Raw genomic sequence first — 49351 nt, 5'->3', positions numbered from 1 at the left:
TCCGATCGACCCAAATGCCGGACGGCACACGTACACGCAATTCGCGGGAAACATAGACACGGAAATTAACTTGCGATTCTCCCGCGCTGTTCTCCCCTTGCGCCAAAACATATGTAACTTTTGCCATACATCCTCATTTTATGCTCTACAAAGATATGATTTAGATTCGAATACAGCAATACTTTCATGTCCGCACCGTGTCCGCATTTTTGCAAAACAGCTAAAAACAGACAAAACACATTTCATAGCATGCAATTTTAATATTCTGTATTTCAATATATTATAAATACGTTCAAATTTCATCTATTTGTATCTGTTCTCACAAATCAATCCTTGTCCTGGGCACACGAAAACAAAACCGCAGCTGATTGTCAATCGGCTGCGGTTTTTCATTTTCGTTTTGTTCGCCCCCCCACTTGCACCGCTCGTCACATTGACAGCAAGGCCCCATCCCCGGCCGGCGCCCGGGCAACAAGGGCCAGCGCATAGCGATTCACGCCGCAAGGGCGCATGAGATCGAATCGCACGCACATCGTTTCAGTCTGAAGGTTCTTACGCGTGCGACTTCTTCGAGACGAACAGCGCGAGGATGAACGACAGGGCCGAGGCTGCGATCCAGAAGACGATCGCCGTGTCGAGGGGGTCGAGGATGATGACGTCCTTCCGGGCCTGCGCCTGCAAACACCCCGTATGGAGCGTCACCACGGCGAAATTCTCCCGGGCGTAGGATTGCAGGTTGAACGACGTTCCCAGCACCGTATAGTTGTTGTTGGCGCTGTGGATGATGAACGGACAGTTTTTGTCGGGCGAAATGGTGAAAAACGCCTCGCCGTCGAACTCGATCTCGCGCGTCGCCTTCCCGAATCCCGGGTCCACGGTGAGCGTCGCCTCGGAATTCATGCAGACCTTCGACCCGTCGGGCAGCACGATGTCGAGCCTCTCGCCGCACGCCGTGCGGTATTCCAAGGGCTGTGCGGCGCTGATCTCCGCCCCGGCCCCGGCTTCGGACGCGACATCGGGGGTGCGCTGCCAGAACCACACGGCGCAAACGCCCGCCGCAACCACGGCGGCCGCCGCCACATAGCGCAGGAACCGACTCCGGCGCCGTCCGGCGACCTCGGGGACAGCGAACAGGATCTTGTTGCGGGCTGCGAAACGCGCCCATTCCCGCTCCGCCTTGGCCGACGCGGGCAGCTCCCGTCTGGCGAGACACTCCCTGAAATAAGCCCGGTTTTCATCCGACTCCTCCAGCCATCCCGCCAGCATACCGGCCTCCTCCTTATTTAAAGCGTTGCTCCGGTACGAATTGATCAGTCTGTCTATCTCTTTCTGCATATCATTTACACAAAACAGATTTTTTCTCTTTGTCTTCACCCGGTAGACACGCCTTTTCCGGATACCGACCCCCGCCGTGCGATTTTTTTTTCGGAGCGTCCCTTTCCGCCCCCCCGGAAACCGGAAATCCCCGGGCCGAAGCTCCGGGGATTTTTCCGCTCCCGGCAAACGGGCAGGGCGCCGCAGAAGCGGCTGCGGCTCGTTCGGGCAGTCGTGAAAATTGGGTTTTATGCGAAATTTGCCGTATCTTGCCGAAAATTGGAAACCATGACACAGCAACTGCGATTCATACCGTTCAAATCACGCTCGGACAAGGGCTGGGCCGAAGCATGGGCGCTTTACGAAGCCTCCTTCCCCGACTGCGAACGCTGGGACGGCACGGGTTACGACCGCGCTTTCGGCGACCCGCATTTCGAGGCCGACGGCATCTGGCGCGGCGACGAGTTCATCGGCATCCTCTTCCACTGGAACGCCGGGGATTACCGCTACGTCGAGCACCTGGCCGTCTCGCCCCGCCTGCGGGGACAGAACATGGGTTCAAAAGCCCTCGCGGCCTTTTGCCAAGGGCGGCGCGTCATTCTGGAGATCGACCCGCCGGAGGATGAAATCTCGGTCCGCCGCCAGCATTTCTACCAGCGGCTGGGTTTCGTCGCCAATCCCTACGCGTATATCCACCCCTCGTTCCGGCGGCCGTTCCATCCCCACCGGCTGGTGCTGATGAGCTATCCCGAGGCCCTTACATACGAAGAGGCCCGCGGTTTCGCGGACTTCATTCGGGAACGGGTGCTCCGCTACTCCGAGCACGAGAATCCGGAGCTGCCGAGACTGTAAAGCGGCCGCTACAACATGCCGACCACGTATTTCGTGACGAAGTAACCGCCCGCCACCAGCCAGACGTAGAGCAGGCCGGCCAGCACGAAAGGCCTGGCCCCCGCCTGCCTGAATTTGTCGAGGCTCGTTTCGGTCCCCAGCGCCGTCATGGCCATCGTCAGCATGAAGGTATCGACGTACTCGATGGTCCCGTTGAGCGGAATTTCCCGGACCGTCTCCACCCCGCAAAGGCTTTGCAGCAGCGAATTGAGACCGATGATCCCGATGAACCCGAAGGCGAACCACGGCACGGCGATCCTGCGTTTTCCCGTTTCGCCCCCGGATTCCTTCCGGCGGCCCGCCAGCACGAAGCCCATGATCACGAGCACGGGCGCGAGCAGCATGACGCGGATCATCTTGGTGATGGTGGCCGTTCCGGCGATCCCCAGCGCATCGGTGGGGTCCATCGCGTTGCCCGCCCCGGCCACGTGGGCCACCTCGTGCAGCGTGCTGCCCGTGTAGACGGCCACTTCCGTGTCGGTCATCCCGTTGAGCATGCCCGTGCGGTACATGACCGGATAGAGAAACATCGAGAGAGTTCCGAAAATGACGACCGTGGAGACGGCGATGGCGGTTTTGTACCCCTCGCACTTCACCACCGGCTCGGCCCCCAGCACGGCCGCCGCGCCGCAGATGGCGCTGCCCGTCGAAGTCATCAGCGCCGTGTCGCGGTCGATCTTCAGCAGGCGGCCCAGCAGAACGCCCCCCAGAATGGTGACCGTCACGACGATCAGGTCCACGACGACGGCCGGCACGCCCACGGCCGCCACCTGGGCCAGCGTCAGGCGGAACCCGTAGAGGACGATGCCCCAGCGCAGCACCTGCTTCGTGCAGAACCGGATGCCCGGGACCCAGGTTTCGGGCAGCCGGTTGCGCAGGCTGTTGGCGTAGAGCATGCCCAGCACGATGCCGACGATCAGGGGGCTGAACGAGAGCCGTCTGACAACGGGGATTTCGGCGATGTAAAATGCCGCGAACGAAAACAGCGCGATCAGGAGAATTCCGTGCAGGGTGTTCGCCCTGTTACCTTTTTCCAACATATCCTTGCAATTTTAATGACGACCGATAACTTTTGCTTCATTGCGACGGCAAAGGTCGCATCTTTTATCGGGATACGAAACAAGATTTGGTTATCCGGGATAACCTGAAGTTATGACGCAGGGATAAGGAAACCGGGGGCCGGCAATCAGAAATCCGCCCGGGCGAAGTCGATGAACCGCCGCGCCAGACGCGCAGGTTCGGCTTCGGCATGCACGAAAACGAAATCGCGGGAGAGCGTCAGCCCCTCGATGTCGACGATCCGCAGCGCGCCGCTGCGCAGTTCATCCACCACCGAAATCACCGATACGATGGCCATGGCGTCGCTGTTGCGGACGAAGGCCTTGATCCCCTCGGTCGACCCGAGGCGCATCGTCACATCGAACTGCGAGAGACGGATGCCTCTGGCCGCAAGGGCCGCGGCGATCACTTCGAGCGTCCCCGAGCCGCTTTCGCGCAACACCAGCGGGATGCGCGGCAGCTCCTCGGGCGTCACCGTCTCCCGGCGGGCGTATTTCCCGCCCGGACGGGCCACCAGCACCAGTTCGTCGGGCCTGAAAAGCGTGTAGTGCAGCCCCTGCCGGCGGCTGAGGCTCTCGACCAGCCCCAGATCCACGGCATGTTCGCCCAACGCCTGCTCGACCTCGGCGCTGTTGCCCGACGACATCGAGACCCGCACCCCGGGAAAGCGCGCCGTGAAGTGCGCCAGAATCGGCGGAAGGAGGTACTGCGCGATGGTCGTGCTGGCCCCGAGGCGGAGTTCGCCCCCGGTCTGGTCGGCGCAGAGGCTCATCTCGTATTCGAGGCGGCGGTAGTCGTCGAGAAGCCGCCCGGCCGCCTCCAGCATCGTACGCCCCGCATCGGTCAGCTCCAGATGGCTGCCGCGGCGGGTGAAAAGCTGCACCTTATAACGGGATTCCAGCTCGCCGACATGCTTGCTGACGGCGGGCTGCGAAATGTAGAGTTGTTCGGCGGCCCGGGTGAAACTCAACGTCCGGGCCGCGGCGATAAAGACCTTGAGGCGGAAATCGTCCATAAGGCGTCAGCCCAGATGCCCTTCGTCGGCGAACTCCCTGACCGAACGGACGTAGTGGTCGATGGTCTCCTGCATCGAGACGAACGACTTGCCCCCCGCGGCGTTCTTGTGGCCGCCGCCGCTGAAATACTTCCGGGCGAAGAGGTTGACGTCGACGTCGCCCCGCGAGCGCAGCGACACGCGGATGAATTTGCGGTGGGCGAGAAACATGGCCGACATCTTGACCTTTTTGATCGTGAGGGCGTAGTTGACGAATCCCTCGCTGTCGCCCTGCTGAAACTGAAAGCGGCGCATCTCGTTCTCCAGCAAGGACATGTAGGCCACCGTCCCGTCCTGGATCACCTCCATCTTGCGGTTGATGGCATAGCCGAACAGCCGCGCGCGGCCCTCGGTATAGGCGTTGTAGACGCTGTTGTGAATGTCGGGGATCGAGATGCCCTTCTCGACCAGCACGGCCACGGCGCGGAACAGCTCCGGGGTGAGGAACGAGAAGGCGAAATTGCCCGTGTCGGTCATCATGCCCACGTAGAGCGACTCGGCCATGCGGCGTGTGATAGCCCCGGCGCCGCACATCGCCTCGACGATGCTGTACACCAGAAAACACGTGCTCGACGAATCGGGGTGCGAGAACATCAGGTCGAAGCCCTCGTCGGGCGAGAGGTGATGGTCGATCAGCACGCGGCGGGCCGTGGTGTTGGCCTCGATGGTGTCGCTGAGGATTTCGAGCCGCGAAACGGCGTTGAAATCGAGGCAGAAAATCATGTCGGCCTCCGCGATGGCGCGCCGTGCGCGCCCTTCGGTGTCGGTCTTGAAGATCACCACCTCGTCGATCCCGGGCATCCAGTCGAGGAAATAGGGATATTTATTGGGCACGACGCAGGTCACCGCATGTCCCATCGTACGCAGGACCTCGGCCCATGCGAGCGACGATCCGACGGCGTCGCCGTCGGGGTTGGTGTGGGAGACGACGACGATGCGCTGCCCGGGTCGGGCGAGCATCTCCCGCAGACGTTCGATATGTTCTTTCGATAACTTCATTCGGGTTGGTCCGCATTGGTGGACCCGACAAAGATAGAAAAAAACAGGCGATAAACCAACCGGCCTACCGGATATTCAGCAGCACGAGGTTGTCGAGCACGGTTCGCTGGGCCGTACGCTGGAGATATTCGGCCTGCTCGGCCGGAAGCTCCGCGGTAAAGGCCGTCTGGTAGGGACGCTGGAGGATCGTCGTGAAAATGACGTTGGCAGCCAGATAGCTGCCCGGAACCGCGGGATGGTAGCAGTCGGGCCGGTAGAGGATGCAGTCGGGACGCTCGCTGCGCACCGCGCGCCACGCCATGCCCACCGGAGCGCACCATGCGCCGTTGTCGTAGGCCATTTCGAGGTAGCTGGTCTTCAGCCGCTCCTGCATCCCCTCGTATCCGTTCGAAAGCGGGTATTCGGCCACGGGCTTGCGGTTGCCGTACTTGTGCCCCCAGGTCATGTAGAAGATCACCCGGGCGTCGGGCGACGCGGCATGCACCAGACTGTCGAGCGTCCGGGCCGCGGGATAGACCTCGCGGGCCACCTGTCCGGTCGGCATCGCGGGAACCGTGCTCTGCTCCTGCAGGACGACGTAATCCCAGCCGCCGTCGGCAATGGCCTGCAACAGCTTCTTGTTTTTCAGGTGTCCCGAGAAGCGTTCGCCGCCCTTGAGAAAGCGCGTGCAGGAGAGTTTTACCTTTTGGGTCGAGGCGATCTTCTGCACCATGCCGGGCAAATCGTTGCAATAGGAGAAACTGTTGCCGACCCACAGCACCCGCAGGGAATCCTGCGGCGTTTGGGCCATGCCGCCCAGAGGCAGCAGAATCAGCAAAAGGCGGAAAGCGAGTTTCATCATATCTTCAAGGTTTTAGGTTGGCGGTGATCGGAGGCGTATTTGCGGCACCAGGTCGCAATGCCGCATTCGTCGCATTTGGGGGCACGGGCCACGCAGACGTAACGCCCGTGGAGGATCAGCCAGTGGTGGGCCAGAGGCAGCAGATGGCCGGGAATGTTCTTTTCGAGGGTCAGCTCCGTCTGCAACGGGGTTTTCGAACGGGTTGTCAGCCCGATGCGCTCCGAGACGCGGAAAACGTGCGTGTCGACCGGCATCACCTCCTTCTGCCACAGCACAGCCCCCAGCACGTTGGCCGTCTTGCGGCCCACGCCGGGCAGACGCTGCATCTGCTCCAGGTCGCTCGGGACTTCGCCGCCGAACTCCTCGCAGAGCATCCGGGCCATTCCCGCGAGGTTTCTGGCCTTGTTGTTCGGGTAGGAGATGCTCCGGATGTAGGGATAAATCTCCTCGGCCGTGGCGCGGGCCATGTGGTACGGCGTGGGAAAGGCTTCGAACAGCGCCGGGGTGGTCATGTTGACCCGTTTGTCGGTGCACTGCGCCGAGAGGATCACCGCCACCAGCAGCTGATAAGGGTCCGAGTAGTGCAGTTCGCTTTCGGCCACGGGCATATGCTCCGAAAACCAGGCGATTACGCCGTCATAACGTTGTTTGGTCGTCATAAATGCTGTTTTTTACGTCGGAAAAGAATCTTTTTCACCAGCAGTCCCGGCCCTTCGGGACAGAGCGCGAGGCGCGGGCAGGCCGCAACGTCGCGCCGCCAGCGCGTCACGTATTCCCCGACCGGACCTTCCCACGAAAGGACCCACAAAGCCACCGAACTGCGCCGCCGGAGAATGCGGAAGCGGTTGCGGCCCGCACCGTAGCGGGCGTCGAACCAGAGGCTTATGTCCATCAGCGAATCGCAGAAGGCGATCCGTTTCCGGTAGGCCGTGCTGTGGCTCACGCTGTCGGGCAGGCGCCGGTGGACGGCCGTGATGTCGGGCAGATAGCTGATGCGGCTGCGCACCGAGAACCAGAGCCACATCGGGGCGTCGTCGGTCTTCCACTCGGGATGCTCCGCGGGACGAACCTCGTCGTAATACCGTGCGATCAACTCCCGGCGGGCCAGCGTCGCGCAGTTGGCGATGGTCAGGCTGCACAGCAGACGCCCGAAATCGGTGTAATGGTCCGGGTGGTCGGGTTCCGTGCGGTCCGAGGCCTGCCAGTAGTTCGAGGCGCGCGTATAGCACATGCCGCACCCGGGGTCCGACTCCATCAGGTCGGCCTGCATCTGCAATTTCCGGAGATCGCACCACCAGTCGTCGCCGTCGAGGTAGGCCACGTATTTCCCGCGGCACGCCTCGAACGTCCGCCGGTAGTTGGCCCGCCAGCCGACATTCTCCGGCGAGGTCACCAGCCGGATGCGGTCCGGGTATTTCGCCGCATATTCGCGGCAGATCGCCGCCGTGCGGTCCGTGCTGCAATCCTCCCCCACGACCAGTTCGACTCCGAACGAGGTCTGCTGCGCCAGCACGCTTTCGATGGCCTCGGCGATATAGGGTTCGTGGTTGTAGGTGGTCATGCAGACCGATACGAGCGGCGTCTCCATCGCGATCAGAGTTTGGTCAGTTTCGCAAATTTGGCCAGCAGGGTCTTTTCGCCCGCATTGTCGAAAGCCACCACGAGTTTGTGGTCCGTGGACAGCGTCTCGATGCGCTGCACGATGCCCACGCCGAATTTCGGGTGCTCGACGCGCTGTCCCACGACGTATTCGCCGCTCACCGCCGCCGCACTTCCGGAGGAAAGGCCGCCGTCCATCGCCTGCCGCACGCCGACACGGCGCATGCCGTCGGTCGAAGGCCGGGGCGTCTGCACCAGCGCCGGATCGGGAGCCGCCGCCGGACGCCGGGACTCCGCAGCCCGCGCGAAACGACGCGCGGGACCCGACTCGCCGTCGGCCGCACGGCCGAAACCTCCGCCGGAACCGCTGCGGCTTCCGTAACCGCCCGAACCGCCGTTTCCGCCGCCTCCGAAACGTCCGCCCCCCTGCTGTTTCTGCTGGAAGCGGTAGTCGAAGCGGCGGCGCAGTTCGTCGATGGCCGCGGGTCCGTCGTCGCCGGGCCGACGCTGCGGACGCGTCTCCGCGAAATCGGCGTCCGACTCGATGTACCGGGGGTCGATCTCGCGCAGGAAACAGCTCGGACGCGTAAACTTCGACTCTCCCCACTGGAAACGCATTTCGGCGTAGGAGATCGTCGCCGAAACCTTGGCGCGGGTCAGGGCCACGTAGAACAGGCGCCGCTCCTCCTCGATGCCGTCGGGCGACTCGACGGCCCGCTGCGAAGGGAAGAGGTTTTCTTCCAGACCCACGATATACACATACTTATATTCAAGCCCCTTGGCCGAATGGACCGTCATCAGCGTCACCTTGTTCTTGCTGTCGGGGTCGTCCTGATCCATGTCGGTCATCAGCATCATGTTCTGCAACCACTCCTCGATGGTGGCCTCCTCCTCTTCGGGACGCTCGCCGCCCCGGATTTCGGCGTCGACCCGCTCCTTGAACTCCTGCATCGAGTTCAGCAGCTCCTCGATGTTGTCCAGCGCCGAAGCGGCCTCGGGGGTGTTCTCCGTGCGGTAGGCCGCGATGATGCCCGACCGCGAGGCGATCTCCAGTCCGAAATCGTACAGCCCCTTGTCGTTGCGCGCCAGCGACAGCGCGCGGATCATCGCCACGAAATCCGCCACCTTGCGGGCGATGGTGCGCTGCACGGGGTCCGTGACGGGTTCGGCGACCAGCGCGTCGACCGCCTCCCACATCGAGACGCCCCGCTCGGCGGCCAATGCCGCGATACGCTGCACGGTCGTGTCGCCGATGCCGCGGGCCGGATAGTTGACGATGCGCTTGAACGCCTCGTCGTCGCGGGGATTGATCACCAGCCGGATATAGGCCATCATGTCGCGGATCTCCTTGTGGTCGTAGAACGACGAACCCTTGTAGATGCGGTAGGGAATGCCCCGGCGGCGGAGGTTGTCCTCCAGCACGGCCGACTGGTTGTTGGTGCGGTAGAGAATCACAGCCTCCGACCACTCGTCGCCCGCCGCGCGGACCTTGTCGCGCAGGTCCGTAACGACCATTTCGGCCTCCTCGCGGTCGGTGTATGCCTTCAGGATGCGGATTTTGTCGCCCACGTCGCCCTCCGAGAAACAATGCTTCTCCATGCGCTTCGAGTTGCGGACGATCACCGAGTTGGCCGCATCGACGATCGTCTGCGTCGAACGGTAGTTCTGCTCCAGCTTGAAGACCATCGCCGAGGGATAATCCTTCTTGAACGAGAGGATGTTCTCGATCTTGGCCCCGCGGAACGAATAGATCGACTGCGCGTCGTCGCCCACGACGCAGACCTTCGAATGGGTCTGCGACAGCCGGCGGATGATCGTATACTGCGCATAGTTGGTGTCCTGATACTCGTCGACCAGAATGTATTGGAACTGCTCCTGATAGCGGGCCAGCACGTCGGGACAATCCCTCAACAGGATGTTGGTCTGCAAAAGCAGATCATCGAAGTCCATCGCGCCGTTGCGCTTGCAACGCTGGCAGTAGATGTTGTAGATGTTGCCGAATTCGGGGATCTGGGCCTGCCGGTCCTCGGCCGCGCAGGTCGAATTGGCCAGATAGGCGCCCGGCGTGACGAGGCAGTTCTTGGCATAGGAGATACGCGAAGAGAGCACGTTGGGCTTGTACTTCTCGTCGGGAAGGTTCAGTTCCCGCACGATGGTCTTCAGCAGGTTCTTGCAGTCGCTGGGTTCGTAGATGGTGAACGAATCGGTGAACCCGATCTTTTCGGCGTTCTCGCGCAGGATGCGCGAAAAGACCGAGTGGAACGTACCCATGCGGATATAGCGGCTGCGGTTGTCGGGCAGCATCTGCGCGATGCGTTCGCGCATCGACTCGGCGGCCTTGTTCGTAAAGGTCAGGGCCAGAATGTTCCAGGGCTTAATGCCCTGCTCGATCATGTATGCGATGCGCGAGGTCAGCACGCGGGTCTTGCCCGACCCCGCGCCCGCGATGATGAGCGACGGCGAGTCGTAATTGACCACGGCATCCCGCTGGGCGGGGTTCAGACCTTGTAATATCGGCGATTCTTTGGATTCCATGACCGCAAAGTTAATACTTTTTTGCACGCCCTTCGGACAAAGTTCCGCCGATTTCGGAAAATTTTACCGCCGCGCCGCAAAATAGCGGACATGAAAACCCACACTGAAATCAGTCCCCGACAGCAACGACACGCTTATTGAAAGTCCACGTCGCAACTCGCCTCGAACACCTTTCCGTCATCGGCTGTCAGGCGCACGAAAAGCGTATGCTTTCCGGGCTGCGCCGGCCGGGTGACAAACCGAAAATAAAAACCCCCTCTGGGCAAAAGCGTCATATCATCCGGCGTAAGCTCCGAAATCAATTTATCGACGGGATAATATTCACCGTTCAGTTGTTCATGGTATTTTTGCGTATAGCCGCTCTGAATATAGGGCCAGGGCGTGTTGCTGGAAAAGCGCGCCAGATCGTTGAGCGACGTCCCCGCAGGATGTTCGGCATCCCAGTCCGCGGAACTCCACACCTCCAGATTGACGAAATCCCGGAAACACCGCGGGTTGAGTCCCTGATCATAAAAATAAACCCGAACCCGACGATTATAAGATACATCGTTGTGTTTTTCGCACAATTGATTATAGAAATCCTTCTTTTTACCGCTCATAGCTATATCCCATTCGCCCTCGCCAACAAAATCGACAGAATACCCCAATCCGAAATCTGTCATAGCAACGGATATTCCCCTCATATTCCCATATGAAAGTACAAATGAACGGGTGTAATAATCCTCATATGATTTGACGCAACCGACAGCCGACAAAACACACAGTAGAAGAACAAGTTTTTTCATAATCGCTACGGTTTATTATAAGTAACGATCCGGAACCACCAGGTGTAATTCTTCGCGTTCGCACCCCGCGTCTGCGAAACGGCAGCGTTATCGTCTGCCAAATAACACCCTTTCACTGCATCGAAAGCTTTGCCGGCAAAGTATCCGTCGTACTTTCCATCCCAACCCCAGTTGCAATGCAAAAGGAGAGATTTATCGACCCTCCTGCTTATGAGATTACTCATAGAAAATCGGGATTAAGGGTTAACAGATAACAAGATAGAAAAAAACCGATGAAACCGGACTGTTTTACCGGTTTTATTTTATTAAATTTGCAATAATTTCGATGAAAAAACGTTGGAAAAACAAAATTGAAAAAACAAACAGAATAACACGACAAATACAATGAGCGAAGTCATCAACATCAAAGAACTCAACGAGCGCATCGAACGCGAATCCGTTTTCGTCGATACGCTCCGCAACGAAATGGGAAAGGTCATCGTGGGCCAGAGCCACCTGGTGGACACCCTGCTGATCGGCCTGCTGTCCAACGGACACATCCTTCTGGAAGGCGTCCCGGGACTGGCCAAGACGCTGGCCATCACCACGCTCGCCAAGGCTGTCGACGCCTGTTTCTCGCGCATACAGTTCACCCCCGACCTGCTGCCCGCCGACCTGATCGGCACGCTGATCTACTCGCAGAAGAACGAGGATTTCGTCGTACGCAAGGGTCCGATCTTCGCCAACTTCGTACTGGCGGACGAGATCAACCGCTCCCCGGCCAAAGTGCAGTCGGCGCTGCTGGAAGCCATGCAGGAGCGTCAGGTGACCATCGGCGACAACACCTATCCCCTGCCGCAGCCGTTCCTCGTGCTGGCCACGCAGAACCCCCTGGAGCAGGAGGGAACCTACCCGCTGCCCGAGGCGCAGGTCGACCGTTTCATGCTCAAGGCCAAGATCTCCTACCCCAAGAAGCAGGAGGAGCGCGACATCGTGCGCATGAACCTCTCGGGCGCCGGCATGCCCGAGGTGGGCAAGGTCATCACTCCCGAGGACATCGTCAAGGCCCGCAAGGTGGTCGAGGACGTCTACATGGACGAAAAGATCGAGAAATACATCATCGACATCATTTTCGCCACGCGCGAGCCGGCGGAGTACAACCTCCAGAAGTTGCAGAACCTGATCGCCTACGGCGGTTCGCCCCGTGCGTCGATCTCGCTGGCCAAGGCCGCCCGGGCTTACGCCTTCATCCGCCGCCGCGGCTATGTCATCCCCGAGGACGTGCGCGCCGTCTGCCACGACGTGCTGCGCCACCGCATCGGCCTGACCTACGAGGCCGAGGCCGAGAACATCACCACCGAGGAGATCATCACCGACATTCTCAACAACGTAATCGTACCCTAACGATGCAGGAAACCGAGAACGATATTCTCAAACGCGTCCGCAAGATCGAGATCAAGACCCGCGGTCTTTCCAACGAGATCTTCGCCGGAAAGTACCATACGGCTTTCCGCGGGCGGGGCATGTCGTTTTCCGAAGTGCGGGAGTACCGTGCGGGCGACGACGTGCGGGACATCGACTGGAACGTCACGGCTCGCTCGCGCAAACCCCACATCAAGGTCTACGAGGAGGAACGCGAACTGACGATGATGCTGCTGGTCGACGTGTCGGCCTCGCGCATGTTCGGTTCGACCGACCGGCTGAAAAAGAACATCATCACCGAAATCGCCGCCGTGCTGGCCTTCTCCGCCGCGCAGAACAACGACAAGGTGGGCTGCATCTTCTTTTCGGACCGGGTCGAAAAGTTCATCCCCCCGAAGAAGGGCCGCAGCCATATTCTGATGATCATCCGCGAACTGATCGGCTTCCGCCCCGAATCCGCGGGCACGAAACTCTCGGAGCCGGTGCGTTTCCTGACGAATGTCAACAAGAAGCGCTGCACGACCTTCATCCTCTCGGACTTCATGGACTCGACCGGCGACAAGTCGGCGCTGGACGACGCGCTGAAGATCGCCGGGAGCAAGCACGACCTGGTGGGCATCCGCGTCTACGATCCCCGCGAGACGGAGCTTCCCGACGTGGGCATCGTCGAGCTGAAGGACGCCGAGAGCGGCCGCAAGGTCTGGGTCGACACCTCGTCGCGGGCCGTGCGCGACCACTATGCCGCCTCGTGGCAGCGGCGCAGCGGCGAAATAGAGGCGACGCTCAAGCACAACCGCATCGACACGGCGATGATCTCGACCGACGGCGACTATGTGGCCGAATTGATAAAACTGTTCAAACAGCGATGAAACGACTCTTTGCAATAGCGCTTCTTTTCGCGGGACTCGCGGCCCGGGCGCAGGAGACGCCCACGGTCACGGCGCGCGTAGAACCCGACAGCATTATGATCGGCGACCGCTTCGATTACGTCATCGACGTGGAGAAGGATCTGGTGCAGGTCGTGGAATTCCCCGTATTCGACCCCCGCGACGGCAAGATCGAGCTGGTCGAGAACTGCCCGGTCGACACGCTCGAACGCGACGGCCGGCGGCTCAAACTGCGCAAGCGCTACCGGCTGGCCGCATTCGACGAGGGCAAATACAACCTCGGCGCGGCGCAGGTGCTCTACGCCGACAAGAACATCCTCGACACGCTCCGGAGCACCGATTCGGTCTATCTGGAGGTTGCGACGTTCCAGATCGACTCCACGTCGCAGTCGATCTACGACCTGAAAGCCCAGAAAAACCTGCCGTTCCGCTTCCGCGAGGTGAGCGGCTACGTCAAGTGGGGCGTTTTCTTCCTCCTGATGCTGCTCGCGGCGGGCTATGCGCTCAAGCGTTACCTCGCCAGCCGCGGCAAGGGTTTCGGCGACCTGTTCAAACCCGCTCCGCCGCTCCCGCCGCACGTGGCGGCCATCCAGGCCCTCGAAGCGCTCCACAACCAGAAACTGTGGCAGAACAACAGGCATAAGCAGTACTATTCGGGCCTTACGGACATCCTGCGCACCTATATCGCCGCCCGCTGGGGCTTCGGCGCCATGGAGATGACCTCCGACGAGATCATCGAGACGATGCGCCCGGAGGAGCTGCCCGACAAGGCGCGGATGGACCTGACGGCGATCCTGCGCGACGCCGACCTGGTGAAGTTCGCCAAGGCGACGCCCGAGGCCGAGCAGAACGAGGCCGACTACCTCAAGGCGTACTACTTCGTCGAGGAGACGAAACCCGTCGAGGAGGAGGCTCCCGCCGAGGAAGAGTCCCCGAAGCAAAACTAAACGCGACAACGATGTACAAGTCACTCTATATCATTCTGTTTCTCTTTGCCGCCTCCGGGGTGCAGGCCCAACAGCTGCCCGAACGCTCGCTGGTGCGCAAAGGCAACCGGCAGTACAACAAGGGCAACTACGAGCAGTCGGCCGGCCATTACGAGCAGGCCCTGCAAGCGGCTCCGGGACAGTTCGAAGCGATCTACAACCTCGGAAACGCCCTCTACAAGGCCGAACGGTTCGACCGTGCCGAGCAGACCATGCAGCAGGCCGCGGCGGACTCGCTGCGCGCGGACACGGAGCGCGCCGAAGCGTTCTACAACCTCGGCAACGCGCAGTTCAAGCAACAGAAGTATCAGGAGGCGCTCGAAAGCTACAAGCAGTCGCTGCGCCTGAACCCCTCGGACATGGAGGCCAAGTACAACTACGCCTACACCAAGCGGCTGCTCGACGAGAACAAGGACGGCGGCGGTGGCGGCGGAGATCAGAACAAGGACCAGAACCAAGACCAGAACAAGGATCAGAACCAGAACGATCAGAGTCAGCAGAACCCCGATCAGAAAGGCGATCAGAAGGACCAAAAGGGCGACCCCAAGGACCAGCAGGGCGATCAGAAACAGAACCCGCAGGAGGGCAAGGGCGACAAGGAGGACCAGGGCGACCAGCAGGGGCAGCCGACGCCTTCGGGCATCTCGCCGCAGGAACAGCAGCAGATGCTCGACGCCATCCAGGCCCAGGAGGACAAGACCCAGGAGAAACTCAAGGAGAAACAGGGCGTGGTCGTCCGCGGAAAGAAAAACTGGTAGTTTTTTAATTAAAAATGAAAAATTAAGAATTAAAAATTGAAGGCCGATAACACCATAAAGGACAAGAGCCTCGATTTTGCAATCCGGATTGTCCGGCTGTATAAGCATATTTCCGAAACGAATAACGAGTACATACTTTCGAAACAGCTGCTTAAAAGCGGAACGAGTATCGGAGCAAACGTCCGGGAAGCAATCGGAGGACAATCGAAAGAGAATTTCATCGCAAAAATGCACATTGCATTAAAGGAAGCGTATGAAACCGAATATTGGTTGGAATTGTTATACAGCACGGACTACCTGGCGGAGAACGAATTTAAAAGTATTTTTACCGATTGCCGGGAATTGACGAATATTCTTGCAAGTATCCTGAAAACAATGAAAGAGACAAAATAATTTTTAATTTTTCATTCTTAATTTTTAATTGTGTAAGCTATGCATTTTGCTTCACCATATTATCTCTGGCTGCTGACGCTGCTCGTGCCGATGATCGGCTATTACGTCTGGCGGACGTTGCAGGGCGGAGCCTCGATCCAGATTTCGAGCGTCGCCGGCGTCGTGCGCGCACCCCGGACCGTGCGCTACTACCTGCGCCACCTGCCTTTCGCGCTGCGTGCGGCGGCCTTCGCGCTGCTCGTCGTGGCGCTGGCGCGCCCGCAGGACGTCGAACAGAACGTCCGCACCAACACCGAGGGCATCGACATCATGCTGGCCATCGACGTCTCCGGTTCGATGCTGGCACGCGACTTCAAGCCCGACCGCATCACGGCCGCCAAGGAGGTGGCCGGATCGTTCATCGCCGACCGCTACGGCGACCGCATCGGACTGGTGGCCTTCGCCGGCGAAGCCTTCACGCAAAGCCCGCTGACCACCGACCAGAGCACGCTGCAAACCCTTCTGGCCCGCATCCGCAGCGGACTGATCGAGGACGGCACGGCCATCGGCAACGGATTGGCCACGGCGATCAACCGCCTGCGCGAGAGCGATGCCAAGTCGAAAGTCATCATCCTGCTGACCGACGGCGTGAACAACCAGGGCCAGATCGCGCCGATGACCGCCGCCGAGATTGCCAAGGCGCAGGGCATCCGCGTCTACACGATCGGCGTGGGCACGGAGGGCATGGCCCCCTATCCGGCCATCGACATGTTCGGCAACCTGACGTTCGTCAACCAGAAGGTCGAGATCGACGAAAAGGTACTGAAGGCGATCTCCGACATGACCGGCGGCCGCTACTTCCGGGCCACGGACAAGGAGAAGCTGAAGGCCGTCTACGACGAGATCAACCAGCTCGAAAAGAGCAAAATCGAGGTGATGGAGCACATCTCCTACCACGAACTGTTCCTCACATGGGCGCTGGCCGCGCTGGGACTGCTGTTCACCGAGTTCCTGCTTTCGAACCTCGTACTGAAGCGAATACCCTGACGGAACGGCGATTCCGGTCCCCGGGCAAAGTCCTCCCTTTGCCAAGGGGAGGATTCAGGAGGAAATGTCGATATTCAACGGGCACTGCAAGTGCCCTAATGCAGACCCGGCGGGTTGAATATGGGCAAAAAACAGGATACAATCCGCAGGGTCCGCATTAATTATGTTCCGTTTCGCAAATCCGCAATATCTCTGGCTGCTGCTGGCCGTCCCGGCGCTCGTCGCGCTCTACTGGCTGGCGGCCCGCAACCGCCGCAGACGGCTCGCACGCTTCGGCCGCCCCGGCATTCTGGAGGAGCTGATGCCCGAAGTATCGACCGGGCGCACGGCTCTCCGGTTCATCCTTTTCTGCGCCGCCGTCGCGCTGGTCATACTGGCTGCGGCGCGCCCGCAGTTCGGTTCGAAGCTCCGCGAGGAGAAAGCCCAGGGCATCGAAATGATGCTCACGGTCGACGTTTCGAACTCGATGCTGGCCGAAGATTTCGAACCCAACCGTCTCGAACGGACCAAATACGCCATCGGCAAACTCTTCGAGGGGTTGCAGCAGGACCGCGTGGGACTGGTCGTCTTCGCGGGCGAACCCAAGGTCCAGCTGCCGATCACCTCGGACTACCGCATGGCCCGGGCCTTCGCACGGCGGATCGACCCGTCGCTGGTATCGGTGCAGGGCACGGCCATCGGCAAGGCGCTGGAACAGGCCCTGCTGGCCTTCTCGGGCGACACGGAGCAGAGCCACGGCCGCGTCATCATCCTCATCACCGACGGCGAGAACCACGACGACGACGCCATCGCCGTCGCCGAGCGCGCCGCACAGATGGGCGTGAAGATCTTCACCATCGGCATCGGCACGCCCGAAGGCGCCCCGATTCAGATCGGCGGCGAATTCATCAAGGACGAGGCGGGCGAAATGGTCGTCTCAAAGCTCAACGAGGAGATGCTGGCCCGAATCGCCGACATCACGGGCGGCGCCTACGTCCGCTCGTCGAAGCAGTCGATCGGTCTCGACGAGATCGTCAAGGCGATCAACGAGATGGAGCAGACCGAACTTTCGACGGTCCGCTTCGAGGAGTTCAACGAGCAGTACCAATACCTGCTCATCGCGGCGCTGGTCCTGCTGCTGTTGGAATTCGTCGTACTCGACCGCCGCAACCCGCTGCTGGCTCACCTGAACATCTTCCGCGAGAAATAGCCGCGCCGCGGAGTGTGGCAGCGGCTTTGCAAGGTTCCGTCACAACCCCAGAATAACGGCCCATGTCCCTCGAAAACACCCCTGCCGCACGCATTTCGGCCCTCGCGGCGGCCCAGAAAACCTACTTCCGCTCGGGAGCGACGCTCTCCGAGGCGTTCCGCCGCACGATGCTCCGGCGTCTGGACGCGGCGCTCGCGAACTGGGAGAAACGCCTCTGCGACGCCCTGTGGACGGACCTGCACAAATCCCCCAAGGAGGCTTACCTCACCGAAATCAGCATCGTCCGGGGCGAAATCCGCAGCCACCTGCGCCACCTCGGCAAATGGATGCGTCCCGAACGCCGTCCGTCGCCGCTGAAACTCCTGCCGTCGAAAAGCCGCATTCTCTCCCAGCCGCTCGGGCAGGCGCTTATCGTCGCACCGTGGAACTACCCCGTGCAGCTGCTGCTCAACCCGCTGGTCGGAGCCATCTCGGCGGGCTGCACCGCCCTGCTGAAACCCTCTCCCTACACCCCGAACGTCGCCGAGGTCCTCGAGCGGATGATCGCCGAGATCTTCGACGAGGAGTACGTCGCCGTCGCGCAGGGCGGCCGCGAGGTCAACACCCTGCTGTTCGGCATGCGCTGGGACGTGATCTTCTTCACGGGAAGCCCCGCGCTGGGACGGATCGTGATGACCGCCGCGGCCCGCAACCTCACGCCCGTCGTGCTGGAACTGGGCGGCAAAAGCCCCTCGATCGTGGACCGAGGCGCCGACATCGAGGTCGCGGCGCGCCGCATCGCCTGGGGCAAGACCCTCAACGCCGGGCAGACCTGCATCGCACCCGACTACCTGCTGATCCACCGATCGCTGCAAGACGAGTTCTCCCGAGCCTTCGCCCGCGCCCTGCATCGGCTTCACGGCGACGACGCGCAGCAAAGCCCCCACTACGGTCGGCTGGTCAACGACCGGGCTTTCGGGCGCGTAACGAGTTATCTCGCGCAGGGGAAAATCCTTGTCGGGGGCCGCACCGACCCCTCCGACCGCTATATCGAGCCGACGCTGCTCGCGGAGGTCGACCCCGGCGCGCCCGTGATGCAGGAGGAGATCTTCGGTCCGGTCCTGCCGATGCTCCCCTTCGACGACATCGGCGAAGCCGTGGCGCTGATCAACGACCGCGAAAAACCGCTGGCGCTTTACTACTTCGGACCCGAAAAGACGGGCCGCGAAGTCCTGCTGCATACCTCCTCGGGCGGCGCGTGCATCAACGACACGATCATGCAGATCGCCAACGACCGCCTGCCGTTCGGCGGCGTGGGCAACTCGGGCATGGGCCGCTACCACGGCCACGACAGCTTCGACGCCTTCTCCCTCCGCCGCGGCGTGGTCGAGTCTCCGGCGCGGCCCGACCTGCCGCTGCGCTACCCGCCCTACAAGGGGTTCCGGTGGGTGAAGAAGATACTATAAGAAATTAAGAATTAAAAATTAAGAATTAAAAATTAGAGAGAGATCAGCGGTTACTGCATTTTTAATTCTTAATTTTTAATTCTTAATTTTTAATTCTTAATTTTTAATTCCCTACCTTTGTCCCGCAGGTCCGCTCTGTCGCTGCCGGCCGCAAGCCGGGAGAGGAAAGTCCGGGCAACGCAGAGCGCCACGCAGGCTAATGACCTGACAGCCGTGAGGTTGTGGCAGCGTAACAGAAAACGACCGCCCGCAGGGGATTTTCGGAATTCCGGCGGGTAAGGGTGAAAAGGCGGGGTAAGAGCCCACCGCGGGGGCAGCAATGTCGCCCGGCAGTACGTCCCGTGGGTTGCAAGACCGTGTATACCGGCAATCAAGGGTTGCTCGCCCGATGCCGGGGGGTAGGTTGCTTGAGGCGGCAGGAGACTGCCGTCCTAGATAAATGACAGGGGCCCGGGGTTCGCCCCGGGAACAGAACCCGGCTTACAGGACCTGCACGTACGGAGGTGTCGCAGCAATGCGGCGCCTCCTCTGTTTTCAGGCCCATTTCGCCGCAGAAGTCCCGGCCGGCCCCGCGGCCCGCACGGCGCACGAAACGCTCCCGGCGGCCCAAACCTACGCCGAAAGGGTCGCCGACGCGCGTTCGGGCGCGGGATGGCTCACCCCCCCCGCATCGGCCGTGCCGCTCGTGCGGGCGCTCCTGAAACGCAAAAAACGGAAAAAACCGGGTAAGACGCTACTCCAGCCCCATGCGCTTGCGGGCGAAGGGCATGACCCACGCCGGGGACTGCTCGCGCGCCAGCATGTCGCGCATGTACTCCATGTAGGGTTCCGAATGGCGGAACCAATGCTGCAATCCCTCGCAGAGCGAGTTCTTGCGGCAGCCGTCGGAACCGGTCTCGAAGCGGTGCTTCGGACATTCGCCCCGGCAGGCGAAATAGTATTTGCACCGCAGGCATTCGGCGGGCAGCGCATTGCGCTTGGCAAGGCCGAAATCCACCCGTTTGCGCGAACGGTAGATCTCCGACAACGGCGTTTCGCGGATGTTGCCCAACTTGTATTCGGGATAGACGAAGTGGTCGCACGAATAGACGTCGCCGTTGTGCTCGACGACCAGCGCGTCGCCGCACGTCTCGCCCATCGAGCAGACGCCCGGGGGCACGCCGCACCACTGGGCCAGCGTCGCGTCGAACATCTGCACGAACGTACGTCCCACGTCGCTCACCACCCACACGTCGAACACGTCGCACAGGAACTCCCCGTAACCCTTGGCCGTCACCGACCATTCGGCCAGCCGCGCCCCCTCGCGGTCGGGCGAGACGATCAGCGGGCGGTGAAACCCGGGCTTGTCGACGACATGCTCCACGGCAGGCAGGAACTGCATGTACCGGCTGTGCACCGTGTCGCGGAAGAAGCGGTAAATCTCCCCGCCGCGCCCCTCGCACAGACGGTTCACCACGCTCAGCGTATTGTACTCCACGCCGCTGCGCTGGAACATTTCGATCGTCCGCATCACCCGCTCGAAAGTGGGCCGGCCGCCCTTCGTCAGGCGGAACGCGTCGTGAATGTCCTGCGGCCCGTCGAGCGAAATCCCCACCAGAAAATTGTTCCCGGCAAAGAGGTCGCACCACGCCTCGTCAACCAGCGTGCCGTTGGTCTGGAGGATGTTCTCGATCTTCTTGCCATCGGCGTATTTTTGCTGGAAGTCCATCGCCTTCCGGTAGAAATCCACCCCCAGCAGCAGCGGTTCGCCGCCGTGCCAGCAGAACTGCACCGTCGGAACCTCGTTGGCCTCGATGTACTGCCGGACGTAAAGTTCCAGCAGCTCGTCGCTCATCACGGCCTGCCGGCCGCCGTACTGCACGGCCTTGTCCAGGTAGTAGCAATAGTGGCAGTCGAGGTTGCACGCCGAACCGGCCGGCTTGAGCATCGTCGAAAAGGCGACCGGACCAGCCTGTTTCTCCGCGTCGCGGAAGGTGAAAATATCCTTGTTCTTCATGTTAAGGTTCCCAGATTTACGAGTGAAACGGATCGGGGTCCGCAATTATTTCGACAAATATACGAAAACGGCCGGGTAATCGGGACCATTTTATGGTCAAAACTTGTCGAACGGCGTCCCAATATGTCACAAACATCCCCAAAAAAGAGGGACCGAAAGATCAAAATTGCTATCTTTGGCAACTGAATCCTTCCCTAATCCGATGAACCCGGGAAAAACACTGCTGCTCCTGCAATTTCTGCTCTGCGCCGCGACCGCCGCGGCACAGTCCGCAGAGGTGCGTTTCCGCGTCGCCGACCGGGCGACGCGCGAGGCCGTCGTGGGCGCCGTGGCCGAGCTGCGCAGCCGCACCGACACCGCGGCGGCGCCCCTCTACACCACTTCGGACATCGACGGACGCGGAACGTTCCCCCGCGTGCCGCACGGGGACTACCGCCTCACCGTCACCTCGCTCGGTTACGACTCGCTGCGCCGCGACCTGCGGGTCGGCGCGGCAACCGTCCGGCTCGATTCGCTGTGGCTCGCGCCCCGCGCCGAAGCCATCGACCAGGTGACCGTCGAAGCCCCGGCGCTCCGTTCGTCGGTGCGCGGCGACACGCTCTCCTACCGCGCCTCGGCCTACAAGGTCTCGTTCGGCGCCGACGCCGAATCGCTGATCTCGAAGATGCCCGGACTGGAGGTCGCCGACGGCGGCATCGAAGCCCAGGGGCGCACCGTGCAGCGCATCTACGTCGACGGACGCGAGTTCTTCGGCAACGACGTGATGTCGGCCATCCGCAACATTCCGGCCGACATGATCGAGAGCATCGACATCTACAACTCGCAGAGCGACCAGTCGGAGTTCACGGGCGTCGACACCGGCGAAGGGCACACGTCGCTCAACATCGTGACGCTTCCCGACAAGCGGCGGGGCGCCTTCGGCCGCCTCTACGGCGCCTACGGCATTGCGGACAAATACATCGGGGGCGGCAATGTCAACATTTTCGACAACGACCGCCGCATCTCGGTGGTCGGCCTGGCGAACAACATCAGCCGCCAGAACTTCTCGTTCGAGGACATTCTCGGCACGACGGACCGGTCGGGCCGGAAAAGCCCGAACAACAGCTTCATGGTCCGCCCGCTGGACGGCATCTCGACGGTGCAGGCCATCGGCGTCAATTACAGCGACGACTGGGGCGCGAAGGGAAAGGTCACGGCCAGCTACTTCTTCAACCGCACCGACAACCGCAACACCAGCCAAAGCGACCGGCAGACCTTCACTTCGACGGACAAACTGGTGCTCTACAACGACGAGAACCGCTCGAAGACGCTCAACCTCAACCACCGCTTCAACTCGCGCATCGACTACAAGTTCTCGGACCGCCATTCGGTGATGATGCGCACCTCGTTCAGCCTGCAGGACAACAACTCCCGCAACGAACTGCGGAGCCGCACCGACAACAAGTTCTCCGACGACGACATCCGCTTCGTCTACCGCCGCCGCAACTTCGGCCACAACAACAGCGACGGTTACAACGTCTCGAACCACCTGCTCTACCGCTACCGCCTGCCGGGCGCCAAGTCGCACAACCTGACCGTCGGAGCCGGAGGAACCTACCGCAGCTACGAACAGCTGAGCCGCCCGCGGCAGTACACCTTCCGCGACCCGGACAACATAGAGTGCGACACGTCGGACTACTCTTCGCGCAACATCACGCGCACCGACCGCGACCAGCCGGGCTACGACGTGAACGGCAACGTGAGCTACACCCGTTCGCTCTCGAAACGCTCGCGCCTGAGCTTCGAATACCGCATCAACTACACCGACAACAGCGTCGAACGCAATACGTTCGTGCTCACCAAAGAGAACGTCTTTCCGGACGAGCGCAACCCCAGGCAGTCCACCGAATACGACTACGCCTACCTGACCCACCGCATCGGCAGTACGTACCAGTATTATTTCAAAAAGACGAAGATCGCCGGAACGCTCCACTACCAGCACGCCGCCTTCAGCAGCGACTACGCCTTTCCCTATGCGCGGAAGACCGAGACGTCGTTCGACAACCTGACATACAGCGTGGTGGCCAACATCAACGTAAACCGCAACAACACCTTGAAGTTCAACGCTTCGGGACGCACGTCGAATCCCCGCGCCACCGACTTGCAGGACATCGTCAACACCACCAACCGCCAAAACGTCTTCGCCGGAAACCCCGGTCTCGACCCGGTCTACACCCACCGCCTTTCGGGCCAGTACATCCGGGCGAATCCCGCCAAAGGGCGCACCTTCACCGTCTCGGCGGAAGCGACGGCCAGCCCCAACACCATCACCGACTCGCTGGTGATCGACTCGCCGGATTTCGTGATCGACGACGAAGGGACCAAACTGGGCGAAGGCAACCAGTACACCAAGCCGGTCAACCTCGCGGGACTTTGGAGCCTGCGCGCCAGCGTCAACTACGGCATGCCGGTCCGGTGGCTGCGCTCGAACCTCAATTTCCGGGCGGGCATCTCGACGGGCCGCATCCCGAGCATCATCAACGGCGAACGCAACTTTCTGAACAACAACGTCTACAATGCCGGCCTGACGCTCGGCAGCAACATCTCGGAAGCGGTGGACTTCCGCCTGAGCTACACGGGCCGCTACAACGTGAGCCGGAGTTCCTCCGAGGTGCGCACGCTCGACAACACCTATTTCAGTCAGACGGCGAAAGCCGAGACGACGTTCGTCCTCTGGAAACGCCTCGTCCTGCGCGCCAACGCCGACTACAACTACTACCGGGGGATCACGGACACGTTCCTCGAAGAACGGCTGATCTGCAACGCGATGCTCGGTGTCAAGCTCTTCCGCAACTGCCTGGGCGAAGCCAGCGTCGGAGTGAACGACATTCTCGACCAGAACGGCACGACCTTCCGCCGCACGGTGTCGGGAACGACGCTGCGCAACGTGACGAACCTGGCCGTCGGCCGCTACGTGTCGTTCCAGTTCACCTACAACCTGCGTCTTTTCCGCCGCCAGAGCAACGCCGTGATGGACGCATTGCAGGGAAAGTAACCGATTTTCCGCCCGAAACGCCGGTTTTCGCGTTTTTTTCACTATTTTCGTAGCTCAAACCCAATAATCCATTATGAAAAAACTACTTCTGACACTTCTGCTATTCAGTGCCGGGACCGGAATTTCCGCAGCCAAAACCTACGATCTGAAATCCCCCGACGGGAAAATCGCCGTACGCGTGGATGTCAGCGCCGACGCCGTCACCTACTCCATTTCGCGCGACGGCAAAGAGCTGATCGCCCCCTCGCCCCTTTCGCTCACGCTCGCCGACGGGCGCGTGCTCGGCCGCAAAGCCTCGGTGCGCAAGGCGTCGGCAAAAAGCGTCGACGAAATCATCGAAGCGCCCTTTTACAAGCGCAGCGCCGTCGAGGACCGATACAACTCGCTGACGCTTACGTTCAAAGGGGATTACGGCATCGACTTCCGGGCCTATGACGACGGCGCGGCCTACCGGTTCCGCACCTCGATGAAGGACGAAATCACCGTTACGGACGAGCTGGTGGACATCCGTTTCCCGGAGGACTTCACGACGCTGGTCCCCTACGCCCGCGACGGCAAGAAGGAACCGGGGCTGGCCCGCTACTACTTCAACAGCTTCGAAAACACCTACTCCACCCAGCCCGTCTCGAAGGTCGCCGACGACCGCCTGGCCTTCCTGCCCATCCTGGCAGACGCCGGAACGGCGAAAATCGTCATCACCGAGGCCGACCTGGAGGACTACCCGGGCATGTACCTCTACAACCCCACGGGCGGCAAGGCCCTGCGCGGCAACTTCGCGCCCTATCCGGCCAAGGAGGTGCAGGGAGGCCACAACGAACTGCAACTGCTGGTGACCGAGCGCGAGGACTTCATCGCCCGCACCTCGGGGACCCGCACCTTCCCGTGGCGCGTCTTCGCCATCGCCGGACGCGACATCCAGCTGGCCGACAACGACATGGTCTACCGTCTCGCCGCACCCTCGCGCGTGGAGGACGTCTCGTGGATCAAACCCGGCAAGGTGGCCTGGGACTGGTGGAACACCTGGAACCTCTACGGCGTGGACTTCAAGTCGGGAATCAACAACGAAACCTATAAATACTACATCGACTTCGCCGCCGACCACGGCATCGAATACGTCATCCTCGACGAAGGCTGGGCCGTGAACAAAAAGGCCGACCTTTTCCAGGTCGTTCCCGCGATCGACCTGCCCGAACTGGTCGCCTACGGCAAGGAACGCGGCGTGGGCATCGTCCTCTGGGCCGGTTTCTATGCCACGGAACGCGACCTCGAACGCGTCTGCAAACACTACTCGGAGATGGGGATCAAGGGCTTCAAGGTCGATTTCCTCGACCGCGACGACCAGAAGATCGCCGATTTCACCTACCGCCTCGCGGAAACGGCCGCCAAATACCGCCTGTTCCTCGACATGCACGGCTACCACAAGCCCGCGGGAATCCAGCGCACCTATCCCAACGTGCTCAACTTCGAGGGCGTCTTCGGGCTGGAGCAGATGAAGTGGACCAGCGAGAAGACCGACATGGTGACCTACGACGTGACGATCCCCTTCATCCGCATGCTCGCCGGACCGATGGACTACACGCAGGGCGCCATGCGCAACGCCACGCGCCGGAACTTCCGCGCCGTAGGCTCCGAGGCCATGAGCCAGGGCACGCGCTGCCGCCAGCTGGCCGAATACGTGATCTTCGAATCGCCGTTCAACATGCTGTGCGACTCGCCGTCGAACTACATGCGCGAGCCGGAATGCACGGAGTTCATCGCCTCCGTCCCGACGACTTGGGATGAGACCGTGGGTCTCGACGGCCGCGTCGGGGAGTACGTCTCCATCGCACGCCGCAAGGGCGACACCTGGTACGTCGGCGGCATGACCGACTGGAACGCCCGTACCCTGACCATAGACCTCGGCTTCCTGGGCGAGGGCGCCTACACCGCCGAACTGTTCCGCGACGGCGTCAACGCCGACAAGGCGGCCCGCGACTACAAACGCGAGTCGGTCGAAATTCCCGCCGACCGGAAGCTGACGGTGAAGATGGCTCCCGGAGGAGGCTTCGCCCTGAAGGTCTCGCGCAAATAGCGCGCGGCGACACGCACGAAAAACCCGGGCGGCCCATCAAGGCCGCCCGGGTTTCGTTTCGGAAAGCGGGTTGCCCCGCGTCACTCCTGCGTGAAGACCGCCGTATAGCGGTTGCCCTGGGCGAGGATTTCACGCGCCAGGCGGCGCACCTCGGCGGGCGTCACGGCCGTGAACAACGCCTCGTTGTCCTTGTCCAGATCCACGCCGTCGAAATACTCCGCACGCATCTTGTTGAGCCAGTAGGAGGTGGATTTCAGGTTCTTCGACCGGCTTTCGGCGTTGACTTTCCGGAAATAGAGCATCGCCTCGTTCACCTCCTGCTCCGAGGGAGCCTCGGCGGCCAGACGTTCGATGCCCTTCTGCACCTCGCCCAACAGCATTTCACACAGTTTGGGGTCGGTGTCGAAGCTCACCACCAGCTGACAGTAGCCGCGGGGACGGGCGCTGACCTCGTCATGCACGCCGACATAATAGGTTCCGCCCTTCTCCTCGCGCACCGTCGTCAAATAGCGTGCGCCAAGGATGTAGGTGACGTAACGCAGCGCGGCGTAGTTCTCCGGAGTATAGTCGAACCGGCCGTGGTAGATGCGTTCGATCGACGATTTGGGCGTCACGGCGCCCGGGACGACCGCGTCGTATTCCGCCGCTCCGGGAACGATCCTGAAATCCGTCTTCGCGAATTTCCGCTTCGGGGCCGCGGGCAGCGAGCCGATGTATTTCTCGACGAGCGGCCGCGCCTCGGCGGCCGGCATCTCGCCCGCAAAGAAAAAGACAAAGTCGGCGACGTTGCCGAAGAGCTTGTCATAGAGCCTGCGGGCCGCCTCGCGGTCGAAACGGTCGGGCGCCGCGGGCGCCCCCCGCCGCAGCCACGGATGGCCGCCGTATTTTACGCTGTCGGCGCGCTCGGCGAAAAGCGCCTTGGGCGACTTCTCCTTTCCGAGCGACGCGCGGGCCAGGTCGAGATAGTCGCCGTAGGCCTGCTCCGAGAAGTTGGGACGGGTGATATAGAGATGCAGCAGTTGCAGCAGCAGTTCGAAGTCGGCCACGCCGGACGCTCCCGAGAAGACGCTTTCAGTCCGCCCCAGCGTCACCATCAGACTGGCGTCGTGGGCGAAAAGCAGGTCGCGCATCCCGGCGCGGTCGAGGTCCTTCACGCCCATCGTGCGAATGTAGTTCTGAAGCAGGTGCATGCCCTCCACATCGCTGTCGCGGGCGAAGCCGCCCTCGCTGACCGCCGTCACCCCGACCTTGCGGACGCCGATCACCTCGGGAACGGTGCGCCAGAAGACCTTCACGCCGTTCGAGAGCGTCCACTCCTCGGCCCCGAGAGGCGCCTTGCGGGTCCTGACGACCTTTCCGGGCGTCACCTTCTCCGTAAAGAGCGGTCCGGCGGACTTCCCGCGGCGCTCGGGACGGGCGATCTTCGCACGCTTCACCGAGTCGATCAGGTCGAAGGCATCCGTCTCCGAAGGAACCTTGTCCAGATGCTCCTCGGACGACGACACGAGCACGAGCATCCCCTCCGGCGAGGTCATGCCGGCACGCAGGCCGTTCACCTCCTCGCAGGTCAGGGCGTCGAGCTGCTCGCCGACGATCCGCGTCCGGTCGTCGGGCGTCACGTAGGGCACATTGCGCGTGAAATGCTCCACATACCGCCCGGCCAGGTCGGTGTTCGTGGCGAGCCGGTACTTTTCGAGCGCGGCTTTCTCGCTCCGCGCCACCTTGGCACGTGCGGCCTCGAACTCCTCGCGGCTGAAACCGTAGCGTCGGATCTGCTCCACGTCGGTCAGCACCCCGGCCAACGCCTCGCGCATATCGTGCTCCTTGGGCAGGGCCGTCAGCATGAAGGTGTTCCGGCATGTGGCGAGGCTCCCGAGAACGGCCACCACGCGTTTGTAACGGGCGTCGGGGCGTTTCTCCGCCTCGGCCAGCCGGGCGCGCGCCATTTCGAGAAAGACCTTGCGCGCCAGTTCGTCGCGCACGGCGCCCACCGTCGCACGCTCCTCCTCCGACGGATAGGGCTGGTAGAAGATCAGCTTCACGGCCACGGCCTTGGTTTCGGGATCGGTCACCAGTCCGTAGCGGGGCTTGTCGCGCTGCGGAATGTCGTAGACCTCCTTCCGGGCGGGATTTTCGGCCTTCGGGATCGACGACATCACGTCGCGGATCTTCCGCTCCATCGCGTCCACATCCACGTCGCCGACGACGATCACCGCCTGCAGATCGGGACGATACCATTTATGATAGAAGTCAATGAGCGTCTGCCGCCCGAAGCTGTTGACGATCTCCATGTCGCCGATCACGTCGCGCCGGGCGTATTTCGACCCGTCGTACTCGACCTCGGCCGACTTGCGGGCCATGCGCGAGCGGGCGTCGTTGCCGCGCCGCCACTCCTCGCGGATCACACCCCGCTCCGACTCGATCTCCCCGGGTTCGCAGGCGATGTAATAGGACCAGTCGTGCAGGATCAGCAGCAGCGAGTCCACCAGTCCCTCGCGCACCAGCGGCACGTTGGAAACATTGTAGACCGTACGGTCGCGCGAGGTGTAGGCATTGACGTTGTATCCGAAGCGCACTCCATTGGCCGCAAGGTAGTTGAGAATGCCCTTTCCGGGAAAGTGCTTCGTTCCGTTGAAGGCCATGTGTTCGAGGAAATGGGCCAGGCCGTTCTGGTCGTCCTCCTCCTGCAGGGCGCCTACGTCGTGGGCGATGAAGAAATCCGCCCGCTGCCGGGGATTGTCGTAATGCCGGATGTAGTAGGTCATCCCGTTGTCGAGCCGGCCGACCCGGACCTCGCCGTCGAGCGGCATCTTCTCTTGCGGGCCTGCGGGGACTTGCCCCGCCGCCGGAACGGCCAGCAGACAGAGCAGGGCCGCACGGATCAGAACAGATTTTTTCATCGTGGATTCGCTTAATTATGCAGTGCAGTTTCGCAAATATACAAAAAAGTCGCACAGGAGACGCTAAAAAACGGACGTCGCGGATCAATCAAACTTCAAAATAACTATCTTTGCGTTATACACATCATTTACAACCCGAACAATGAAAAGAAAAAGCAATTGGTTAAAGAATTTGCTGCAATGGGGCACGCTTGCGGCAATCGTGGGATTCGTGGTCTACGGGCTTACGCTCGGGGAGAAACCCGCGGACGTGGAGGCCTACTGCCCGTTCGGCGGACTGCAGGCACTGGGAAGCTACCTGGTCAACAACTCGCTGGCATGCACGATGTCCATGACGCAGATCATGGTAGGCGTCATGCTCGCCGTGGGAGTGATCCTTTTCAGCAAACTCTTCTGCGGCTACCTATGCCCGCTGGGAACCGTCAGCGAATGGATGGGCCGGGGCGGCAAAAAACTGAAGGTCAGCGTCGAAATCCGCCCGGGAAGCATCGCCGACCGCCTGCTCCGCGCCGTCAAATACGCGCTGCTGTTCTACGTGTTCTACATGTCGGCGTCAAGCAGCGAACTTTTCTGCAAGAATTTCGACCCCTATTACGCCGTCGCCACGGGCTTCAAGGGTGAGATCACCGTCTGGATGACCGTCATTTCGGTTGCACTGCTCTTCCTCGGCAGCTTTTTCGTCAAAATGTTCTGGTGCAAATACATCTGCCCGCTGGGTGCGCTGAGCAACATCTTCAAATTCACCCTCACCTTCGCGGGCATCGTCATCCTGCTGTGGGCGCTCGGGCTGCTGGGCGTGGCTTCGGCCTGGGTATGGGCGCTGGGCGCCGCCTGCGTCATCGGCTACCTCTGGGAGATGATCTATCTCAAGAGCAAGGTCTTCCCGCTGCTGCGCATCGTCCGCGACGAAGCCACGTGCACCAAGTGCGACGTCTGCCGACGCAAATGCCCCTATTCGATCGACATCAAGAACCTCGACAAGGTGAAGCACATCGACTGCACGCTCTGCGGAACGTGCGTCTCGGCCTGCCCCGAAGATTCGTTGCAGGTCGGCGGCAAACGCTCGCTGCGCTGGCTGCCCGGCATCCTGGCCGTCGCGCTCTTCGGCGCGGCGCTGTGGTTCGGCAGCCACTGGGAACTTCCGACCATCGACGAGAAGTGGGGCGAATACGAGCAGGTCGAAGGCATGCAGACCTACGAAATCGAAGGACTCACCTCGGTAAAGTGCTTCGGCAGCTCGAAGGCCTTCTCCGCGAAGATGCAGAAAGTGCCGGGCGTCTACGGCGTGAAAACGTTCGTGAAACGCCACGCCGTGGTGATCAGCTACGATCCCAAGGCGATCGACGAGACGAGCATCGACAAGGCGATCTTCTCGCCGACGACCATGAAGTTCGCAACGCCGAAAGCCGGCGTCGACTCGCTGTCGGTGGTCCGCATCGGCGTCGAGGGACTCCACGATAAGATGGACATGGTCTACTTCGGGGCCATCCTGCGCAACATCGACGGCATCTGCGGCTTCGACGCACAGTACGACTGCCCGGTAGCCGTTACGCTCTACGTCGACCCGTCGGCCGCGATCCCCGAAAAGATGCTCCGCGACTCGATCGAGGTCAAGGAGGCCCACATGCTGGCCCACGGCGGCAAGGTCCGCGCGATTCCGGTCCACTACGAGCTCAAAAGCTACGACCCCGCCGCCGGCAGGATCGGCCGCCGCGAGTTCCTCGACCTGATGTTCGAGCAGACCCGCGACCTCTCGGCGCCGTTCAAGCATAACACCGAGACTTACGGCGATGACGCGAAGTACCCCAAAGGCGTCTACGAAGTCGAGTGCCGCGGCATCGAGAAGCCGCTCATCAAGCGCAGCTTCCCCTACTTCCGCGGGTTCCTCTCGCTCAAGGAGGGCATCACGCGGCTCGACGTGGCATTGAACGACGAGGAGGTTCCCGTACTGCGGATCGTCTACGTCAAGTCGATGTGGGACGACGCGAAGATCTGGAACGAACTGCTCAACGCCAAGGTGTGGCCCGTGAAATACAAGGACGGCACGCTCAAGGACGAGGAGCCGAAGTTCACCTTCAAAACCGAGGGACACACCCTCTGACACCACCGGGGCTTGTGATACGCAAGCCCCTTTTTTCGAGATAAACCAAGAAGACGATGAAAAAAGCGATTTTTTACCTGCTGGCCTGCGTCCTGCTCCCGGTTGCGGCGTCGGCCGACGAAGGCATGTGGCTGGTCAGCACGTTCCGGGACGTGATCTACCCCCAGATGAAGAAGGAGGGGCTGAAACTCAAACCCGGAGAGATTTACAACGAGGAGTCCCCGGCGCTGTGCAACGCCATCGTGGCCGTCGACGGCGGCATGGGCACGGGCAGCGTGATTTCGGACAAGGGACTCGTCATCACCAACCACCATGTGGCCTACGGCGACATCCACTCGTTGAGCACCCCCGCGAAGAACTACCTCGAAGAGGGCTTCTGGGCGCTCGAACAAAAGGACGAACTGCCGCTCAAGGGCAAGACCGTGACCTTCCTGCGGCAGGTCCGCGACGTGACGGACGAGGCCCAGGCCATCCGCGACTCGCTCGAAAAGGCCAACAGCCTGGGCATCTTCGGGACGCGCAAGGTCTATGGCATCCTCGAACGGAAGTACGGCGGGGACACCCCCTTCGAAGTGGAATGCGCCTCGATGTGGAAGGGCAAGAAATACCTGCTTTTCTACTACGAGACCTATAAGGACGTGCGCCTCGTGGGTGCGCCTCCCGTGAAAATCGGGGCCTTCGGCGGCGAGCAGGACAACTGGGGCTGGCCCCAGCACAAGGGCGATTTCGCCCTCTACCGCGTCTACGGCGACGCGAAGGGCCGCCCGGCGGCCTACTCGGAGAACAACGTGCCCATCACGCCCCGCAAGGTGCTGAATGTCTCGACGAGTGGCATCCACGACGGGGACTACGCCATGGTGATCGGCTTTCCGGGCCGCACCAACCGCTACATGTCGTCGCAGGCCGTGCGCGAAAAGGAGCACGTGACCAACCCCGTGGTGATCAAGGCGCGCCGCGACCGCCTCGACATCATGCTGCGCCACATGGAGGCCGACCCGGACGTGCGGCTGATGTACAGCGACAAGTATTTCAACATCAGCAACTACGCCGACTACGCCAAGTGGGAGAACATCTGCCTGCGCCGTTACGACGTTATCGGCATCCGCGCCGCCGAGGAGGCGCGCCTCGCCGCCTGGATCGACGCCGATCCGGCCCGCAGGGCCGAATACGGCGACCTGCTCGCCAACCTCAAAAAAGGCTACGAGGCCCGCGCCGAAGCCGTGCGCGAAAAGTGCTACTACCAGGAGACGTGGATTCGCCCGAGCGACGTGATGATGACGGCCAACCGTCTCGGCACGCTCGTCGACCGCATGCAGCGCGACGGCATCGCCTCGGTGCAGGACGGCGACAAGAACTTCGCGGGCGTGAAGTCCAACACCCGCCGGATGATGAAGGACTTCGACCTGGCCACCGACAAGGAGGTGCTGACACGGATGATGGAGAGTTTCATCGACAACGTGCCCCGCGAAATGTGGGGCGAGCAGCTGCCGCAGCTTTACGACCGTTTCAAGGGCAACGTTCCGGCGCTGGTCGACTACGCGTTCGAAAACACCTGCTGCACCAGCTACGAAAAGCTCTGCGCCTGGTTCGCACAGCCCCGCACGGCCGAGGAGATCCTCTCCGACCCGATGGCGGCGATGGCCAATTCGGTCAGCTCGCGGCGTTTCGCCGAGAAACTCAAACAGGCCGAGGAGACGTCGGGCATCGACGCCGACAAGGAGGAACTCCGCTACACCCACGCCATCTACGAGATGCGCGAATCGGAAGGCACGCCCCAATATCCCGACGCCAACTCGACAATGCGCCTCACCTACGGAACCGTAGGCCCGGTCTCGCCCAAGGACGCCGTGCACTACGACTCCCGTTCGACGATCGACGGCTACCTCGAAAAATACAATCCCGACGACTACGAATTCCGTGTCGACGACCGGATGTCTTCGCTCATCCGCAGCAAGGACTGGGGCCGCTGGGGCGAAAACGGCCGGCTGTACGTCAATTTCCTCACCAACAACGACATCACGGGCGGCAATTCGGGAAGCCCTGTGCTCAACGCCCGGGGCGACGTGATCGGACTGGCGTTCGACGGCAACCGCGAGTCGATGTCGGGCGACATCTATTTCCACCCGACCAACTTCAAGACGGTCTGCGTCGACATCCGCTTCGTGCTGTGGATCATGGACAAATACGCTGGCGCCGGAAAGCTGATCGACGAAATGCGGCTGGTGAAATAACCCGCCCTGCGCTCGCCAAGGAACGGACCCTTCAAAACGGGGGTCCGTTCCTTTTTTATGAATCCCCGACGACAAAAACCCCGCAGGACTTTGCACGTCCTGCGGGGTTTTTAATGACGACCCGCGGTTCAGAAGTTCAGACCCACGGCCGCGAACAGGCCGCCGCGCCGGCTGCCGTCCATCAGGCCGCTGCGCCCCCATGCCGCACGCCCTTTCAGATCGACGTACAGGCTCATTTTCTTCGCCGGGAAACAGTGCGTATAGCGCAGGCCGGCCTCGCCGTTCAGACGGTCGTTGGTCAGGAAGGCATACTCCTGGGCCAGCAGGTCGGCGCGATAGTTCTCGTTGTCGATCTGCACCCCCTCGGGGCAGCTCTTCTCCAGTTCGGTTCCGCCGCCGAACGTATAGCCGCCGCGCACCGTCGCGTCGAGCCAGCTGCGGCCGCTGAACCGGAAGTTCTTCGTCACGCCCAGCATCAGTTTCGAATAGTGCAGGTCCTGATCGTAGCATGCCGGGGAGATCGTATATTCCGATTCGGCCTTGTAATAGGTATAAGCCGCATCGACGATCCACGAACTGCTCCACTCGTTGCGCTTGACGTAGAGTTTGTAATCGGCATCGACGCTGCGCTGCTTCTGCGAGAATTTCAGGAAGCGACCGTACTGTTTGTACAGTTTCTGATTGGTCTCCGGATCAAGTTCCAGCTCCTGAATATTGTTGTATTTCAGCAGGTCGCCCCACGAGGCGTCGACCGAAAGCCGCTGATCGACCCCGCGGCCCGCAACGTTGAGCACCCCCAGATAGCGGTAGGTCAACTGATCGTTGTCGCCCAGATGCTGGTCCAAATCGAAGCGGAAACGCTCCATTTTGCCGTATTCGGCCGAGAACTGATTGAAAAACTTCACCCTCTTTCCCAATTTCAATTCCAACTGGGCGGCGCCTCCGTATTCGGAGCCTTTGTAATAGACGTCATAGAATTTTTCGCTTCCCCCGAGCTGCTGGCTGGTATAAAACCACATGCCTTCGAAGAAGTAGATCATTCCGCTGGTCGTATTCGTACCGAAAGCCGCATAGCCGACCTGCTCCGTCGAGCGTTCATACGTAAAATTAAGACCTGCGTCCACCACCTTCGAGGTAAACATCACACCCGGCTGAACGCTCAAATACATCGAGGTGGTTTTATTGCGCGAATCCCGACGCTTTGCCAGGCTGCGATCCTCGTATTTCCCCATCGCTCCAACCACCCAGCGCCCCATACGGTAGGCAACCCCGGCCTCGATGGCATAGGTTTCATCACGCGTATTTCCGGGAATCGAATCGCCGATCAGCATCGGAGAATCTCCGATGTTGGCATTTCCCGCCCAACTGCGGTCCTTCGAAGCCGCATAATCATAACTCAACTTACCGTAGAACGAAAGACGATTCCAACGGCGGTACGACTCGGACCGGACCCCGAACGCATTCACTTCCGCTCCATCGGTAACGTTGCGCAGTCCGCCTTGCTCGAAATCATAATTCACTTCCGCAATGGAGAGCGATGCCTGATTGAGCATCAGGCCCGCCGCATTGTCCGAAACGAGCCATCCGCTTTTCGAACGAATCCGTTCCAGGGTATAATATTTTTCAAGGTTCTCCTTCGGAGCGGAGGACTGGGCGAAAACGCCCGACCCCGCACATACCGCAGTCAACAGGAGCACCGCATAGATCTTTTTCTTCATGGCTGTTTCGTTTTATCGGTTTTTGTACTCCGTGCAAAGGGTCGGTTCATCGAGCGGAATCCAGTCGTCGGCCGAATTGTTCGTATCCTGATAAACCGTACGACCTACGATCTCCGAAGCGCTTTCGTCCACCTTGCGGATATAGGACTGACCGCTGTACGAGGCCGTCGTGATAAACAAAGGCTGGAGACTGATGTCGGAGCAAAGACGCGGGACGTGCGTATCGTTACTGCGGAACTCCACACCATCGAGAATACACTCCTTGGGAACCATTATCGAGGGCATACTCTGATACTTCGTCGGCTGATACATCACCTTGCCGTAGGGCCGGCCTTTGATGGCTCCGTCCTTAACGTACTCATAAGGATCTTCAGGCAGCCGATATACAACGATCGCCGGCGAGCTGATGGAGAGAACGATCGAATTTCCGGATGCCAGCTCACAGAAGCATTCCAGCCGTTCAACGCCCGCGGCCGGAGCTTTTACCGCGGAGCCAGCAAAACGGTCGATATACATCGCCCATACATTATCCGCGGCAAGGTTCATCGGTCTGCTGGTCTGGTCTGCCGTATGTTCGACGGCGCTCAAGGCAATCACGACCTCTTCGCCCGGCTGTATCGGGTGCTCCCGGCCTTCGCCCGGGAAAACAAAACCGAAAGCGTTGACCGGAATGGAATCGCGGAGTTCGGTGCTGGTGCTTCCCAACCAGAATTTATTGTACACGGCCGATTTTCCCGAATTGAACGACGTGTGGAATCCGACTCCCACCCCGTCGAGATACTGCACATCGTCGGAATTGTTGCAGAGCGTGAAATACTGGTCATAGTTATAATTCGCTTTCCCGTCGGCAGTCTTCGTTTTGTGAAAATAAACCTCTTTCAGAATGATCGTGCCACGCGCCGTAGCCTTAATCTCGAGATTGTTCGTCCCGGCCGACTGACCGTCTTTATTCAGCACGAAATCCCTGGTGGCATGCAGGAACTTGCTGATTCCGCCCACATCGGCCACTTTGCTGATAATCACGCTGTAATTTCCGTACTCGGCGTCGATCCGGGTTTCACCCTTCGCATCCGTTTCGGAAGTATACGTATTTCCGATCTTCGTATTGCGCATAGTCACCTTGAACCCCGACTTGTCGAGCGACGCCAACTCTCCGGGCAAATCAATGGAGATCAGCACCTCCCTGTTGCCATGAAGCAATTCGCCGTCTTTCATATCCTTGAGGCAGCCGCACAGCAGAAAGGCCGTCGCCAAAGGCACCAGATAATATAAAATCTTTTTCATCATCTGCAACTCTTTAGAATTTAAGTTTTAGTTCCGCGCCGAAATAAATATCCGTATTTACGCGCTTATAAGTTCCCGTACTCTTCAGCAACATTTTAGGATGCGAGTTCGTAAAGTTGTTGGCGTAGAATGAAATCTGGGCAATCCTGCCGATCTCTTTCGTAACACGGAGGTTGGCCATGAAATAAGGCTTGAACGAATTTTCGACAAAGGTCGTAGTCGCACTGCCCGTCTGAAGATATTCCCGGTAAGCCGCTCCATAGGTAGGATCGTTGTACAAGTCCCGATTGAACGGCAATAGCTGACCATCCATGTTCATATAGAAATCGGGGTCCCGGTAGATCATCTTGCCATTCGTCCCATTCGAAAAATCGCCATAAACGGGATTATTGTCGTCATCGAGGATGTAAACACCGTCTGCCTGGAGATTCCGGGTCCGGTTGAGCCATACACACTGGACGGTCAGTGTTGTAATCAGACGCAACTTCGGAATGTGCGTGATCAGGTTAATATTGGAATTGAACCGGGTGTACACCGAACCGGAAGAGACGGATTTGCCTCCATAATAGGCTCCCAGAAACGGGTTGTAGATATTCTTACCGTCAATAGGCACTTTCACCGAGGAATAAGTATCGTACAACAACACGCCCTCGCTATCCTTCCGGGTCATGGTCATGTATGCTCCGTTGACAACGACCGAAGTCCGGACCGGACGAATCTGCCCGAAATCGAACGTATACTCGACACCCCACTTGTCGTATTTACCGTCATTGGCCGGTTTCTTGACGGATGCCGTATTGAATATTTTCTCATCCCGATAGTCGAGCGGCTCGCCTCCCACGCCCAGAACCGGTTGTCCCGGATTGTTCGGATCATCCATATAAACCGGAACTTCCGTCCCTTTATAGGTTTCGTATTCCCGGAATGACAATACCTGCGGAACCATACGAAGGGTATAACCGTTACGCATCTTTTCATTATAATAGGTAATGCCTCCCTTGACACCGAACATATCGAAATCGAGACCCACTTCGAAGTTCTTGCTGTACTGCATCTTCAGATCGCGGTTAATCATATCGGACTGCGGGGTCACGAACGTAGTCCATGCCGCCACAGGCCCCGTCTCGGTAGTTCCGCCCCAGCTGAACGAAACCCGGTCAATATACACCGGAAAAGGATAAAGCAGCCGCAGGGCCGGCAGCGTGGTCTGGATGCCCCAGCCGGCGCGCAGCGACAGTTCGCGGACCTTTTTCGGCGCGCGATTGCTGATGATCGTATATTTGGCGTTAAAACGCGGATCGACGGCCCACTTATCGTTCAGCTGATCCGTCGCCATATAGGTAAAACGTCCGCCGGCCTGCAACGTGAGCGATGTTTTTCCGATCGGCAGCGTCGCTTTTTCTTCGGCGAAGACAGCCACCTGATTCAGGAAAGGAATGTCGCTGAACGGCTCCGGACGGAACGACATGGGACGCACGCCTTCGTAATACTGTCCTTTGCCGGTGTTGCCCGAATTGTTCCACTCGACACCGAGCATCGCCTTGTTGTAGACCTTGCCGTAACGCCCCGAAAGTTCAGCCACCATTTTAGCCGTGGTGTAATAGGCCATACTCAAATTCCGAATATCGCTCAAGTAATTGTCAGGGGTGAATTCAGTCAGATACTCCCCGTTTTCCAAAGCTCCGGGATTGGCGACACCGAGGGCGCTGGGCGCCATCTGCTGACGGGCGTACTGACGGGTCATTGATGTGTTGAAAACGTATTTCAACGACGTAATCCACGACTTGTTGAGCAGCCACGAACCATTAAGGTTGATCGACAGGTTCCGGTCGTCCAACTCCTTGCGTTCAGCCTGCGAGATATTGTCCGGATCAGCCTTTGTAGTGCCGCGCGAAAGGTAACCGCTCACCTTCGCATTGAACTGAAACGGCGTGCGGTCACGGTTGAAGGTATTGGTATAACCCACCGAAAACGTTCCGCGGTCATAAGATTCCTCCACCGTACGGATGTCCTTCATCGCATTGGCGTAGTCGATCGACGCATTGAGGAAACCCTTGTCGGACCCCAACGCATAACCTTTAGTCAGCGACACGGCCTTGGTGTCCGGCACGGTCTTCACCCGGATTTCATAGGGAGTGCGGCCCTGCTTGGTCTTGACGACGACCGCTCCGGCGCTCATATTGCCGTATTCGGCCGACGCAACGCCGCGGATGACCTCGATCGACTCGATATTGTCGGTCGAAATGGTGCGCATGTCGATACCCCGGCTGGTTTGCTGCCCGAAAGCGGCCGCTTTTCCACCCATCAGCATCGCGCTATTATTCACAACGGCTCCATCGACATAGACGCCCACCGAACTGGAGTTGATGCTGTTCGCATCCTTACCGTCCGTCATCGAATTAGGCAGATCACGGATGCCGACGAAATTCGAAGTGGAGTTCGTCAATTCCGGATTCGCGGTCAGCACGCCCGGCAACAACTGCATCACGTCCTTGACGGAGGTGGCTTGCAGGTGGTCCATCGCCTGACGGTCGATCGTCGACGAGGAGTTGATGCTGCGGCCCCGCTGGGCCGTTACGGTCACGGTGTTGAGTTGCAGGCTCGACTCCTTGAGGCGCAGCGAGAGCGCCCCGATCGAAGCGCTGACCGTCACCTTGTACGAAAGCGGCTCGTAACCCAGGCAGGTTGCCTCGATGGTGTAGCTGCCGGTGGTCACCGACGGCATCCGGAACCGGCCTTTGGCATCGGTCACCACCCACAGCTCAAGCGTCGGAATGGAAACCACGCAGCCCGCAATCGGCTCCTTCGTGTTGTACTCCGTCACGGTCCCTTCGATGGAGACCTTCTTTGGAGCCTGGGCCTGCACTCCCAGCGGAATGCAGACGCCCGCCAATAAAAGCATTAGTAAAAATTTCTTCACGGCAAACAGGGTTATGTGAATAGTAAGAATGTCATTCGTTTTCGGGGGACAAAGATAGAGTGCCGCACAACAGGCGGCAACCCCGAGAAATGGGGATTTCACCGGTCAGGGGACACAATAACGGCTTCCGGCAGCTGCATGGCGCAACTGTCGGGCATCGGGAAACACGCGACTGTCAACAGATGGTAGGGCAATTCCCGCGGGGGGGGGAACCCGGGCCGGGAATTCGTCGGCATGGTCCGGAACGCTGATCCGGGCGGTCGCCGGGCGGCGGTTCAATCCACTCTTCCTCATGCCAGTTTCATTTGATTCAAGACAAATCTTGTTTCGCAAGATAAGAAAAAAACACCATTCCGAACATCTTTTCGAACCATGAATTTAACCGAACTTACAATCCGAACGCATCCTGCGGCATATCGCGACAATGTTTAACCGGATTTCCGCCTGCGGTTTCGATCCGAAACGCCCCATTCGGGCCGAAATTTCTTTTTTTGCGGACCGGCTGTACTATGGACGGAAATTACTATCTTGCGGCCAATAAACCTTCACCCCCCCCGGTTTGACGCGTTACATACTACTGATTCTCGCCCTTCTCGGGTTTGTCGGCATGCCCTCCGCACATCCGGCGGGGAATCATGCGCTCCAATCCTTCGCCCTCTCTTACCAACCCATGAACTTCGGCCGGCCGGCGCGCACGGTCGTCACGGTCGAGGACAAGGAGACGCACGACCCGCTGCTGGGCGCCACGGTCTCGATCGTCAGCCGGGCCGACACGCTGCGGGGCACGACCGTCAAGGAGGATTTCTACCGTATCATGGCCGTCTACCGCTGCGACCGGATTTTCCGCGACTCGGTCGACCTGGAGGTCACCTACGTGGGTTACAAGCCGTTCAAAAAACGCTACGGAAACACCGGATTCCGGGGACGGATCGAGGTCAAAATGGAGGTCGACGAACAGTCGATCGCGCAGGTCGTGGTCGTCGGGCAGCAGGTCGCCATGGTCTTCCGGGGCGACACGACGGTCTACAACGCGGGGGCGTTCAAAACCATGGCCGACGACCGTTTCGCGGAGCTGCTGAAGCAGCTGCCGGGCGTCGAGATCAAGGACAACAAGATTTACGCCGAAGGGCAGGAGGTCAAACGGGTGCTGATCGACGGGAAAAACCTCTTCGGCTCGAAAACCTCCTACGCACTCACCGACCTCGAAGCCTCGGACGTCCGGAGCGTGCGGGTCTACGAGGATTTCAGCCCCGAGGCAAAGCGCCTGGGGGACAACACGGCCGAAAAAGAGAAGGTGATGGACGTCGAAACCAAGTCGAAGCGCGGTTACATCCTGGGCGGGAATCTGGAGGGAACGCTCGGCGCGAGCCTCGAAAGGGACTACTCGGGTCGGCATGAAATCCGCCATTCCGAGGCCGGAAGCTTTTACCGCAACACCGAAAGGGGCAACTGGCGTCTCGAAGCCTCCAACTCGAAGGACAACATCCGGCAGGGAGAAGGCGTCTCGTTCGACTCGAAGACGACCCCCACGAAACAGACCGACGCCCAGGCGGACTATACCCTGCGCCGGGGCGACTCGACCAACGTATCGACCGCCGTCCGGTTCGGTCGCAGCCGCCAGAGCAGCACGGGGTCCTCGCAGACCGAATATTTCCCGACCGAAGCCTATGCCCTGCGCAACGAGGAGAGCCGGAACGAATCGCTCTCGAAATCGCTTTCGGCGGAGATCTCGAACTACGTCAACATCCAGCGGAAGAAGAAGGTTTTCGGGGCCATGACCACCTTTTCGATCGACGACGGCTCCACCTCGGGCACAGCCGCACGCAGCAGCGGATCGACGACGAAAAGACCCGGACGAACCTCAACAGCAACTCCGACAGACGCAACATCCGATTGAATGTCAGCATTTTCTTCCACTCGAAAATTTCCGAACGGTCGACCCTGTCGTTCAACGTCTCGGGCAAATACGCACCCGGCGACCGGGACGGCTGGCGGGTCGACACGACGGCCTCGACACCCGGCCTGCAGGTCAAACTGCGCAACGACGGCGACAGCCGCAACTATTCGTTCGGCGCCAATCTGGGCTACCGCTACAAACTGGGAAAAAAGGGTTCGGTCAACGCCTCATACAACTTCAGCCGCGATTACGCCCGCTCGAAACAGCTGGCGGTCGATTTCCTCTCCGACCCGCAGGGCGTCGTCGACACGGTCAACTCCTACCATTACACGACCGACACCTACACGCACAGCCTGCAAACCAGCCTGCAATACCGGAGCGGCGACGTCTGGATAATGGCCGGACTGGGCGGAGTGCTCTACGACATCGCCCGCAGCGAGCGCTTCCCCAAGGAGGAGCGCTTCCCGCGGCTGTTCTTCCAGCTCAACCCGACGGTCTACCTCTCGGTCGGCAAGTCGCGGAAGCGTTTTTCGTTCAACCTGGCCTCCTTCCCGCAGATGATCCCGCTCGACGCGCTGCGCTCGACGCTCAACGCCACCAACCCCCTTTCGTTGCAGGCCGGAAACCCCGGTCTCAAGTTGCAGAACGACCTCTCGGGATCGGCGGGATTCCAGTTCACCGACGTCAAAAAGGCCCTCTCCTTCAGCGTGCGGCTCAACGGCAGCTACACCTTCAACTACATCACCCAGCGACGCACGCTCTTCCTCGAAGACACCTACCTGCCCCAGTACGACTACACGGCACGGAAGGGTGCGCAGCTCACCACGCAGGCCAACGTCGGGGGCAATTACAACCTCGGGGGCAGGGTCTCCTACTCACAGCAGATCAACCCGCTGCGCTCGACCCTGAACGTCTCGGTGAACTACGGCTTCAGCCAGACGCCCTATTTCACCGGCGAAGACCTCTTCCACTCGGTCCGCCATTCGCTCGGCTTCGGCTTCGGCTTCGACTCGGGCTTTTCGAGCAAGGTCAAGCTCAACATCCGCTCCAACACCTCGATGAGTTCCTACACCACGCAGAAAGAGACCGCGCAGGAGCTGCGCGAACAACTCACGGCGCGCGTCGACCTGCGCTTCGGCAAGTATTTCGGGTCGGTCGGCACGCTCTACGAATTCTACTGCAACAGCCGCTCGCACGCGCTCACGCGCCACAACGTGATCCTCAACGCCTCGGCGGGGCGCAAGTTCGGCAAGGAGAACCGGCTGGGGCTTTCGGCGGGCGTCATCGACATCCTCAACCGCCCCGACTACGCCACCACGAGTTTCGACACGGATTACATCGTCACCTCCTCAACCTCCTACCTGGGCCGTTACGGCTACCTGCGCGTCGCCTATACGTTCTGATCGGAAGCCGCCGGAATTACGGTGTTATTTCGGTTTATTTCGTATAGTTTCGCATATTTTCGTATCTTTGGACGCAGAAACCGTTTAAAGCGTATGAAAAAACTACTGATCCCCCTGATTGCCGCCTTTGCCGCGAACACCGTATCGGCCGCCGCGCCGCAGCAGGTCATCGACATCAGCACCGACAAGGTCTCGATGGTGCTCACCGCCGCCCCCGGAGGCGAAGTTTATTTCCGCCACTTCGGCGGACGCATCGACGACCCGGCGCCGCTGGCCGACTACAAGAGCAACCGCCGCAGTGACCACGGAACCGAGGACCTGGCCTATCCCGCGACGGGAGGCCGCAACTTCCGCGAACCCGCCCTGCGCGTCACCCATGCCGACGGCGACATGAACACCGAACTGCGCTACGTGTCGCACGCCTCGAAACAGCTCTCCGACAAGAACGTGACGGAGACCGTCGTGAAGATGACCGACTGCTGCCAGGCGCTCGACGTGGAACTGGTCTTCACGGCCTACGCCCGCGAGAACGTCATCACCACGCACGCCGTGATCCGCAACCGCGAGAAGGGTCCCGTCACGCTGCACAGCTTCTACTCCTCGTCGCTCCCGCTGAAGGCCGACAAATACCTCCTGACGCACCTCTACGGGGCCTGGGCGCGTGAAGCGCAGGTCGACCACACGCTGCTGACCCACGGATCGAAAAGCATCGAGTCGACGCGCGAGGTGCGCACGACCCACACCGAAAACCCGGCGTTCCTGCTCACGCTGAACAGCGATTCGTTCAGCGAGACCTGCGGCGAAGTCATCGCCGGAGCGCTGGCCTGGAGCGGCAACTTCCGCCTCAACTTCGAGGTCGACGAATTCGACGTGCTGACCGTCCTGGCCGGCGCCAACCCCAACGCCTCGGAGTACAGGCTCCGCCCGGGCGAGACGTTCACCACGCCCGAAATGATCTACACCCACTCGTTCTGCGGCGCGGGCGGCGCCTCGCGCAACCTCCACGACTGGGCGCGCAACTACGGCGTCTACCACGGCCACGAGGCCGTCCCCACGCTGCTCAACAGCTGGGAAGGCGCCTACTTCAAGTTCGACGCCAAGGTCCTGAAACAGATGATCGACGACGCAGCCTCGATGGGATTGGAAATGTTCGTCCTCGACGACGGCTGGTTCGGCAACAAATACCCGCGCAACAACTCCAACGCCGGATTGGGCGACTGGCAGGTGAACGCCGCGAAACTCCCCGAAGGCATCGACCACATCGCCTCCTACGCCCACTCGAAGGGACTGAAGTTCGGCATCTGGATCGAACCGGAGATGGTCAACCCCAAGAGCGAGCTGGCCGAGAAGCACCCCGACTGGATCGTCCGTCCGCCGAAGCGCGAAGCGCCCACGACCCGCAACCAGTGGCTGCTCGACCTCACGAACCCCAAGGTGCAGGACTTCGTGTTCGGAGTCTTCGACAACACGATGAAACTCTCGGACAAGATCGACTACATCAAGTGGGACGCCAACCGCAACGCCAACAACGTGGGTTCGGCCTACCTCCCGGCCGACGAACAGTCGCGCTTCTGGATCGACTACGCGCAGGGCTTCTACAAGGTGATGGAACGCATCCGCGCCAAATACCCCGACGTGCTGATCCAGGCCTGCGCCTCGGGCGGCGGCCGCGTGGAGTACGGCGCCCTGAAGTATTTCGACGAAGTGTGGACGAGCGACAACACCGAGGCGCTTTCGCGCGCGCGCATCCAGTACGGCACGAGCCTTTTCTACCCCGCCGTCGTGATGGGTTCGCACGTCTCGGCCACGCCCAACCACCAGACGGGCAACATCACGCCCATCAAGTTCCGCTTCGACATGGCCTGCGCCGGACGCCTCGGCATGGAGCTTCAGCCCAGGCAGATGACCGACGAGGAGCGGCAGTTCGCCCGCCGGGCCATCGCCAGCTACAAGGAGTACCGCGACATCGTGATGCAGGGCGACCTCTACCGCATCGGCACGCCCTATGACAAGAGCGGCTGCTACGGCCTGATGTACGTTTCGAAGGACCGGAAGCAGGCCGTGCTGTTCACGTACAGCCTCCGGTACCAGGGCCGCTCGCTGATCCCGAAATTCCGCTTGCAGGGCCTCGACCCGAAGACGGGCTACACCATCCGCGAACTGAACGTCGACAAATCGCGCAACTGGTTCGACGGCAAAACCTTCAGCGGCGAGATGCTCTCGAACGCCGGCATCAACCCCTCGATGCCGAAGATTTACGACAGCGGCGTATTCCTGCTCACGGCGGAATAGAAGCTGCTCCGTCGCGAAAGCCACCCCGGGATTTGCCGCCGGGGTGGCTTTTTCCTATCTTTGCCGAAGAACATTTTTCCGAACATGATCGAACAAATCATATCCCGACGACTGCAAATTCCGCTGCACCAGGTGCAGGGGACCGTGTGTCTGCTCCGCGAAGGGGCGACGATCCCCTTTATCAGCCGCTACCGCAAGGAAGCGACCGGCTCGCTCGACGAGGTGCAGGTCGCCTCCGTCAAGGAGTGGCTCGACCGGCTCACCGAACTCGAAACCCGCAAGCAGACGGTGCTCACGACCATCGAGGGGCAGGGCAGGCTGACCCCGGAACTCCGCCGGCGCATCGCGGAGTGCTGGGATGCGGTGGAGCTGGAGGACATTTACCTGCCCTACAAACCCAAACGCCGCACGCGGGCCACCGTGGCGCGCGAACGGGGCCTGGAGCCGCTGGCCGAAATCATCCTGGCGCAGCAGTCCCGCAACGTCGTGCAGCAGGCCCGGCGGTTCGTTTCGGCCGAAGTGCCGACCCCGGAGGAGGCCCTCGCCGGGGCGTGCGACATCGTCGCCGAACGTATCTCGGAAGACGAGCGCGCCCGCAACACGCTGCGCCGCACGTTCGCCCGCGAAGGCATCGTCCATTCGAAACTCGTCAAAGGCAAAGAGACGGAAGGGGCGAAATACGCCGACTATTTCGACGCCGAGACGCCCCTGCGCAGCATCTCGTCGCACCGCTTCCTGGCCATGCGCCGCGGCGAGGAGGAGGGCATCCTGAAAATCGCGGTCGACGTGGATGCCGAACATTGCATCGAAAGTCTCCGCCGGCTGTTCGTACGGCCCGGCTCGGCGACGCGCGAATGGATGGAAGCGGCCGTGGCCGACGCGTTCAAACGCCTGATACGCCCCTCGATCGAGACCGAACAGCTCGCGGCGGCCAAGGAGAAGGCCGACGACGAGGCGATCCGGGTTTTCGCCGAGAACCTGCGCCAACTGCTGCTCTCCTCGCCGCTGGGGCAGAAGCGCGTCGTGGCCATCGACCCGGGATTCCGCACGGGATGCAAGGTCGTGGCGCTCGACGCGCAGGGCAACCTGCTGCACAACACGACCGTCTACCCCCATCCGCCTCAGGGCCGGGCGGCCGAAGCGGCCGAGACGCTGAAATCGCTGGCCGCCAGGCACAAGGCCGAGGCATTCGCCATCGGGGACGGCACGGCGGGCCGCGAGACCGAACAGCTGGTCCGCGGACTGGGGCTGGACGGCGTGGAGGTATTCATGGTGAGCGAGGACGGCGCGTCGGTCTACTCGGCGTCGGCCGCGGCGCGCGAGGAGTTCCCGGACTACGACGTGACGGTGCGCGGGGCCGTGAGCATCGGACGCCGCCTGATCGACCCGCTCTCGGAGTTGGTCAAGATCGACCCCAAGTCGATCGGCGTGGGGCAGTACCAGCACAGCGTCGACCCGGCGAAGCTCAAGGCGCGGCTCCGGACGGTCGTCGAAAGCTGCGTCAACCGCGTCGGCGTCAATATCAACACCGCCTCGAAACACATCCTGACCTACATATCGGGGCTGGGACCCGTGCTGGCGCAAAACATAGTAGCCTACCGTGCGGCGAACGGGGAGTTCAAAAGCCGCAGGGCGCTGCTCAAAGTGCCGCGGCTGGGAGCCAAGGCTTTCGAGCAGGCGGCCGGGTTCCTGCGGGTCGTTGGAGGCGCGAATCCGCTGGACAACAGCGCCGTGCACCCGGAATCGTACGCCGTCGTCGAGCGGATGGCCGCCGACGCGGGCGTGACGGTCGAACGCCTGCTGGCCGACAAACAGCTGCGCAGCGGTCTCAAGGCCGAACGATACGTGAGCGGAGAAACGGGGCTGCCGACCGTGACGGACATACTCGAGGCGCTCGACAAACGGGGGCTTGACCCGCGCGAGCAGTTGCAGGTCTTCGCATTCGACCCCAACGTGCACACGATCGGCGACCTGCGCGAGGGAATGCTCCTGCCGGGCATCGTCACCAACATCACGGCCTTCGGGGCCTTCGTCGACATCGGCGTCAAACAGGACGGGCTGGTGCACATCTCGCAGCTGGCCGACCGCTACGTGGCTTCGCCGGCCGACGTGGTGCATCTGGGACAGCACGTCGAGGTGCGGGTGACGGGCGTGGATGCCGTTCGCGGACGCATTGCGCTCTCGATGCGCCGCGAAGCATAAAAGACCGGATCAAGCGAGGCCCTGCAACGGCCATCCTGGTCGAAAAATGGCCTTTTAAGGTCGAATATTGTCCGCCCGGTCCGTAAAACATCGCTACCTTTGGGTATTCAAACCATTAACCCATTTGTCCGATGAGAAAAAACAACCTGTTCATTACCTCGTCGTGCCTGCTGGGGGCACTGGCCTCGTGCTACGGGGCCTTCGGAAAGAACCCGCGGCCATCGGCAAATGGCATCTGGGGTGGGATTGGACACACAAGGAAGGCAAGGCGAAAACCGTCGACAACATCGGCTTCACGAAACGCGTGGCCAACGGTCCCACCGATCGGGGATTCGACTATTTCTACGGGCTGACCTCGCCGTCCGGACCTCCGTACCTCTACATGGTCAACGACATGGCGGAGAAACAGCCGAACACGAGATTCGAAGAATCCGGCGGCGGACTGTATAAAATCAAGGGCGGCATCGGCCACAGCGACTGGAGCGCCGACGGCATGCAGCCCCACCTGGCGGACAAGATGCTCGAATACCTCGACGAAAACAAGGATTCCGACAAGCCGTTCTTCCTCTACATGGCGCTGACGGCTCCCCACATCCCGCTTTTCCCGAGCAAGGAGTTCAAGGGCAAATCCAAGATCGGCGACTACGGCGACCTGGTGATGATGATAGACGACATCGTCGGCAGGGTCAATCGAAAGCTGAAGGAGATCGGCAAATACGACAACACGATCGTCATGTTCGCCGCCGACAACGGCTGCGCCGGTTACATCAACATGGACAGGATAAACAGGAAAGGGCACTATCCGTCCTATATTTACCGGGGCTACAAGTCGCACGGCTGGGAAGGCGGCCACCGCATTCCCTTCATCCTGTCGTGGGGCGACCGGTACGGACACGTGACCGATAATTCGCTCGTCTCGCTGACCGATCTGTACGCCACGTTCGCCGACATGCTCGGCTACCGGATAGCCGACGACGAGGCCGAAGACAGTTTCAGCTTCTGGCCGATACTCGACGGCTCGGGCAACGCCGCCCGGACCGACCTGATCGCCACGTCGGGAGCCGGCTATTTCACCTACCGGACACCGCAGTACAAGCTGATATTCAACGCGGGAAACGGTTCCGGCGAAGAGTACAGGATCGACGGACAGCCCCCGCTGCAATTCTACGACATGGTCAACGATCCCGAAGAGAAGGTCAACCAGATAAACAATCCGGAATACGCGGGCCGGATCAGGGAGATGGCCGCCCGGGTGAAGAAGTACATCGAGGACGGCCGATCGACGCCCGGAGCCAAAGCGGCCAACGACGGCGGCAATTCCTGGAAACAGATCACCGACATAATGAGCGGCCTGTACGCCGGGAACAGGTAAGGGCGAAACTGCGTCGAAGGATGCCGGAACCGCCGTCCGGCTCCGATCAAAAAACCTCCGCATTCCGGAATCGGAATACGGAGGTTTTCAATTGGCGGCAACGGGCTGGCGCGGGACATGCTCGAAGATACCGACGAGCAGGCTGACGCCTTGTTATTGCTGAATTACAAGCGATAACGAAACAACCGAGGCTGATAAGGGCCCTGACAAAGAAAAAGTCCTCGGAAGTTATTAGCTTCCAAGGACTTTCACATCAAAGTTGAGGTCTGAAGCGGACGCCATAAATTTGAATCTAATTTTACCGATTTTAATTTTATTTTATCTATATATCAATATTTTACAGCTGTTTTTCAACAACTGCGAGGTCTGGAAGTTTTCGAAAATTCGGCCGATGTATGACAAATGTATGACAAAAATGATTACATTTGCAGCAGATAAAACCTCCTGACCTAAGATAAAACCTCCTGACCTATGGCTTCATTCTGCTATCGCATCCGCTCGACCCAGAAAAACAAACTGGTCAAAATCCAAATTCTCTTCACGGTTGGCCGTGGCAACCAGTTCTACGTCGACAGCCAATATATGGTGTTGACGGACGCTTGGGACAACAAGCGGCAGACGGTCAAGAGCCGCTTCACCTTTACCGACGATTTCACCGAGCAACAGGGACGCGAGCTGACCAAGAATCTCTCCGAACTGCGCAGCCACATCCTCGGAGAGATTGCCAAGGATCCCGAACACGCGATGACGAAGACACGGCTGGAGAAG

32 protein-coding genes, 1 other RNA gene and 1 pseudogene are annotated in these 49351 nt (G+C 60.4%); 20 read left to right on the top strand and 14 right to left on the bottom strand.

What is annotated here, in order from left to right:
• Positions 1-552: 552 nt before the first annotated feature.
• Positions 553-1335 carry a FecR family protein gene (locus tag BHV64_RS04570; protein WP_229108301.1) on the bottom strand — a complete coding sequence of 261 codons (783 nt, stop codon included), beginning with the start codon at positions 1333-1335 and terminating at the stop codon, positions 553-555.
• A gap of 267 nt (positions 1336-1602) precedes the next feature.
• On the opposite strand from BHV64_RS04570, the gene BHV64_RS04565 reads away from it, so the two are divergent.
• Positions 1603-2166 (top strand): GNAT family N-acetyltransferase, encoded by a 564-nt coding sequence (locus tag BHV64_RS04565; protein ID WP_015546970.1) that lies wholly within the window; start codon positions 1603-1605, stop codon positions 2164-2166.
• An 8-nt stretch (positions 2167-2174) separates the two neighbouring features.
• Here the strand turns inward: BHV64_RS04565 and BHV64_RS04560 are convergent, their stop codons facing one another.
• The 8 genes from BHV64_RS04560 to BHV64_RS04525 all read right to left on the bottom strand — a co-directional run bounded on the left by BHV64_RS04560 (position 2175) and on the right by BHV64_RS04525 (position 11077).
• Entirely contained in the window at positions 2175-3245 is a 1071-nt protein-coding gene (locus tag BHV64_RS04560; RefSeq protein WP_015546969.1) for a YeiH family protein, read from the bottom strand.
• A 146-nt stretch (positions 3246-3391) separates the two neighbouring features.
• Entirely contained in the window at positions 3392-4279 is an 888-nt protein-coding gene (locus tag BHV64_RS04555; RefSeq protein ID WP_015546968.1) for a LysR family transcriptional regulator, read from the bottom strand.
• Positions 4280-4285: 6 nt separating this feature from the next.
• Positions 4286-5317 carry a DHH family phosphoesterase gene (locus BHV64_RS04550; RefSeq protein ID WP_015546967.1) on the bottom strand — a complete coding sequence of 344 codons (1032 nt, stop codon included), beginning with the start codon at positions 5315-5317 and terminating at the stop codon, positions 4286-4288.
• 64 nt (positions 5318-5381) lie between these two features.
• On the bottom strand, positions 5382-6158 hold the full coding sequence (locus tag BHV64_RS04545) for a DUF4886 domain-containing protein (RefSeq protein ID WP_288115592.1): 777 nt from the start codon (positions 6156-6158) through the stop codon (positions 5382-5384).
• The gene (nth, locus tag BHV64_RS04540; RefSeq protein WP_015546965.1) at positions 6155-6817 is read right to left on the bottom strand and encodes an endonuclease III; all 663 of its coding nucleotides are present in this window, start codon (positions 6815-6817) and stop codon (positions 6155-6157) included. The genes BHV64_RS04545 and nth overlap by 4 nt, the downstream gene beginning before the upstream one ends.
• Positions 6814-7746 (bottom strand): glycosyltransferase, encoded by a 933-nt coding sequence (locus BHV64_RS04535; RefSeq protein ID WP_015546964.1) that lies wholly within the window; start codon positions 7744-7746, stop codon positions 6814-6816. The genes nth and BHV64_RS04535 overlap by 4 nt, the downstream gene beginning before the upstream one ends.
• A 5-nt stretch (positions 7747-7751) precedes the next feature.
• Complete coding sequence (locus tag BHV64_RS04530; RefSeq protein ID WP_149886836.1) at positions 7752-10292, bottom strand: ATP-dependent helicase; 2541 nt, start codon at positions 10290-10292, stop codon at positions 7752-7754.
• A gap of 134 nt (positions 10293-10426) precedes the next feature.
• Entirely contained in the window at positions 10427-11077 is a 651-nt protein-coding gene (locus BHV64_RS04525) for a hypothetical protein (protein WP_157359467.1), read from the bottom strand.
• Between the two features lie 384 nt (positions 11078-11461).
• Between BHV64_RS04525 and BHV64_RS04520 the strand changes: the two genes are divergently transcribed.
• From BHV64_RS04520 to rnpB, 9 genes are all read left to right on the top strand, one after another.
• Complete coding sequence (locus tag BHV64_RS04520) at positions 11462-12460, top strand: AAA family ATPase (RefSeq protein WP_015546961.1); 999 nt, start codon at positions 11462-11464, stop codon at positions 12458-12460.
• A gap of 2 nt (positions 12461-12462) precedes the next feature.
• Positions 12463-13347, top strand: coding sequence for a DUF58 domain-containing protein (locus BHV64_RS04515; RefSeq protein ID WP_022061559.1), 885 nt, complete (start codon positions 12463-12465; stop codon positions 13345-13347).
• A complete protein-coding gene (locus tag BHV64_RS04510) occupies positions 13344-14312 on the top strand; it encodes a hypothetical protein (protein ID WP_015546959.1) in 969 nt (322 codons plus the stop codon). The genes BHV64_RS04515 and BHV64_RS04510 overlap by 4 nt, the downstream gene beginning before the upstream one ends.
• A gap of 11 nt (positions 14313-14323) precedes the next feature.
• Positions 14324-15109, top strand: a complete 786-nt coding sequence (locus tag BHV64_RS04505; RefSeq protein ID WP_217726965.1) for a tetratricopeptide repeat protein — start codon at positions 14324-14326, stop codon at positions 15107-15109.
• Between the two features lie 36 nt (positions 15110-15145).
• Complete coding sequence (locus tag BHV64_RS04500; RefSeq protein ID WP_044054279.1) at positions 15146-15502, top strand: four helix bundle protein; 357 nt, start codon at positions 15146-15148, stop codon at positions 15500-15502.
• Positions 15503-15541: 39 nt separating this feature from the next.
• A complete protein-coding gene (locus BHV64_RS04495; RefSeq protein ID WP_015546957.1) occupies positions 15542-16528 on the top strand; it encodes a vWA domain-containing protein in 987 nt (328 codons plus the stop codon).
• A gap of 163 nt (positions 16529-16691) precedes the next feature.
• Entirely contained in the window at positions 16692-17717 is a 1026-nt protein-coding gene (locus BHV64_RS04490; RefSeq protein WP_015546956.1) for a VWA domain-containing protein, read from the top strand.
• A gap of 62 nt (positions 17718-17779) precedes the next feature.
• On the top strand, positions 17780-19162 hold the full coding sequence (locus tag BHV64_RS04485; protein ID WP_195579269.1) for an aldehyde dehydrogenase family protein: 1383 nt from the start codon (positions 17780-17782) through the stop codon (positions 19160-19162).
• A gap of 122 nt (positions 19163-19284) precedes the next feature.
• Positions 19285-19661, top strand: an RNA gene (gene rnpB, locus BHV64_RS04480) — RNase P RNA component class A.
• A 234-nt stretch (positions 19662-19895) separates the two neighbouring features.
• Here the strand turns inward: rnpB and BHV64_RS04475 are convergent.
• Entirely contained in the window at positions 19896-21158 is a 1263-nt protein-coding gene (locus BHV64_RS04475; protein WP_288115591.1) for an anaerobic sulfatase maturase, read from the bottom strand.
• 175 nt (positions 21159-21333) lie between these two features.
• Between BHV64_RS04475 and BHV64_RS04470 the strand changes: the two genes are divergently transcribed.
• The gene (locus BHV64_RS04470; protein ID WP_288115590.1) at positions 21334-24192 is read left to right on the top strand and encodes an outer membrane beta-barrel protein; all 2859 of its coding nucleotides are present in this window, start codon (positions 21334-21336) and stop codon (positions 24190-24192) included.
• A 73-nt stretch (positions 24193-24265) separates the two neighbouring features.
• On the top strand, positions 24266-26263 hold the full coding sequence (locus BHV64_RS04465; RefSeq protein ID WP_149886843.1) for a glycoside hydrolase family 97 protein: 1998 nt from the start codon (positions 24266-24268) through the stop codon (positions 26261-26263).
• 80 nt (positions 26264-26343) lie between these two features.
• Here BHV64_RS04465 and BHV64_RS04460 read toward each other — a convergent pair whose 3' ends face one another.
• Complete coding sequence (locus tag BHV64_RS04460) at positions 26344-29163, bottom strand: M16 family metallopeptidase (RefSeq protein ID WP_288115589.1); 2820 nt, start codon at positions 29161-29163, stop codon at positions 26344-26346.
• Between the two features lie 142 nt (positions 29164-29305).
• Here BHV64_RS04460 and BHV64_RS04455 point away from each other — a divergent pair, with 142 nt between their 5' ends.
• The gene (locus BHV64_RS04455; RefSeq protein ID WP_044054274.1) at positions 29306-31264 is read left to right on the top strand and encodes a 4Fe-4S binding protein; all 1959 of its coding nucleotides are present in this window, start codon (positions 29306-29308) and stop codon (positions 31262-31264) included.
• A 56-nt stretch (positions 31265-31320) separates the two neighbouring features.
• Entirely contained in the window at positions 31321-33495 is a 2175-nt protein-coding gene (locus BHV64_RS04450) for a S46 family peptidase (protein WP_149886844.1), read from the top strand.
• A 128-nt stretch (positions 33496-33623) separates the two neighbouring features.
• On the opposite strand, the gene BHV64_RS04445 is transcribed toward BHV64_RS04450, so the two are convergent.
• From BHV64_RS04445 to BHV64_RS04435, 3 genes are read right to left on the bottom strand one after another with little or no spacing between them, the layout of a single operon-like run.
• Positions 33624-35213 (bottom strand): DUF6850 family outer membrane beta-barrel protein, encoded by a 1590-nt coding sequence (locus BHV64_RS04445; RefSeq protein WP_149885862.1) that lies wholly within the window; start codon positions 35211-35213, stop codon positions 33624-33626.
• 12 nt (positions 35214-35225) lie between these two features.
• A complete protein-coding gene (locus BHV64_RS04440) occupies positions 35226-36497 on the bottom strand; it encodes a DUF4876 domain-containing protein (protein WP_022061952.1) in 1272 nt (423 codons plus the stop codon).
• Positions 36498-36510: 13 nt separating this feature from the next.
• On the bottom strand, positions 36511-39417 hold the full coding sequence (locus BHV64_RS04435; RefSeq protein ID WP_217726959.1) for a TonB-dependent receptor: 2907 nt from the start codon (positions 39415-39417) through the stop codon (positions 36511-36513).
• A 670-nt stretch (positions 39418-40087) separates the two neighbouring features.
• On the opposite strand from BHV64_RS04435, the gene BHV64_RS04430 reads away from it, so the two are divergent.
• The 6 genes and pseudogenes from BHV64_RS04430 to BHV64_RS04405 all read left to right on the top strand — a co-directional run.
• Positions 40088-41314: a carboxypeptidase-like regulatory domain-containing protein gene (locus BHV64_RS04430; RefSeq protein WP_254886340.1), complete on the top strand. Its 1227-nt coding sequence runs from the start codon at positions 40088-40090 to the stop codon at positions 41312-41314.
• Positions 41311-42717 (top strand): outer membrane beta-barrel family protein, encoded by a 1407-nt coding sequence (locus tag BHV64_RS04425; protein ID WP_254886339.1) that lies wholly within the window; start codon positions 41311-41313, stop codon positions 42715-42717. Before BHV64_RS04430 ends, BHV64_RS04425 begins: the two co-directional genes overlap by 4 nt.
• A 93-nt stretch (positions 42718-42810) precedes the next feature.
• On the top strand, positions 42811-45009 hold the full coding sequence (locus tag BHV64_RS04420) for an alpha-galactosidase (protein WP_138265754.1): 2199 nt from the start codon (positions 42811-42813) through the stop codon (positions 45007-45009).
• Between the two features lie 84 nt (positions 45010-45093).
• Positions 45094-47211 carry a Tex family protein gene (locus BHV64_RS04415; RefSeq protein ID WP_217726957.1) on the top strand — a complete coding sequence of 706 codons (2118 nt, stop codon included), beginning with the start codon at positions 45094-45096 and terminating at the stop codon, positions 47209-47211.
• A 124-nt stretch (positions 47212-47335) separates the two neighbouring features.
• On the top strand, positions 47336-48583 hold the full coding sequence (locus tag BHV64_RS04410) for a sulfatase-like hydrolase/transferase (RefSeq protein WP_195579261.1): 1248 nt from the start codon (positions 47336-47338) through the stop codon (positions 48581-48583).
• Positions 48584-49054: 471 nt separating this feature from the next.
• Positions 49055-49351: pseudogene (locus BHV64_RS04405) on the top strand (site-specific integrase); the annotation flags it as partial.

The sequence above is a fragment of the Alistipes sp. 56_sp_Nov_56_25 genome (assembly GCF_001915285.1).
GTDB lineage: Bacteria > Bacteroidota > Bacteroidia > Bacteroidales > Rikenellaceae > Alistipes > Alistipes shahii.
The sequence above is the reverse complement of the archived record's forward strand: the minus strand, read 5'-3'. Positions and strand labels throughout refer to the sequence as shown.

Coding starts and splice junctions, on each gene's coding strand:
- BHV64_RS04570 (WP_229108301.1), bottom strand. CDS start 1,335: ATGCAGAAAGAGATAGACAGACTGATCAATTCGTACCGGAGCAACGCT.
- BHV64_RS04565 (WP_015546970.1), top strand. CDS start 1,603: ATGACACAGCAACTGCGATTCATACCGTTCAAATCACGCTCGGACAAG.
- BHV64_RS04560 (WP_015546969.1), bottom strand. CDS start 3,245: ATGTTGGAAAAAGGTAACAGGGCGAACACCCTGCACGGAATTCTCCTG.
- BHV64_RS04555 (WP_015546968.1), bottom strand. CDS start 4,279: ATGGACGATTTCCGCCTCAAGGTCTTTATCGCCGCGGCCCGGACGTTG.
- BHV64_RS04550 (WP_015546967.1), bottom strand. CDS start 5,317: ATGAAGTTATCGAAAGAACATATCGAACGTCTGCGGGAGATGCTCGCC.
- BHV64_RS04545 (WP_288115592.1), bottom strand. CDS start 6,158: ATGATGAAACTCGCTTTCCGCCTTTTGCTGATTCTGCTGCCTCTGGGC.
- nth (WP_015546965.1), bottom strand. CDS start 6,817: ATGACGACCAAACAACGTTATGACGGCGTAATCGCCTGGTTTTCGGAG.
- BHV64_RS04535 (WP_015546964.1), bottom strand. CDS start 7,746: ATGGAGACGCCGCTCGTATCGGTCTGCATGACCACCTACAACCACGAA.
- BHV64_RS04530 (WP_149886836.1), bottom strand. CDS start 10,292: ATGGAATCCAAAGAATCGCCGATATTACAAGGTCTGAACCCCGCCCAG.
- BHV64_RS04525 (WP_157359467.1), bottom strand. CDS start 11,077: ATGAAAAAACTTGTTCTTCTACTGTGTGTTTTGTCGGCTGTCGGTTGC.
- BHV64_RS04520 (WP_015546961.1), top strand. CDS start 11,462: ATGAGCGAAGTCATCAACATCAAAGAACTCAACGAGCGCATCGAACGC.
- BHV64_RS04515 (WP_022061559.1), top strand. CDS start 12,463: ATGCAGGAAACCGAGAACGATATTCTCAAACGCGTCCGCAAGATCGAG.
- BHV64_RS04510 (WP_015546959.1), top strand. CDS start 13,344: ATGAAACGACTCTTTGCAATAGCGCTTCTTTTCGCGGGACTCGCGGCC.
- BHV64_RS04505 (WP_217726965.1), top strand. CDS start 14,324: ATGTACAAGTCACTCTATATCATTCTGTTTCTCTTTGCCGCCTCCGGG.
- BHV64_RS04495 (WP_015546957.1), top strand. CDS start 15,542: ATGCATTTTGCTTCACCATATTATCTCTGGCTGCTGACGCTGCTCGTG.
- BHV64_RS04490 (WP_015546956.1), top strand. CDS start 16,692: ATGTTCCGTTTCGCAAATCCGCAATATCTCTGGCTGCTGCTGGCCGTC.
- BHV64_RS04485 (WP_195579269.1), top strand. CDS start 17,780: ATGTCCCTCGAAAACACCCCTGCCGCACGCATTTCGGCCCTCGCGGCG.
- BHV64_RS04475 (WP_288115591.1), bottom strand. CDS start 21,158: ATGAAGAACAAGGATATTTTCACCTTCCGCGACGCGGAGAAACAGGCT.
- BHV64_RS04465 (WP_149886843.1), top strand. CDS start 24,266: ATGAAAAAACTACTTCTGACACTTCTGCTATTCAGTGCCGGGACCGGA.
- BHV64_RS04460 (WP_288115589.1), bottom strand. CDS start 29,163: ATGAAAAAATCTGTTCTGATCCGTGCGGCCCTGCTCTGTCTGCTGGCC.
- BHV64_RS04455 (WP_044054274.1), top strand. CDS start 29,306: ATGAAAAGAAAAAGCAATTGGTTAAAGAATTTGCTGCAATGGGGCACG.
- BHV64_RS04450 (WP_149886844.1), top strand. CDS start 31,321: ATGAAAAAAGCGATTTTTTACCTGCTGGCCTGCGTCCTGCTCCCGGTT.
- BHV64_RS04445 (WP_149885862.1), bottom strand. CDS start 35,213: ATGAAGAAAAAGATCTATGCGGTGCTCCTGTTGACTGCGGTATGTGCG.
- BHV64_RS04440 (WP_022061952.1), bottom strand. CDS start 36,497: ATGAAAAAGATTTTATATTATCTGGTGCCTTTGGCGACGGCCTTTCTG.
- BHV64_RS04430 (WP_254886340.1), top strand. CDS start 40,088: ATGAACTTCGGCCGGCCGGCGCGCACGGTCGTCACGGTCGAGGACAAG.
- BHV64_RS04420 (WP_138265754.1), top strand. CDS start 42,811: ATGAAAAAACTACTGATCCCCCTGATTGCCGCCTTTGCCGCGAACACC.
- BHV64_RS04415 (WP_217726957.1), top strand. CDS start 45,094: ATGATCGAACAAATCATATCCCGACGACTGCAAATTCCGCTGCACCAG.